Origin of the sequence: Azonexus sp. (genome assembly GCF_041909095.1) — a bacterium.
Lineage (GTDB): Bacteria > Pseudomonadota > Gammaproteobacteria > Burkholderiales > Rhodocyclaceae > Azonexus.
Genome location: NZ_JAYREB010000014.1, coordinates 1 through 53411 on the forward strand (window position 1 = coordinate 1; position 53411 = coordinate 53411).

A 53411-nucleotide genomic window follows, 5' to 3' on the forward strand; every position below is an offset into this window, starting at 1 on the left:
CCGGACCTTCAGCCCGGTTTCCGGGCTGACCACAAAAAGCTGTTTCCAGAGAAACCGAGCCGGGCTTGTTCAACAACCGGTTCAGATCGCGGCTCGCTTCGCGATCACGATCTAACCTTAATCGTTATGCGGCGCCGCTCTTTCCGCCTGCCGGGATCGCGCTGGCGGCCCTGCTGGTACGCGGAACGCGCTGTCTGCCCGGCATTTTCGCCGGGGCCTTCGTCGTTCAGCTGCTGGCGGCGATGCAGAGCGGCCTTTCCACTGCGGTCTGGCCGCTGCTCTTCCTGCCGGCGCTTGGCGCTACCGCGCAGGCCGCCATCGGCTACTGGCTGGCTGGCCGTCTGCTCGGGCGCGACAACCCGCTCGACAGTCCGGACAGCATCGTCCGCTTCGTCTTCGTCGTCGCGCCGTTGTCTACCCTGATCAGCCCGACGCTGGGCACCGCGACGCTTTACCTGATGCGGGCGACGGCGGCCGGCGATGTGCCGTTTACCTGGGCCAACTGGTGGGCCGGCGACCTGCTCGGCATCCTCATCATGGTGCCGCTGCTGCTCGTCTTTTTCGGCCGTCCGGCCGAGGCGTGGCGGTCGCGGCGGGCCACCGTCAGCGTACCGATGCTGATCGCGCTGGCCGTACTCGCTGCCAGCTTCATCCAGATCCGGCACTGGGAGGAGCAGCGCCAGCAGGCGCAGCTGAATCGGGATGCCGAACATCTGGCCAGTCTGGTCGGCAAGCGGCTGGAAGCCCAACTCGACCAGGTGCTGGCACTTGAACGGCTGGCCAGCGTACATCCGGCGCTCGATGCCGGGGTCTGGCGCGAATTCGTCACGCCGCTGCTCGAACGTTATCCGGGAACGCAGAATTTCGGCTGGAGTCCGCTGGTCACCGATGCCGGGCGCGATGCCTTCGAGGCGGCGGTGCGTGCTGGCGGCGAGCCGGATTTCGCGATTCTCGGCCGTGATCCGTCGGGCCGGACATTCATTGCCGAACGCCGCGCCGAATACCTGCCCATCCTCCACGTCGAGCCGCTGGCCAGCAATCGCAGCGTCCTTGGTCTCGATCCGCTGGTTCTTGAAAAAACCCGTGCCGCTGCCCGGCAGACGCGCGAGACCGGCCGGCCGGTGGCCTCGGGATCGATCCGCCTGGTCCAGGAAAGCGGTGAGCAGCGCGGTGTCGTGGTTTATCAGGCGGTCTTCCGCGGTCAGCCGGCGCGGCAGATCGGCATGATTTCCGCAGTCTTTCGCATGGACGATGCGCTGAACGCCGCCTTGCGCGGCATGGGGGGGCAGTTGCAGGTCTGTCTCAGCGATCTCGATCAGGGCGGCGGCCAGCGCCTGTACGGGCCGGCGAATTGCGCCGATGCCGCCTGGCCGGGGCGGCGACTGCACTGGCGCGATCATTTCGAATTCGCCGGTCGCCACTGGCAACTGACGATCGCCGCCAGCGACGAGTACATGGTTGCCCTGCGCAACTGGAGCGTCTGGGCGACACTGGCGATCGGTTTGCTGTGCACGGCGGTGCTTGGCGCTTTCCTGCTGCTGACCAGCGGCCGCACCCGGCGCGTCGAGCGGCTGGTCGAGGAGCGCACCCGGCAACTGGCCGAGGCCGGGCGGCAGGTGGCGCTGCAACAGGAGGAACTGGCGCAGGCGCAGCGTATCGCCCGCCTCGGCAGTTGGGAAATCCAGCCCGGCAGCGGCGAATGCCATTGTTCGGACGAGTTGCGCAAGGTGTTGCGTCTGGCGCCGGGTGAAACCATCAGCCGCGAAGGACTGCTCGCGCGGATGCATCAGGAAGATCGGGCACTGCTGGCGCGCGCCCTCGATCAGGTGGCGGCGGCACCGGGGCAGGCGGATTTCGACTGCCGCCTCGAGGCCAATGGCGCACTCGCCAGCACGCTGCATTTCCGCATCGAAAGCGAACGGACGGACGGCGGCGGCCTGCGCATCCGCGGTACCGCGCAGGACGTCACGGCGGCGCGCGCCGCCGAGGAGCACATCGCCTTTCTCGCCCATTACGATGTGCTGACCGGCCTGCCCAACCGCACCCAGTGGAACGAGCGTGCCCACCTCGAACTGCGCAGCGCGACGCTGCAGGGCGATTGCCTGGCGGTGCTGTTCCTGGATCTTGACCATTTCAAGTCGGTCAACGATTCGCTCGGCCACCCGGTCGGCGATCAACTGCTCTCCGGCGCCGCCCGCCGTTTTGCCGCCTGCCTGCGCGACGGCGATTTCCTCGCGCGTCTCGGCGGCGACGAATTCGTCGTCCTGCTCCCCCGTCTCGAACGCCCGGAGGATGCCGCCGTCGTCGCCCGCAAGCTGATCGCCGCGCTGCAGGCGCCGATGCTGATCGAAGGGCACGAACTGACGGTGTCGACCAGCGTCGGCATCGCCGTTTTCCCGGAGGACGGCGAAGACGCCAGCACCCTGCTCAAGCACGCTGATGTCGCGATGTACTGCGCCAAAGACCAGGGGCGCAACACCTATCACTATTTCAAGCCGGAGATGGACGTTCACGCCCTAGAGCGGCTGATGCTGGAAAACGCGCTGCGCCGCGCCATCGAGCGCAACGAACTGGTCCTCCACTACCAGCCGCAGGTCGCCGCCGACGATGCTCGCGTGCTCGGCTGCGAGGCGCTGGTGCGCTGGCAGCACCCGGAACTGGGCATGCTGCAGCCCGGCCAGTTCATCAGCGTTGCCGAGGAAAGCGGCCTGATCGTCGCGCTCGGCGAATGGGTGCTCGAAACCGCCTGCCGCCAGCTCGCCGCCTGGCAGGCCGCCGGCCGTGAGCTGGTGGTGGCGGTCAACATCTCGGCGCTGCAGTTCCGACACGGCGGCTTTTTCGACAGCGTGCGGCGCATCCTGCGCGACACCGGCGTCGATCCCGGCCATCTCGAACTCGAACTGACCGAGAGCGCGCTGATGCAGCCAACCCCGGAAGTGCTGGCGCGCATGCAGCAGTTGCGCGACCTCGGCATCATGCTGGCGCTCGACGACTTCGGCACCGGCTACTCCAGCCTCTCCTACCTGAAGCGCCTGCCGATCCGCCGGCTCAAGCTCGACCGCAGCTTCGTCAAGGACCTGCCCGACGACGCCGAAGACGTGGCGATCGCCATGGCGACGCTGTCGCTGGCCCGCGACCTGGGCATGGACGTCGTCGCCGAAGGCGTCGAAAACGAAGTGCAGTGGCGCTTCCTGGCCCAGCACGGCTGCCAGGTGATGCAGGGCTACCTGTTCAGCCGCCCGCTGCCGGCGGATGCCTGGGAACGCTGGCTGGCCGAGCGGCGGCTGGGCTGAGGAGGGATGGGCGCTCCGGTCGATAAAAATGTTTGGCCGAAGAGAGTTTGCTGTATGCCATCAGGATGCTTGGCGAGGGTTCCTTGGTGGAATCCAATGTCATTTATTTTTGTCGTTGCGCGTCAGGACCGATCAGCAAGGGCCTGTTTGCCAGACAACGCTCCGGAGGAAAACCGTATGAGCATCGAGCGCGCCGTTGCTGTGGCAAATACCTGTCTGAATGACAGGATTAGTACGGTCAGGGAGGGGGCGAAGGGCTTTTTTCGACCTGGAAGGTCGACAGCATTTATGACTTCGAGTCGTTCAGCGTTGGTTATTTCACCAATATTCCGCTGGCCGAAGGATACGTCCTGAAACTGCCCGACGGACTGTCGCACCATCTCACCACCATTGGTGTGGCGAGTGATTTTGCCTATACCGCGAGCTGGACTGAAAGGTGGACAGGATGAGGCCAGCCAAGGGATGCTTGTTTGTCGCTCTGCTCAGCGGCCTGCTAGTGGGCTGCGGCGGCGTTAGTGACTGCGGTGTCGCCGATGTCGTCCAGGAGATACGCCAGGTCGAGGTCGGGGCGGTTCGCTATCACCTCTATCTCAGGACCAGCGGCGTCAGCGACAAGACGCGTTTTCTGGTGCTTTACGACCGCTAACCCGCATTTGATCGCTGTGGCGTGGCCGACCGCGAAGCGGTCGGCGAAGCCGTGCTCGACGACGGGCAGGGAAGGCCGGTCCGCGTCGTGCTGGCCGACGGGCAGCTTGATGTGCAATACGCTGCTGGCAGCGGCGGCGATCGCGGCGTGCCGCCGGATATCGCGCTCGAGATCCGCGCCGCGCCGTAACGCGGCGGCTGCCGGCCTAGCCGGCGAGCGCCGCGGCAAGCGCGGCGATCATCCAGGCGTGGTCGAGGACGCCGGCGCTTTCGCGGACGCTGTGCATCGCCCACATCGGCGAACCGACGTCGATGCTGGGGATGCCGAGGCGGGCGGCGACGATCGGGCCGATCGTGCTGCCGCAGCCGAGGTCGCTGCGGTGGGCGTACTGCTGGCAGGGGACGCCGGCGCGCTCGCAGATGGCGAGGAAACGGGCGGCGCTGGCGGCGTCGGTGGCGTAGCGCTGGTTGGCGTTGCGCTTGATCACCGGGCCGCCGTTGACCAGCACGCGGTGGCAGGGTTCGTAGGCGGCGGGGAAGTTCGGATGCCAGCCGTGCGCCATGTCGGCGCTGATGAAGTAGCTGGCGGCGAGCATCCGCCGCTGGTCCTCGCCGTCCAGCCCGCAGCCGGCGGCGAGCCGCTGCAGGACGTCGCCGACGAAGCTGCCGCCGGCGCCGACGGCGCTTTCCGAGCCGACTTCCTCGTGGTCGAAGAGGGCGACCAAGCTGCTCGCCGCGTCGTCCTCCTGCGCCAGCAGCGCGCTCAGCGCGGCGTGGCAGGAGGCCAGGTTGTCGAGCTGGCCGTTGGCGACGAATTCCTGGTCGGCGCCCCAGAAACTGCCTTTCTGCGTGTCGCAGGCGACCAGGTCCCAGGTCAGCAACTGCGCCGGTTCGACCCCCAGGGCATCGGCCAGCGGCCGGCGGAACTGGGCGTCGGCGCCGTCTCCGGTGCTGCCGAGGAGGAGCGGCAGTTCGGTCTGCTTGTTGAACTTGAGACCGCTCTCGTTGGCCTCGCGGTTCATGTGGATGGCCAGGTTGGGCAGGCGCAGCAGCGGCCGGTCGATGTGCAGCAGGCGGCTGACGATGGCGTCGCCGGCGCGCACCATGACCCGGCCGGCGAGGCCGAGGTCGCGGTCGGCGAAGGTGGCGAGCAGCGGGCCACCATAGACTTCGACGCCGATCCGCACCAGGCCGGCGGCGTCTTCCGCCGGGCGCGGCTTGACGCGCAGGCCCGGCGAATCGGTGTGGGCGCCGATCAAGGTCAGGCCGTTCGTCGCCAGCGGCCGCTCGCCGAGGCGGAAGGCGATCAGCGACGAGTCGCCGCGCGTCACGTAGTGACGGCCGCCGCTGGCCAGCGTCCACCGTTCGCTTTCGTCGAGCCGCCGGTAGCCGGCGGCTTGCAGGCGCTGCACGCTGCTGGCGACGGCGTGCCAGGGGCTGGGGCTGGCGTCGATGAAATCGAGCAGGTCCTGCGCTTGGCGGCGGACATTGTCGGAAATCGCGGTCATCAACGGGGTCCCCCCTGGGTGCAGGCGTCGACGATGATGTCGCCGACACTTGGGTGGTAGAGCATGGCGAGATGGCCGACCGGTGGCAGGTCGGCGTTGTGGGCGCCGGGCAGTTGCTGGTTGTCTTGCGGCATCACGTAGTTGTCGGCCGGGTTGCGCAGGGCGATCGTCGGCACGCCGGTCTTTTCGTCGCGCATATCGCGCAGCCACAGCGAATCGGGTTCCATCTCGCGGGCGTTCTGGCCGATGCCGTAGCGCGCCAGTTCGCTGCCGGCGTTCGGCGTCGCCAGCGTGATCAGCGCCTGCACCTTGTCGTTGCCGTGGCGCGCCAGGTAGGAACGGCAGACCAGGCCGCCCATGCTGTGGCCGACCAGGGTCAGCCGGCGGGCGCCGCTCTCCCGGCAGACGGCGTCGATGCGCTCGCCCAGTTGCGGCACCATGCGGCCGAGACTGATGAAGGGCGGAAACAGGCTGACGCTGGCGACGGTGCAGCCCGCCGCTTCGAGGCGGCGGCGCAGCAGCCAGAAGACGCCGCGGCTGCAGCCGTAGCCATGCACCAGCAGGACCACCCGGCCACCGCGGTCGAGGCGGTCGGCCGGCATCCACAGGGCTTCCAGCGGCACGACCAGGAGGAAGGTGAACAGGTAGGCGGCGTAGTCCTGCAGCATCAGCCACAGACGCCGGCCGACGTTGCGCGGGTAGCCGGGGCTGGCATGACGGGCGGCGAGCCGCCAGGTGCCGGCGTTGAGCAGGGCGCGGCTGACGAGCAGCACGGCAAACGCGGCGAGCAGCGTGTGGCTGGTCGGGAGGTCGAACAGGGCGCTGGCCAGGAAGTGGTAGGTGGCGAGTTCGGCGGCCAGCCAGAGCAGGACGGAGATCGGTTGCATGCCCGGGCTCAGGCGGCTTCGCCGGCCGGCTTGGGCAGCCACAGGCAGGCGCCCTTCGATTCCTTGTCGATCGCGGCGAGCACGCGCTGGTGTTCGGCCAGCTCGGCCTCGCTCGCCCGGCGGACGAGCAGCGGCTTGCGCTGGCGCGCCTTGCCGTCGGCGCCAAGAAGGGCTGGCGGCGCCTCGTCGGGCTCGATCATCAGCGAGTTCTGGCCGCGCGTCATCGCCAGATAAACCTCGGCCAGCAGCTCGGTGTCGAGCAGCGCGCCGTGCAGGGTACGGCTGGAGTTGTCGATCTCGTAGCGTTCGCACAGCGCGTCGAGGCTGTTGCGTTTGCCCGGGTGCAGTTCCTTGGCTTCGCGCAGGGTGTCGATGACGCCGCGGCAGACGGTCTCGACCGGCACCCGGCCGAGGCGGTCGAGTTCGGCATTGAGGAAGCCGAGGTCGAAGGGCGCGTTGTGGATGATTAGCTGGGCGCCGTTGATGAATTCCAGGAACTCGTCGGCGATGTCGGCGAACTTCGGCTTGTCGGCGAGGAATTCGAGCGTGATGCCGTGCACTGCCTGGGCGCCGGCGTCGATCTCGCGCCCCGGATTCATGTACTTGTGCAGGTGGCGGCCGGTGAGCCGGCGATTGACCAGTTCGATGCAGGCGACTTCAATGATGCGGTGGCCGTCGCGCGGGTTGAGGCCGGTGGTTTCGGTATCGAGGACGATCTGTCTCATGCCGTTTCCTTCAATTCGTCGATCCCGCGGTTGGCCAGCGCGTCGGCGCGTTCGTTCTCCGGGTGGCCGGCGTGGCCCTTGACCCAGATCCATTCGAGCTGGTGGCGGCGCGCCTGTTCGTCAAGCTGCTGCCAGAGGTCGGCGTTCTTCACCGGCTTCTTGTCGGCGGTCTTCCAGCCGTTGCGCTTCCAGCCGTGGATCCACTCGCTGATGCCCTTCAGCACGTATTGCGAGTCGCTGTGCACGCGGGCCTTGACCGGCCGCTTCATGGCGTCGAGGGCGCGGATGACGGCCAGCAGTTCCATGCGGTTGTTGGTGGTGGCCGCTTCGCCACCCCACATTTCCTTCTCGTGCGCGCCAGCGCGCAGAATGGCGCCCCAGCCGCCGGGGCCGGGATTGCCGCGGCAGGCGCCGTCGGTATAAATGTCGACGATCTCAGTCGCCATGGCTTTCCTTTTGTGCGATCGGGCGCAGCGCCTTGCTGCGCAGGCTCTTCTTGCGCCAGTTGGGGGTGATCAGGCGCATGCCATGCACGCGCTTGACGGCGCGCAGCATATAGACAGCGCCGGAATATTTCCACCAGCGGCGCCCCGCCAGTTCGGCGAAGCGCCAGCGCTGCAGCCATTTCTGCTGCTCGCAGGGCGGCGCGTAGCAGCCGTAGCTGCCGCGATCGACGTCGAAGCCGAGCAGTTTCAGCCAGTCCTTGAGGCGGATCGGCGACAGGTAGTTGCCGTCCCAGGGGAAGCCGCACTGGTGGCGCAGACGCCGCTTGACGCCCCACAACGAGAGCGGGTTGAAACCGGTGACGATCAACTGGCCCTCGGGGATCAGGATGCGCTCGACCTCGCGCAGGATCTCGTGCGGGTCGGCGGCGAATTCCAGGATGTGCGGCAGGACGACGAGGTCGATGCTCTGGTTGGCGATCGGCAGCGCCGCCGGCGAACAGCGCACTGCCACCGGGTTACCGGCGCCGATCCGGTGGCGCAGCGCCATGCGGTTGGCGCGCAACAGGTCGCACTGCGGCAGGCCGATCTGCAGCGCATTGAAGCCGAAGATGTCGGAAACCGCCTCGTCGATTTGCGCCACTTCCCAGTCGAGCACATAGCTTCCCTGCGGCGAGGCGAGCCAGGCGGCGAGTTCGGGATTTGACATCCGCTCGGACTGCTTCGATAGTTCCGGCATGTTCGAAGAAATATCGCTCATTCCTGCCTTCAAGGACAATTACATCTGGCTGCTGCGACGGGGCCGGGCGGCCTTCGTCGTCGATCCCGGCGATGCCGCGCCGGTCGAAGCCCGCCTGGCGGCGGACGGCCTGCAGCTGGCCGGTATCCTGATCACCCACCATCACGCCGACCACCAGGGCGGCGTCGCGGCGCTGGTCGAAGCCCACGCTTGCCCGGTCCATGCGCCGGCCGAAGAGTCTATCACAGGCCGTAGCCATCCCCTGCGCGGCGGCGAGCGCCTCGACGTGCTCGGCGTGCCGGTCGAGGTGCTGGCCGTTCCCGGCCATACCCTCGGGCATCTGGCCTACCTCGCGCCGGGCGCGCTGTTCTGCGGCGACACCCTGTTTGGCGCCGGTTGCGGCCGCCTGTTCGAGGGGACGCCGGCGCAGATGCAGGATTCGCTGGCGCGGATTGCAGCCTTGCCGGAAACGACGCAGATCTACTGCGCCCACGAGTACACGCAGATGAATCTGCCTTTCGCCGCTGCCGTCGAGCCCGGCAACCCGGCGATTGCCGCGCGTGCGCGCCGGGTGGCAGCGCTGCGTCAGGCCGGCCAGGCGACGGTGCCGCTGACGCTGGCCGAGGAAAAGGCGACCAATCCCTTCCTGCGCTGGACGCAAGCGGCAGTGATCGGCGCGGCGCTCGCGCATGGCGCGGCGGATGACTCGCCGGCCGCCGTCTTCGGCGCGTTGCGCGCCTGGCGCAACACTTTCTGACGGGTATCAGGCGGCGGGTGGCCGCTGGCGGATGCGGGTGGCCGCCTTCTTCATCGCGTCGAGCACGCGCGCCGCGTTGAACGGCTTGACGATGAAGCCGGTGGCGCCATGGTGGATGGCTTCCTGCACGGTATGCGGGTCGGCGCTGCCGGTGATGACGATGAATTCAATTTCCGGATGGGCGGCCTTGATCTCCACCATCGCGACCAGGCCGTTCTTTTCCGGCATCAGCACGTCCATGCAGACGATTGCCGGGCGCAGGCGTTCCGCCGCCTCGACAGCCTGCACGCCGTTCCTGGCTTCACCGACGATTTCGTACTCGTCGCCGCGCAACATGCCGCGCAAGATGGTGCGCATCATGTCGTTGTCGTCGACGATGAGGACGGAAAGCGCGTTCTTGTTCATGGCGGGCGGGTCAGAAACAGTACTTCATGAAATAGCCGAGGGCAGACAGGCTGATGAAGAGGGCGAGGAATCCCCAGAAAAACGCCCATTTCGTTGCCGCGACGGCATCGTGGTGGCGGCCGTGCTGGCGCATCTCGAACACCCGCTGCACTTCGCCCAGGGTCAGCAGCGCGCTGAAGATGAAGAAGATCATGCCAGTGAACATGGCGATGATCGTCGTGTTGTTCAGCGTCGGGCAATAGCCGGTGGTCAGATGGGCGAAGGTCAGCACCGCGTCGGTCTTCATCGCGTACATGCCGACCAGGAAGGCGAGCAGCGCGAAGCCGGCGATCAGCAGCGTGGTCGCCCACACTTGCCAGCGGCGTAGTTCCGCCAGGACTTCACGTATTTCCTCAAGCAGGCGCTTCATGGCCGTGTTCCGTCGTTGCGCATCGTTGCGCTGTGCTAGATTTGGCGAAATTGAATTGGCCGAAGATTAACATGACCGCAGCCCGCTCGCCCGTCCTCAACAAGATCGCCCACTGGCGTGGCCGTTTCGATACGCCGCCCAACCGGCGGCGTGGCAAATGGCTGGCGGGCAGCCTGCTGGCATTCGTGCTGTTCGGTTTTTTCGCCGCACCGCCGCTGCTCAAGAGCCTGCTGCTCGACAAGCTGGGCGAGGTGCTGCACCGCGAAGTCAGCATCGCGCGCATCGACGTCAATCCGCTGGCGCTGTCGGCGACCGTCGCCGGGCTTGCCGTGCGCACGGCGGAGGGGCACGAGGTGGCCGGTTTCGACGAGTTGTACGTCAATCTCTCGGCCAGTTCGCTGCTCAAGTTCGCTGTCGTCGTCGATGAAATCCGCCTTGTCGGCCCGCGCCTGGCCGTGGTTCGTCTCGACGAGGGGCGCTACGACGTGTCCGATCTCCTCGACGAATGGCTGAAACCGGACGACGAGCCGGACAGCGGGGTGCCGCGCTTCTCGCTGAACAACATCCAGCTCGGCGGCGGCAAGCTGGTATTCGACGATCGGCCGCGCGGCCGCGTCCAAACCGTGGAAGACATCAATCTCGGCCTGCCTTTCGTTTCCAGTTTGCCGTATCAGGCGGAAATCCTGGTCCAGCCGATGTTCTCCGCCCGCATCGACGGTTCCGAATTGCGCCTCGACGGCCAGGCGACACCTTTCGCCGACGGTCGCGAGAGCGAGCTGAACCTGCTGCTCGACGGCTTCGACCTGGCGCAATTGCAGCCCTATCTGCCGGCCGGCGTGCCGCTGCGGATCGGCGCAGCCAGGCTGCATTCGCAGTTGCGCCTGTTGTTCCGGGAACTGACCGACGGCACCAATTCGCTGACCCTGACCGGCCAGGCGCGCCTCGACGGGCTGGCGCTGAGCGACGACGGCGGCCGACCGCTGCTCGGCTGGAAATCGCTGGTCGTCGATCTCGAGCAGTTCGATCCCCTCAAGCGCAGCCTGGCGCTGCGCAAGCTGACGCTGGACGGCGCCGAATTCGACCTGGCGGTCGACGGGCGCGGCGAACTGAACCTGCTGGCCGTCGCCAACCGCCTTGCCAAGCCGGCGGCCGCCGCGCCGACAGCCCCAACGGCCCCAACGGCCCCAACGGCGGCGCCGGCAACACCGTTCGCCTGGTCGCTGGCGGCGTTCGAAGTGAACGATGCGCGCGTCCGCTGGCGCGACGCTTCCGGGCCGCAGCCGGTGAGTGGTGAGATCAGCGCGCTGCATGCCCGGGTTGGCACTGTCGATCATCGCCTGGCGGTGCCGCTGGAGATTGCCGAGGCGGGCTGGCAGATGGATTTCGGCGCGCCGCTGAAAGTCGGCAGCATCGGCCTCAAGGGGTTGCGCGTCGACCTGGCGGCGCAGCGCGTCGATGTCGGCGAACTGGCGGTCAGCAGCGCGCGCATCGGCGCCGGCCTGGCCGCCGACGGCAGCTTCGCCTGGCTGACGCCACCGGCGCTGCGCGGCGTCGCTCAGGGCGGCAAGGCGCCGGCGCCGCGGCCGTGGCTGGCGCAGGTGGCGAAGCTCAAGGTCGACGACCTCGGCTTGCGCTTCGAGGACCAGTCGGTGCAGCCGGCGGCGGTCCAGGAAATCAGCGGCTTGAGCCTGCAGGGCGAGCGCCTGGGCAACCTGCCGAACGAGAAGGGGCACCTGACGCTGCAGGCGACGGTCAACGGCGAAGGCACGCTGGCCGTGGCCGGCGAGGTCCAGACGGTGCCGCTGGCGGCGAAGCTGAAGATCGACAGCAGCGGCATCCCGGTACAGGGCCTGCAGGGCTATTCCGGCCGTTACCTCAACATCCGCCTGCAGCGCGGCCAGTTTTCGAACCAGGGCGAGGCCGTCGTCCGCGTCGACGGCGGCCGGCTGAAGGCGGCCTATAAAGGATCGGCGACGATCGGTAACCTGCTGGCCGTGGACCCGGACAACAAGGCCGATTTCCTGAAGTGGAAATCGCTGCATTTCGACGGCGTCGATTTTCGCCTCGATCCGCTGGCGATCGACGTGCGCGAAATTGCGCTGGCTGATTTCTACTCCCGCCTGATCCTCAACAAGGACGGCCGCCTCAACCTCGCCGACATCGTCCGCCGCAACGAAGCGGCGCCGGTTGTCGCCGATGCCACGACGGCGGCGCCGCCAGCGAACCCGCCGCCGACCGCGCCGCCGCTGCCGATCCGCATCGCCAAGGTGACGCTGAACAACGGCACGGTCAATTTCTCCGATTACTTCGTCAAGCCCAACTACACGGTCAACGTCGGCAAGCTGAACGGCCGCATCAGCGGCCTGTCGTCGGCCGCGGGCACGCTGGCCGACATGGAGCTGCGCGGCACCTACGCCGGGTCGGCGCCGGTGCTGATCAGCGCCCGCCTCAACCCGCTGGCGGCGCAGTCCTACCTCGACCTCAAGGGCGAGGTGAAAGGCGTCGACATGACCGGTTTCTCGCCGTACTCCGGCAAGTATGCCGGCTACCTGATCGACAAGGGCAAGCTGTCGCTGAACGTCGCCTACAAGCTGGAGAACCGCCAACTGAGCGCCGACAACCGGCTGTTCATCGACCAGTTCACCTTCGGCGAGCGGGTCGACAGCCCGGATGCCACCAAGCTCCCGGTCAACCTGGCGCTGGCGCTGTTGCGCAACAATCGCGGCGAGATCGACATCAACCTGCCGATATCCGGTTCGCTCGACGATCCGCAGTTCTCGGTCGGCGGCCTGGTGATCAAGGTCATCATCAACCTCTTCGTCAAGGCGGTGACTTCGCCCTTCGCGCTGATCGGCTCGATGTTTGGCGGCGGCGAGGAGTTGTCCACGCTGGCCTTCGCGCCGGGGCGCACGCAGTTCGACGCGGCGGCGCAGAAGAAGCTGGAAACGCTGGCCCGCGCCCTTACCGAGCGCGCCGCGCTGAAACTGGAAATCGCCGGCTACGCCGATCCGGAGATCGACAGCGAGGGCGTGCGGCGGGTCGCCATCGAACGGGCGATGCAGCGCGAGAAGTTCGCCGACCTGCAGAAGAAGGGCGGCGACGCCGAATCGGCCGACGCCGTGCGCATCGCGCCGGAGGAATACAAGACCTACCTGACGCGCGTCTATAAGGCCGGCAAGTTCCCGAAGCCGCGCAACTTCATCGGTCTGCAGAAGGATCTGCCGGTCGAGGAAATGGAAAAGCTGCTCCTCGCCAACCTGCCCGCCGGCGACGAAGAACTGCGTCTGCTTGCCCGGCAGCGCGCCGAGAACGTCCAGACCTGGCTGATCGAACAGGGCAAGGTGGCGGCCGAGCGCATTTTCCTGGTGCCCGGCAAGGCGAAGGCCGAAGCACCGGCGGCCGCCGGCGGGCGCGTCGAATTCGCGTTGAGGTAGGACGATGAGCGAAGCGATGACGCTGGCCCTGCTGCTCGGCCTGATGACGGTGATCCTGCTGCAGGTCGCGCTGCTCTGGCGCGGCAGCCGGCCGGGCGAGGAGGCTGCGGCCCTGCGCACGCTGCAGGACGGCCTCGACAAGGGGCTCGCCCGGCTCGAGCGCGAACTGCGCGAGGAACTGGCACGCAGCCGCCGCGAGGACGCCGAGGAGGCTTTCCGCGACCGCGAGGAACGCGCCCAGTCGGCCAACCTGCTCGGCCAGGCGGTGAGCACCCAGATGGGTCAGCTCGGCACGCTGCAGGCGGAGCGCCTGGAAGCCTTCGCCCGCGAACTGAGCCGCTTCTCGCTCGGCCTCGACGAACGTTTCGAGCGCCTGAAGAGCGGCGTTGAAAGCCGGCTGACCGCGCTGCAGGCGGACAACGCCGGCAAGCTCGAGGAAATGCGCCGCACCGTCGACGAGAAGCTGCACGCGACGCTCGAACAGCGTCTCGGCGAATCGTTCAAGCTGGTCAGCGAGCGCCTCGAGCAGGTGCATCGCGGCCTCGGCGAGATGCAGAACCTGGCCGCCGGCGTTGGCGACCTCAAGCGCGTGCTGACCAACGTCAAGACCCGCGGCACCTGGGGCGAAGTGCAACTGGCGGCGCTGCTCGAACAACTGCTCACCGCCGGCCAGTACGCGGCCAACGTCGCCGTCCGTCCGGGCAGCGCCGAACGCGTCGATTTCGCCATCCGCCTGCCCGGGCGCGACGACGGCGCGACGGTCTGGCTGCCGATCGACGCCAAGTTCCCGGTCGAGGACTACCAGCGCCTGCTCGACGCCCAGGAGCCGGCGGCGATCGAGGAGGCGGCGAAAGCGATCGAAACGCGGTTGAAGAACGAGGCGAAGAGCATCCGCGACAAATACGTGGCGCCGCCGCACACCACCGACTTCGCGCTGCTCTACCTGCCGGTCGAGGGCTTGTACGCCGAGGCGCTGCGCCGGCCGGGGCTGGCCGAGACCTTGCAGCGCGAGTACCGGGTCAGCCTGGCCGGGCCGACGACGCTGGCGGCGCTACTCAACAGCCTGCAGATGGGCTTCCGGACGCTCGCCATCGAGCAGCGTTCGGCCGAGGTGTGGGCAGTGCTCGGCGCGGTCAAGAGCGAGTTCGGCAAGTTCGGTGAGGCGCTGGCGCATACCCGCAAGAAACTGGAAGAAGCGAGCAACAGCATCGTCCGCGCCGAAACGCGAACGCGCCAGCTGACGCGCAAACTCAAGGACGTCGAGGCCCTGCCGGCCGGCGACGCGCAACAACTGATCGGGGGAGATGAGGATGGCGAAGACGCCTGAACTGGAAGTAGCTTACCGGGCCACGACGTACCGGGTGTTCCTGCCGGAAGGGCAGTTCGACTTGCGCGTCGATCAGCCGTCGCCGCAACTGGCCGAGTGGCTGGCGGCGGCGCGGGCGCCCGGCTTCGCGGTGATCACCGCGTTCAACCCGGGCGGCCGGCGGCTTCCCGACGATGACAACCTCGGCCGCCAGTCGGCGCTCGAGTGCGACCTGCTGGAAGGCAACTACGAGCCCTATTCGGCGGAAAACCGCCCCGATGACGCGGCGGCGCCGGTCGAGGAGAGCTGCTTCGTCCCCGACATCACGCGCGAGGACGCGCTGGCGCTGGCCGACGATTACGAACAGAATGCGATCCTCTGGGGAGGCGCGGACGGGATTCCCCGTCTGGCATGGACGGAAGAACTCGAATAATGACAGGCAGGATCGGCCGCTTCGAAATTCGCGGCGAACTGGGGCGGGGCGCGCAGAGCGTGGTGTATCGGGGTTTCGACCCACAGTTGCAGCGCGAGGTGGCGATCAAGACCCTGCATTTCAGCAATCCCGACCCCGAGCAGAACCGGGTCCTGCTCGACGAGGCGCGCCTGGTCAGCAAGCTGCGTCACGCCAACATCGTGCCGATCTTCGACGCTGGCGAGGAAGGCGGCGACATCTATCTGGTGTTCGAGCTGGTGCCCGGCCAGAGCCTGGCCGATTTCCTGCGCACCGCCGGCGCCCTCTCGCCGGTCAAGGCGGTCAGCCTGCTGCGCCCGGTGCTCGACGCGATCGCCCAGGCGCACGGCAACGGCATCATTCACCGCGACCTCAAGCCGTCGAACATCCTGCTCGACGAGAACGGCATGCCGCGGGTCATGGATTTCGGCATTTCGGTCCGCATCAGCGGCCAGAGCGAGCGTCTCGACAAGCTGTCGGGCACCCCCGCCTACATGGCGCCGGAGTACATCCTGAAGCGCGAGGTCGGCGAGCGTTCCGACATCTTCGCCGCCGGGCTGATCCTTTACGAAATGCTCACCGGCCGCCGCGCCGTCCAGGGCAGCAGCCTGCAGGAGATGTTCCGCCGTATCGTCAGCGAGGACATCCGCCTGCCGGAACAGCTCCAGGTCGACGAGCGCCTGGCCGGCATCCTTTACAAGGCGCTGGCCCGCGACCCGGCGCTGCGTTACCGCAACGTCGGCCAGTTCGCCGAAGCGCTCGATGCCTTCATCGAGCCCGAGGCGACGCTGCCGGCCGACGCCAGCGGTCAGGCGACGATCGATTTCCTGCTGCGCCGCATGCGCCACAAGAGTGATTTCCCGGCGCTCTCGGAATCGGTCGGTGCGATCAACCGCATCGCCAGCAGCGAAACGGAAAGCGTCAACCGGCTGTCGAATACCATCCTCAAGGACTTCGCGCTGACCAACAAGCTGCTGCGCCTGGTCAATTCGGCCTACTTCCGGCCGGCTGGCGGCGGCAACATCAGCACCGTGTCGCGGGCGGTGGTCGTGCTCGGTTTCGAGACGGTGCGCAACATCGCCATCTCGGTGCTGCTTTTCGAGCACCTGCAGAACAAGGGTAATCTCGGGGCACTCAAGGAGGAATTCCTGCGCGCCAACCTGGCCGGCATCCTCGCCCGCGATATCGGTGCCGCAGCACACATGCGCGATCTCGAGCAGGTCTTCATCTGCGCGCTGTTCCACGGCCTGGGTCGGCTGCTGGCGCAATACCATTTTCCCGACGAAGCCGCCGAAATCCGTCGTGTCATGGCGCAGAAAGGCTTGCGTGAGGAGCAGGCGGCGCAGCAGGTGCTCGGCATCTCGCTCGAGGAGCTGGGGGTGGCAATCGCCCGCCAGTGGGGCTTCCCGCCGCTGATCGTCGGCGCCATGCGGCGCCTGCCGGCGGGGCGGGCGCGCAAGCCGGGCTCACCGGAAGAGCGCCTGCGCACGCTGGCCGGCATGGCCAACGAGTTGTGCGAGGCGATTGCCCAGGCGACGCCGGAGAACCGCGACCAGGAGTTCCGCAAGGTGGTCACCCGTTTCAATGAGGCAATCCCGCTCGACGACGGACAGGTGATGCAGACCTTGCGGCGTTCGGTCGAGGAGGTCGGCGAACTGGCCCGCATCATCCACCTCGGTGCGCAGAACACCACTTTTGGCCGGCAGATGCGGCATTTCGCCAAGCTCACGCAGACCCCGGGCGAGGCGGCGGAGGCCGGCGAGGTGGCGCAGTCGCTCGGTAGCATCGCCCTCGGCGACGATGCCGTGCCGGGAACGGCCGGCGATGCTGCCGTCGGCGTCGATGCGCAGGCGGTGCTCACCGCCGGCATTCAGGACATCAGCAACACCCTGGTCGATGGCTTCAAGCTCAACGACATCCTGCGCATCATCCTGGAAACCATGTACCGGGCGATGGGCTTCAAGCGCGTCATCCTGTGCGTGCGCGATCCGCGCAGCAACACCATGCAGGGGCGTTTCGGCTTCGGTCCGGAGGCCGCCGAACTGGCACGCGGCTTCCGCTTTCCGCTCAGCTTCACGCCGGACATCTTCCACGCCGCGACTTCGAAGGGCGTCGATATCCTGATCCGCGACATCGACGATCCGAAGATCGCCCAGCGCGTTCCAGCCTGGTACCGCAGCCTACTGCCGGCGCGCTCCTTCGTCGTCTTTCCGCTCAACCTGAAAGGCAATCCGGTGGCGCTGATCTATGCCGATTGCGACGAGGCCGACGGCATCCAGATTCCGGAAAAGGAGTTGTCGCTACTGCGCACCCTGCGCAATCAGGCGGTGCTGGCGATCAAGCAGGGCGGATAGCAAAAGCCCGCCGGGCGGCGGGCTGGATCGGGGAAATGCCGCTGGTTTTCACCAGAGTCGCCACCACGCGGTCTTGCGTTCGATGCCCTCGGCGTAGAAACGGGTGTTCGGGAAATTTTTCTTGAGCACCCGTTCGGCGTCGTCGCGCAATTCCTTCATTTCGAGCTTTTCGTAGGCGAGGACGAGGATGTACAGCGCTTCCTCGATCGCTGGCGCGTGTGGATAGGTTTCGACGGCGACCTGCGCCCGGTTGGCGGCGGCAATGTAGGCGCCACGCTTGATGTAATAGCGGGCGACGTGTACTTCCAGCGAGGCCAGCGCATTGACCAGGTAATTCATGCGCTTGATCGAGTCCGGCGCGTACTTGCTGTCCGGGAAACGGGTGATCAGTTCCTTGAACGACTCGAAGGCTTCGCGCGCCGCCTTGGGATCGCGTTCGGTCAGGTCCTGGTTGCTGATGTGGCCGATCAGGCCGAGATCCTCGTTGAAATTGACGAGGCCCTTCAGGTACATCGCGTAATCGACGGCCGGGTGGTTCGGGTGCAGCTTGATGAAGCGGTCGGCGGCGGCGAGCGCCGAGCCCGGCTCGTTCGACTTCCAATAGACGTAAGCCAGTTCCAGTTGCGCCTGTTGCGCGTAGCGGCCGTAGGGATAGCGGGCTTCCAGCTTTTCCAGCATCTTGACCGCGGTTTCCCACGAGCCTTCGGTCTGCGCCTCGCGGGCGGCGGTGTAGAGACGATTGGCGGACCAGCCGGCGGTTTCGTCATGTTCGGCCGGCAGCGAACTGCAACCGGCAAGTACGGCAGCGGCAAGGAGTGCGAGCAGCCAGCGAAGGCTGGCGGCGAAAGTCGGGAATGCAGGTAAACTGCGCATCATGAATGATCCTCTTGAAAACTCGGGCGATTATAGCCCAAGCGAGCCGCTCAAAATGACGGTTCCCGATGTCATGGGCGGTCGCCGGCTCGACCAGGCGCTCGCCGAAATGCTTCCCCAGTATTCCCGCAACCGCCTGCAAACGTGGATACGGGACGGCTGCGTCACGCTCGACGGCGAGCCGGTCGGCGAACCGAAGCGCAAGCTGCTGGGCGGCGAACAACTCTTGCTCGAATTGCCCGACGACGAATTCCTCGGCGCCGAGCAGGCGGAAGACATTCCCCTCGCCATCGTCTACGAGGACGAGGCACTGCTGGTGATCAACAAGCCGGCCGGGTTGGTCGTCCATCCTGGCAGCGGCAACCGCAACGGCACCCTGATGAACGCCCTGCTGCACCACGTGCCGGGCATCGGCGAAGTGCCGCGGGCCGGCATCGTGCATCGCCTGGACAAGGAAACCAGCGGCCTGCTGGTCGTCGCCAAGACGCTGGAAGCGCAGACCGACCTGGTCCGGCAACTGCAGGCACGCACCGTCAAGCGCCAGTATCTGGCGGTCGCCGCCGGCGTGATCCGGCGCGACGGCGGTGTCGATACGCCGATCGGCCGGCATCCGGTGCATCGCATCAAGATGGCGGTGGTGCCGGAGAGTCGCGGCGGCAAGCCGGCACTGACCTGGTACCGGGGGCTGGAAATCTACGCCCACAGCACCTTGATCGAATGCTCGCTGGAAACCGGCCGCACCCACCAGATCCGCGTGCATATGGCGTCGATCGGTCACCCGCTGCTCGGCGACCCGGTGTACGGCAAGCGCGATCCGCGGCTGCCGACTTTCCATCGCCAGGCCTTGCACGCGACCCGCCTCGGTCTGGTGCATCCGGTGAGCGGCCGGCAGATGCAGTGGGAGGTGCCGTTGCCGGAAGACATGCGCGAACTGGTCGATCTCCTGCGTCATGCTTGATTTCCTCATTCCCGACTGGCCGGCCCCCGCGAACGTCCAGGCGCGCCAGACGCAGCGCGGCGGCGGCGTCAGCCCGGCGCCGTGGGACAGCCTCAACCTCGGCGACCACGTCGGCGACGATCCGGCGCGGGTTGCCGCCAATCGCGCCCGCTTGCTCGCCGAGCTGCCGGCGGCGCCGCTCTGGCTGCGCCAGGTGCATGGCACGGTCGTTGTCGATGCGGCGAGCGCTCCGGTCAACAGCGAAGCCGATGCCAGCTTTTCCCGCGTTGCCGGGGTCGTTTGCGTGGCGATGACCGCCGACTGCCTGCCGGTCCTCTTCTGCGACCGGGCCGGTAGCGTCGTCGCGGCCGCCCATGCTGGCTGGCGCGGGCTGCTCGCCGGCGTGCTGGAACAGACGCTGGCGGCAATGGCGGTGGCGCCGGGCGAGGTGCTCGCCTGGCTGGGGCCGGCGATCGGTCCGGAAAACTTCGAAGTCGGCGCCGAGGTCCGCGCCGCCTTCGTCGCCGGCGATCCGGCCAGCGCCGCCGCTTTCCGCGCGTACGGCGATGGCAAGTGGCTGGCCGACCTCTACACGCTGGCCCGGCAGCGTTTAACGGCGGCCGGTGTCGGCAGCGTGTTCGGCGGTGGCGCCTGTACCTTCGCCGACGGCGAGCGCTACTTCTCCTTCCGGCGCGACGGCGTCAGCGGGCGCATGGCCACTCTGATCTGGCTGGCCTGACGCGGCCAGCCGCTGCTGTTCGCGGAAGGCGCGCCGCTCGCGGCGCACCCGGCTGCCGGCGAAATAGAGGATCAGTCCGCAGGGCAGGGCACCGTAGAACAGGAAGGAGATGATGCCGACGACGAGGTTGGGCTCGCTGGCGGCGACCAGGACGGTGACATAGAGCCAGCCGATAACGATGATCATGGCGAGGGACATGCGCGAATTCTAAATCGAAAGCGCCTGTCTGGCAGCCACCAATCACGCTGCTGCGGAAGCGCCGATTTATGCATTGACAGTGCCGGGACGGGTATGGAGAATCCAGAGGCTGAAGCCCACGACAACCAACGAGAAACGGCATTCCATGGCGCAAGGATCGGACAATACCCAGGCATTCCTGGCTTCTGCCATGCAGTTCCTGCAGGCCGGACAAGGCTACGCGCAGCAATTCATGGAGCAGTTCGGCAAGCAGGCCGGCATCGCCGACCAGGCCCCGGCGGTCGATCCGCAGGCGCTGACGGCGCTGCAGAAGGAGTTCATGGATCGCCAGATGTCCCTGTGGCAATCCGTACTTGCCAAGCAGCAGGGCCAGGCGCCCACCTTCGAGGTCCGTCCGGAACCCGGTGACCGCCGTTTCGCGGCGCCGGAGTGGCGGGAAAGTCCGATCTACGATTACCTGCACCAGGCCTACCTGCTCAACGTCCAGTACTTGAAGGAAATGGTCGAGAAGCTGCCGGCCGACGACGCCAAGGCGCGCGACAAGATGCGCTTCATCGCCCGCCAGATGGCGGATGCGCTGGCGCCGACCAACTTCGCCGCGACCAACCCGGAATTCATCAAGCTGGCCCTGGAAACCAAGGGCCAGAGCATCACCGACGGCATCAACAACCTGATCCGCGACTTCGAGAAGGGGCGCATCTCGATGACCGACGAATCGGTCTTCGAGGTCGGCCGCAACATTGCCACCACCGAAGGCGCCGTCGTCTTCGAGAACGAGGTGATGCAACTGATCCAGTACGCGCCGCTCACCGAGAAGGTCGGCAGCCGGCCGCTGCTGGTGGTGCCACCGTGCATCAACAAGTTCTACATCATGGACCTGCAGCCGGAGAATTCGCTGATCCGCTACATGGTCGATCAGGGCAACACCGTTTTCCTCGTCTCCTGGCGCAATCCGAGCGAGGCGCAAGGCCATCTCGGCTGGGACGACTATCTGGAGCACGGCCCGATCAAGGCACTGGCGGTGGTCCGCGAACTGACCCGGGTCAAGCAGGTCAATGCGCTAGGCTTCTGCGTCGGCGGAACCATCCTGACCTCGGCGCTGGCCGTACTCAAGGCGCGTGGCGACGACTGCGTCGCTTCGTTGACCCTGCTTACCACGCTGCTCGATTTTTCCGATACCGGCGAAATCGGCCTCTTCATCGACGAACAGGCGCTGACCACGCGCGAAGCGACGATCGGCCAGGGCGGCCTGCTGCCGGCGCGCGACCTGCAGAACACCTTCTCCTTCCTGCGCGCCAACGACCTGGTCTGGAACTACGTCCAGAACAACTACCTCAAGGGCCAGAAGCCGCAAGCCTTCGACCTGCTCTACTGGAACTCGGATTCGACCAACCTGCCGGGACCCTTCGCCTGCTGGTACATGCGCCACATGTACCTCGACAACAGCCTGCGCGAGCCCGGCAAGCTCGCCATGTGCGGGGTCAAGGTCGATCTCGGTCAGCTGGCGATGCCGGTCTATCTGCTGGCGACGCGCGAAGACCACATCGTGCCCTGGCAGTCCGCCTACCAGAGCACCCGCATTCTCGGCGGCCAGTGCCGTTTCGTTCTCGGCGCCTCCGGGCACATCGCCGGGGTGATCAACCCGGCGAGCAAGAACAAGCGCAGTTACTGGGTTAATGACGATGTCACTTCCGATGCCGAGGCGTGGTTGGCCGCGGCGGCGGAAATGAAGGGTAGCTGGTGGACCGACTGGTCGACCTGGCTGCAGCAGCACTCCGGAGCACAGCGCGCCGCGCGCAAGATCGGCAATACCAAATACAAAGCCATTGAGCCGGCACCGGGCCGTTACGTCAAGGAACGTGCGGTCTGATTCCAATAAACCCACGGAGGAGCGGAAAATGTTGCGAGTTGCACTGATTACCGGTGGTATGGGTGGCCTTGGCGAGGCCATCTGCATCAAGATGGCGGGGCTGGGCTACAAGGTGGTGACCACCCATTCGCCCGGCAATGCCAAGGTCGACGACTGGCTGAAGAACATGAACAACATGGGCTACGGTTTCAAGGCCTATCCCTGCGACGTCACCGACTTCGAATCGGCGAAGGCCTGCGTCGAGACGGTGACCCGCGAAGTCGGACCGATCGATGTCCTGGTCAACAACGCCGGCATCACCCGCGACATGACCTTCAAGAAGATGACCAAGGCCGACTGGGACGCCGTCATCCGCACCAACCTTGACTCCGTCTTCAACATGACCAAGCAGGTCATGGACGGCATGATCGAGCGCAAATGGGGCCGCGTCATCAACGTCGCCTCGGTCAATGGCCAGAAGGGGGCTTTCGGCCAGACCAACTACTCGGCCGCCAAGGCCGGCATGCACGGTTTCACCAAGGCGCTGGCACTCGAAGTCGCGCGCTATGGTGTCACAGTAAATACCATTTCGCCCGGTTATATTGGCACCAAGATGGTCACCGCGATCCCGCAGGACATCCTCGATTCGAAGATCCTGCCGCAGATTCCGGTTAGCCGCCTGGGCAAGCCCGAAGAAATCGCCGGCCTCGTCGCCTACCTCGCTTCCGATGAAGCGGCGTTCGTGACCGGGGCCAATATTTCAATCAATGGTGGTCAGCACATGTACTGACCGGCATTTTCAACCCCGCTTCATCACAAAAAAAGGAAGGAAACATCATGACGCAACGTGTCGCTCTCGTTACCGGTGCCATGGGTGGTCTCGGTACCGCCATCTGTCAACAACTGGCCAAGGCCGGTCACAAGGTGGTTGCCGCCTACCATCCCCAATTCGACAACAAGGACGCCTGGCTGGCCGAGATGTCCGCTGCCGGTTTCAACGACTTCGTCTGCGTTGCGGGTGACGTTTCCGTCCTCGAAGACTGCCAGAAGATGGTTGCCGAAGCCGAAGCCGCCTGCGGCCAGGTCGACATCCTGGTCAACAACGCCGGCATCACCCGTGACCGCATGTTCGCCAAGCTGGAAAAGGATGGCTGGGATGCCGTCATCTCGACCAACCTGACCTCGCTGTTCAACATGACCAAGCAGGTTTCCGCCAAGATGGCCGAACGTGGCTTTGGTCGCATCATCAACATCTCGTCGGTCAATGGCGTCAAGGGCCAGGCTGGCCAGACCAACTACTCGGCCGCCAAGGCCGGCGTCATCGGCTTCACCAAGGCGCTGGCCGCCGAACTGGCTGCCAAGGGCGTCACCGTCAACGCGATCGCCCCGGGCTACGTGGCGACCAAGATGGTCATGGCGATCAAGCCGGAAGTGCTGGAAACCATCGTTGGTTCGGTGCCGATGAAGCGCCTGGCCAAGCCGGAAGAAATCGGTTTCGCTTGCGCCTACCTGTCGGACGAACTGTCCGGTTTCACCACCGGCGCCACGATCAACATCAACGGCGGCCTGTACTACCAGTGATCCTGTTTTGATGCTTGCCAGTGCTTGGCACTGGTTGCCAAAAACCCCCGAAGAAGCCCGGATTTCCGGGCTTTTTTATTGTGCGCCCAGCATGGGCGCACTCCTGCGGCTGCCAGTCCTGCCGTAAGTTGATCCCGGCGAACGAAGTGAAGCGCAACTGCGTGAGGGCGAGCGAGCGTCGGGAGGAAGCGCGGATCGTAATCGGCGAGCCGATGGACAAGAACCGGATAGAAGGCGCTGCCGAGCAGGGCGAGTGGGCAATGGACTACAAAGCTCTGGTGAGCCGATTCCGCTGCCGTGCACAACGCTTGAGCCGTGTTCGCACTGCTCGCTGGCGCATGCAAGCGTTTGTGAGCCTGTCTTAACACTACATTACAAATCCAGACGGCCTCGCGTAATGCATTTGTTATATTCCGGAAGGGTATTTTTCTGGTTGTCATTTGCGGATTCCGAAGCGCATGTTGTCTTTGCGGCGTTCCTCTCTCGTATTTGTGCTGCTATTTGGGGGCATTCCGGTGGCACAGGCGTTCGATCTCTTTGACGCCACCCACCTTCTGGAGTTGCGCCAGGGTTCTCGTCTGTCTCAGAAAGTTGGTGGGGTGCGTACCCTGAGTTATGAGTCTGCCTATGGCGGAAGCATCTCGATGCTTGACTGGTACGAGACGGACTGGGTCGACATGCACGCCGCTTTCCTCACGCAGTTGAACAGGCAGTTCGGTGTGATCTGGGGATTCAGTACTGGCGAGAAGGGGGAGAAATACCGGATTGCCCCCAGTTTCAAGCTCGGTTTTGTGTACAGCGCTTCGCTCGGGCGCGGCGCAAGGTTTTCCATCCGGGCTCACCGGGTGTTTTCGGGACGGCTGACAGAGAAGAGTTGTACGGCGGATTACGGCGACATTGGTGGCATTCGTGAGGTCAATTGCCGTCTGGCGGCCTCGCTGATGCAACCGGAAGAAACGCTGCGCTTCAATTTCAATGAGAAACCTACAGATCGCAATTTCCTTGCAATCGAATTCAGAAAGGAATTTTGATGAAGTCAGTCAGTATCAAGCTGTCCCTCCTGGGCGCCTTGCTTTCGGCCGCTTTTGCGCTGCCGGTGCAGGCCGAACAGCCGCAGGCGCGTTCCCTCTGGTCCGGCAGTGACCATGCCGCGCGGAGCGGTGGGTTCAATCTGGAGGAGCGCCGCCGCCGTCCGATCATACCGCCGCCCGCGCCGGTTGAACCCGAGGATCCGGTCGAGCCACCGTCGACGGGGTCTGAACTGCCCGTGATCCAGGCCTGGATGGCTCCCGACATTGGGGATGCCTGGCGGCAGGGTTACAAGGGTCAGGGGACGACGATTACCGTCGTGGACGATTTTTCGAATTCCAATCCCTTCTCTGGTGATCTGGGAACCGGAAAAATCCAGCAAGGACACGGATTCTGGACTTCGCAACAGGCATCGATGGTGGCGCCGGAAGCGACCGTGGTGCAGAAGCACTGGAATTCGTCGAGTTCGCTTCCCCTGGCGGCAAGCGGACTGAATGTGCTGAATCTCAGCTATGGTTTCATGGCTGCGCCCGGTTATGACGTCAGTCAGATGAACTGGGACAGGCAGCAGGCTTCGATCATCGATTACGCCCGCAATGGCTCGGCGGTGGTGGTCAAGTCTGCGGGTAACGGCGGCGTCGCGGTCGGTACTGCCGAGGGAAGCTATTGGACCGGGCGCAGCCTGGATTATCTGAACGTTGCGTTGAAGGGAGCGCAAGCCGCGATTCTGGTCGGCGCGCTGACCAGTAACGGTTCGCCGACCAAACAGGCCAGTCTGGCCTCATACTCGAACTATCCCGGTAACGACGCCACCTATCAGAAGAACTTCGTGGTCGTCGGCGTGGCCAGCAACGTCACCGGTTTGGCCGGGACTTCGTTTGCCGCACCGATTGTCACCGGTTATGCGGCGGTGATCGGCAGCAAATTCACCAGCGCGACGCCGACGCAGGTCGTCAACCAGTTACTCAATACGGCGCGCACCGATACCCTGCGCAACTACCGGGCCAGCGTATATGGTCGGGGAGAGGCCAGCCTGACGCGGGCGCTGGCGCCGGTCAGCATCCGGTGAAGTCGTTCATGGACATGGGGCTGACTCATGTTCATGCCGGGGACGCACAGGATTCGATCCGGTTGCGCCCTCCGTCCTTAGGGCGTGTTCTCAGTAAGCAGCCGTCCCGCAGGTTTCTGTGAACACGCCCTAGCCAGATAAAGGCAGTGCTCGGCTGTTGGCAGCAGGTCTTTCGGCGATGCGTCCACGGTTTCCTGAGTGGCATGCGGGCTTGCTGTGCTGCGTCATGTTTCAGCCGTTGGCCATTGTCGTTCTTCCTGGCGGGGAAAAGCATCAGCGCACCGGAAAAGTGCATCATGAGCCGCCAGTCTTTTCCGCTATAATGCTGCGCTGCACATAAATTTTCTCTTGAGGCTCCAGCATGTCCGAACCGGTTCGCCTGATCAAGAAATACCCCAATCGCCGCCTCTACGATACCAAGACGAGTGCATACATCACGCTGGGGGACGTCAAGGAACTGGTGCTCAAGTTCGAACCGTTCAAGGTGCTCGACGCCAAGTCCGGTGAAGACCTGACGCGCAGCATCCTGCTGCAGATCATCCTGGAAGAGGAAACCGGCGGCGTGCCGCTGTTCTCCTGCGAACTGCTCTCCGGCTTCATCCGTTTCTACGGCAGCACCTCGCAGAGCATGCTCGGCAAGTTCCTCGAGAACAACATGAAGACCTTCGTCGATTTCCAGCAGAAGGTGCAGGAGCAGTCCCGCTCGCTGTACGGCGGCTCGGATACGGCGAGCGTGCAGGCCGATTTCTGGAACCAGTTCCTGACCTTCCAGCAGCCGGCGATGCAGAACATGATGACGGCCTACATGGACCAGTCGAAGAAGATGTTCCAGTCGATGCAGGACCAGTTGCAGTCGCAGACGCGGACGATGTTCGGCGGCCTGGGAGCGCCGGACCAGCCGGAAAAGAAATAGTCGGGAAGGTTTCCCCGGCGCCAGAAAAAGAAACGGCCGCAATCGCGGCCGTTCTGCTGTCCGGGTTGGCTGACGCTCAGGAGCGCGGCCCGCGCTCGCCGCGCTTGCCCGGCCCGCGCTGCTGCATGTCGGCGAGCTGCTTCTGCTGTTCCGGCGTCAGCAGGCCCATGATCTGCCGCTCGGTCTGCAGGCGCGCCATCTCCATGTCGGCGCGCTGGCCGGCGATGCGGTCCACCACCTGCTTGGCCTTGGCCTCGCTGAAGTCGGGAGCGGCCTTGAGGGCGCGCAGTTCGTCTTCAGACTTGCGCAGCGACTTCATCTGCTCGCGCATCTTCGGCGCCTGGGCGTGCATGATCTCGAAGATCTTGTCGTCCTGCGCCTCGCTCAGGTTCAGCCGGTGCAGGCCGCGCATCGGCATCATGCCGCCGCCGTGCATCATCGCTCCCTGTTTCATCGACGCGCCGCGCATGCCGTCGCGGGCATCGCAGCCGCCCTTGCCGCCCTGGAAGGCCATGGCGCTCAACGGAACGGCGAGGGCAAGGGCGCTGGCGGCCAGGAAGCGTTTGCTGGTGATGTCGAAAAGATTCTTCATGATGTTCTCCTGTCGGTTGGCCGGAAACGTTCCGGCGACAGGAGCAGGTTACGGAGATTGGCGTTAGCTGTCGTTTTCCAGATGTAAGGATTCATTTCAGTCGGCGAGCGGCGGGAAGGCGTCGAGCGCGCTGGCCAGGCTGGCCACCGTGCGTTCCGGCGCCTGCAGCTTGTCGAGGCCGAAGAGGCCGAGGCGAAACGTTCTGAAACCTTCCGGCTCGTCGCACATCAGCGGTACGCCGGTGGCGCTCTGGATGCCCTGGGCGAGGAACTTGCGGCCGTTCTGGATCTCCGGGTCGGTGGTGTGGCTGACGACGACGCCCGGTGCCTGAAAGCCTTCGGCGGCGACGCTGGGAAAGCCGCGCTCGACGAGCAGGGCGCGCGCCTGGCGGCCGAGTTCCCACTGTTCGGCGCAGACCTGTGCGAAGCCGCGCGCCTCGGTCGCCTGCATGGCCTGGCAGACGGCGGCCAGGGCATCGGTCGGCATCGTCGCGTGGTAGGCGTGGCCGCCGTTCTCGTAGGTTTCCATGATCTGCAGCCATTTCTTCAGGTCGCAGGCGAAGCTGCTGCTGGTCGTCGCATCGATACGCGCCCGGGCGCGTTCGCCGAGGGCGATCAGGGCGCAGCACGAGGGGCCGCTCCAGCCCTTCTGCGGGGCGCTGATCAGGACGTCGACGTGGTTGGCGACGATGTCCACCCAGACCGTGCCGGAGGCGATGCAGTCGAGCACGAACAGGCCGTCCACGGCGCGCACCGCGGCGCCGACGGCGCGCAGGTAATCATCGGGCAGGATCATACCCGACGAAGTTTCGACGTGAGGTGCGAACACCACTTCGGGGCGTTCGCGTTCGATGGTGGCGAGAACCTCGGCGAGCGGTGGCGGCGCGAACGGCGCCTGCACGCCGCTGCCCTGCGGGCGGGCCTTGAGGACGATGGATTCGGACGGAATGCGGCCCGTGTCGAAGATCTGCGACCAGCGGAAGCTGAAGTAGCCGTTGCGGATCACCAGCACCTTGCGCTGCGTCGCGAACTGGCGGGCCACCGCTTCCATGCCGTAGGTGCCGCCGCCCGGGACGAGGACGCTGGCCTGGGCGTTGTAGGCTTTCTTGAGGAGGCGCGAGATTTCCCGCATCACCCCCTGGAAGCGCTGCGACATGTGGTTCAGCGCGCGGTCGGTATAGACCACGGAGTATTCGAGCAGGCCGTCGGGATCGGGTTGGGGGAGCAGGGCGGGCACGGTGTTCTCCAGTAAGCGTTGAGCAGTTGGCGAGGATAACGCCGGCCGGCCGCGCCGGCTAGCCCGGCGTTTTGGGGTTTGGCCGGTCGCTGACGATCGTGCCGTCGACCAGTTCGACGATGCGGTCGCAGCGCGCGGCCAGGCGCGGGTCGTGGGTGACGATCAGGAAGCTGGTACCTTCGCGCTGGTTGACCTCGCGCAGCAGCGCGAAGATGTCGTCGGCGGTATGGGTATCGAGGTTGCCGGTCGGTTCGTCGGCGAGCACCAGCGCCGGCCGCATGGCCAGCGCGCGGGCGATCGCCACGCGCTGCTGCTGGCCGCCGGAGAGCTTGCTCGCCGGGTGGTTGGCGCGGTCGGCCAGGCCGACGCCGGCGAGCAGGGCGGCCGCCCGTTCGCGCATCGTCGCGTCGGGGCGGCCGCGGTCGACGAGCAGCGGCATCATCACGTTCTCCAGCGCGGTGAAGGCCGGGATCAGCAGATGGTGCTGGAAGACGAAGCCGATGCGCTGGCCGCGCAGGCGGGTGATCTCGCCTTCGGGCAGGCTGCTGGTTTCGTCGCCGTCGATGAACAGGTGGCCGCCGCTCGGCCGGTCGAGCAGGCCGATCAGGTTGAGCAGGGTGCTCTTGCCGGAGCCGGAGGGGCCGATCAGGGCGGCGAATTCGCCCGGGCGAAGCGCGAGGTCGATGCCGTGCAGCACTTCCAGTTCGCTGTCGCCGCTCTGGTAGCTTTTGCGGATGGCGGAGAGCTGGAGGACGTAGTCAGCCACGGATCGCCACCACAGGATCGAGCGACGCCGCACGCCGTGCCGGCATCAGCGCCGCCAGCACGCCGACCAGCGTGGCGCCGGCAGCAGCGATCAGCACCAGTCCCGGCGAAACCTCGATGACGAACATCGGCGTGCCGTCGGCATTGACCGCCAATGTCCGCCACAGGGCAAGGAAGAGGCTGGCCAGGAGCGAGCCGAGCAGCGAGCCGAGCAGGCCGACGATGCCGCCCTGCAGCAGGAAGGTGCGCAGCAACTGGCCGCGGGTGGCGCCCATCGCGCGCAGGATGCCGATCTCGCGGGCGCGCTGGACGACCGAGACGACCAGCACGCTGGCGATGCCGAAGGCGGCCGAGAGGGCGACGAAGAAACGGATCACGTTGCTCGACACGCGTTGTGAGGTGAGCGCGGTGAAGAACTGGGCGTTGGTCTTGATCCAGCTATCGGCGACCAGCCCGGTCTCGGCGGCGATGCGCTGGGCGAGCGCCTCGGCGCCGTACATGTCATGCACCGCGAGGTCGATGCTGGAAACGCCGCCGACCAGGTCGAGCAGGCTCTGGGCGGTGCGCAGGCCGACATAGACGTTGCGCCCGTTGGCCGTCTTGTTGCCGAGATCGAAGAGGCCGGTGATGGTCAGCGTGTCGCCGGCGCCGCTGGCGGTGCTGATGCGCAGCTTGTCGCCGAGGGTGGCGCCGAGGTCGCGCGCCAGCTCGGTGCCGATCACCGCCTCGCCGGCGCGCACGCGCAAGGCGCCGGCGACGATCTTCTGGTCGAGTTCGATGACACGGGTGTAATGCTCGGGTTCGATGCCGATCAGCGTGATCGACTTGTTGGCGTCGCCGCGCACGGCGAAGGCCGGGCCGGAAGCGACCGGCGAGACGGCGGCGACTTCCGGCATGTTCTCCAGCCGGCCGCGCAGCGCCTGCCACTGGTCGATCGAGCGCAGCCGCTGCGCCTGGATCTGCACCAGCGCTTGCGCCGGGTCGCGCTGCGGGCGGGCGACTTCCTCGGGCGGCAGGATCACCAGATGTGCCTGCGAACTCAAGGTGCGCTTGACCAGGTTGGCCTGCAGGCCGGAAAGCAAGGCCGACATGAAGACGATGACGGCAACGCCGACGCCGACACCGACGATGATCAGCAGGCTCTGCGTCCGCCCCTCGCGCAGGAAGCGCGTGGCGGCGATCCACTCGAAGGGCAGCCAAGGATGCATCGCTCAGCCCGGCAGTCTGGCCCGCAGCCGGTCGCCGGCGGCGACGCGCGGATTGGTCGCCGGCACCACCTGCTCGCCGGCGGCCAGACCGGACAACACCTCGACCTCGCCGGCACTGCGCAGGCCCAGTTGCAGCGGCTGGCGCACGGCGCGGCCGTCGCGCACGACCAGCGCCCAGGCCTCGCCGGCATTGCCGCGCAGGCCTTCGAGCGGCAGCAGGACGGCGTTCGGGCGGTTGCCGGTGGCGATGTCGATCGACACCGTCATGTCCTGCTTCAGGTAGTCCGGTGGGTTGTCCACGCGCAGCCGCACTTCGACCGAACCGCGCTGGGCATCGACGACCGGGCCGATGAACGAGACGCGGGCCGGGAAGTTGCGGTCCGGCCAGGCATCGGCGGAAACCGTCGCCGCCTGGTCGAGCGCCAGCAGGCGCAGGTTCTTTTCGTCGATCTGCACGATCAGTTCGGTGACGCCGGCCGGCGACAGGCTGAGCAGGGTCTTGCCCGGCTGCACGCTGTCGCCCGGTTCGACCTGGCGGGCCAGGATGGTGCCGGCGCGCGGGGCGACGATGCGGCTGTAGGCGAGCTTCGCCTCGGCGACGGCGAGGGCGGCGCGCGCCTGGTCGACGGCCGCTTCAGCGAGCTTGAAGTCGGCGCCGCCGCTGGCGTTGCTCTGCGCCTGCAGGCGGCTCGATTGCGCCTGGCTTTCGGCGACAGCCAGCGCGCGGCGCGCGTCGTCGAGCTGGTTGGAGCTGTAGAAACCCTTGGCGACCAGCGCCTCGACGCGCTCGAACTGGCGTTTCGCCTGGGTCAGGTTGGCTTCCGCCTGGCGGATTGCCTCGCGGGCCAGCGGTTCGCCGAGCAACTGCAACTGGCGCACGCGCAGCTCGGCCTGCGCCAGTTGGGCGCGCGCCTGGGCGGCGCTGGCCTGCAGTTCGCGCTGGTCGAGTTCGATCAGCAGGTCGCCGGCGGCGACCGGCTGGCCTTCAACGACATGCACCGCGCGCACCTGGGCGCTCACCTGGGCGGCCAGTTCGCTGCGCTGCGGCGAGCGGACACGGCCGCTGGCGACCACCGACTGGCGCATCTCGCCCTGGCGGACGAGCAGCACGTCGACCACGCTGCCGAACAAGGGGCGCAGCAGGATCGTGGCGAACAGGACAAGCAGCAGCAACAGGGGGATGAAGACCAGCGGGCGGCGCAACAGGGAGAGGGAAAGGCGGGGCATGGCCGGAATGATCAGGGAAGGCTTATATGGCAGTCGCGCATGGTAACCGCAAACGGCTCACCATGGGCCGGGGTTTTGGCTATCGACAGCATAGCCGGCGAAACGTTGCTCGAGAAAGTCGATGAAGACGCGCACCTTGGCCGACAGCAGGTGGCGCTGCGGATAGACGGCGTGGATGTCGGCGGCGCTGCCCGCCCATTCCGGCAGGACGCGGACCAGGCGGCCGCTGCGCAGGTCGGCGGCGATGTCCCATTCCGAACGCAGGACGATGCCGTGTCCGGCCAGCGCCCAGTCGACGGCGATCTCGCCGTGGTTGACGGCGAGCGGGCTGCGCACCTTGACCGTCACCTGCGTGCTGCCGTCGGTCAGTTGCCAGTTGTTGAAGGCGCGCTCGTGCTCGCGGATGACGATGCAGTCGTGCTCGGCCAGTTGGCGCGGGGTCTGCGGCGTGCCGCGGGCGGCGAGGTAGGCGGGGGCGGCGCAGAGCAGGCGGCGGTTGGCGGCGATGCGGCGGGCCAGGATGCGGGCGTCCGGCGGCGGTCCGAAACGGATGCCGATGTCGAGCGCGTGCTCGGTCAGGTCGAGGGCGCGGTCGGCGAGATGGAGGATGACTTCGACCTCCGGCCAGTCGCGGACGAAATCGGAGATCGCCGGGCCGAGATGGCGGCGGCCGAAGCCGAAACCGGCGCCGATCCGCAGCAGGCCCTGCGGCTGTTCGCGGCTGGCCGAGAGCGAGCGTTCGAGACGTTCGATGTCGCGCAGGATGGCTTCGCCGTCTTCCAGATAGCGTTCGCCTTCCGGCGTCAGGCTCAGGCGTCGCGTCGTCCGGTTGAGCAGGCGCACGCCGAGTCGGCGTTCGAGCGCCGCCAGCCGCCGGCTGACCGCCGGTGGCGTCACGCCGAGCCCCTGCGCCGCCGCCGCCAGGCTGGGCTGACGGGCGAGCAGGCTGAAGAAGGCGAGGTCGGGAATGTCGGTCATTCGTTACCTGTACGCAATAATCAATTGATCGATGCGCCATTGTATCCACGGTGTCGATGAATATCATGGGTTGTCCCGTCACCCGCTCCTGCCCCAAATGCACCTGCTACCGTTCGCCGACCTCTTTTTCGCCCTCTGTCTCGGCGCCGCGCTCGGCTTCGTCGGTGGCCTGTTCGGCATCGGTGGCGGCATCGTCGCCATTCCGCTGTTCGTGCTGGCCTTCGCGATGGATCAGGCGACCGCGCAGGGAACGGCGCTGGTGCTGATGGTACCCAACCTGCTCATCGGCTGGTGGCGCTACAGCCAGAAGCACCCGGTCGGCTGGCGCGCGGGGCTCGCCATCGCCGCACCGGCGACGCTGACCACCTGGGCGCTGGCGCGCTTCGCGACGGCGCTCGACGGGCAATTGCTCGGCCACCTGTTCAGCGCTTTTCTCGGCATTCTCGCGCTGCGCCTGCTGTGGCAGGGGCGGGGTGGTCGCCAGCCGGTCAGCGGGGCGCCGCTGCGGGCGGCCGCGCTGCCTCTGGTCGGCGTCGCCGGCGGCAGCAGCATGGGCCTGCTCGGCATCGGCGGCGGTTTGGTCGCCACGCCGCTGCTTGCCGGCTGGCTCGGCCAGCGCCAGACAGTGGCGCAGAGCCTGGCCCTGGCGCTCGTTGCGCCGAGTTCGCTGGTGGCGCTCGGCGCTTACGCCGGTGCCCAGCGCGTGGACTGGAGCCTCGGCCTGCCGATGGCGCTCGGTGGCACGCTCACCGTTGCCGCCGGTGTCGCGCTCGCCCACCGTTTGCCGGAACGGCGGATGCGCGCCGCCTTTGCCTGGATGCTGCTGGCCACCGCGCTATGGCTGGCGCTGGCGCCACGCTGAGGCTCAACGCAGCAGCAGCGTCGGCACTTTCGCCGAGCGCAGCAGCTCATTGGTACGGCTGCCGAAGAACAGTCTGCGCAGCGGCGAGTGGTTGAAGGCGCCCATCAGCAGCAGGTCGATGTTGCGTTCCTGGATGATGCGGGCGATGACGGTTTCGGTGTCGCCCGGGATGATTTCGCTGCTCACGGAAAAACCGGCTTTTTCCAGCGTCGCCCTCGCCCATTCCATCTTTTTCGGCGCGTCCGGGTCCGGCTTGCCGGCCATCAGCAGCAGGCAGGGGATGCCCTTGAGCAGCGGGCTGTTGGCGACCATCTCGACGCCACGCCTGGTGACTTCGCCACCGTCGAAAGCGATCATGAAATGCTCGGGCGCCTTGAAGTTTTCGGTGACCGTCAGAATTGGCTTGTGCAGTGCGCGGACCACATTTTCGACGTTGCGGCCGAGATCACGTTGTGTGGTTTCCGCCGATTCGCCGCGCCGGCCGAGAACAAACAGACGGACGCCGGCTGCCTGTTCGGCCAGACTCTCTTCGAGGTGACCGTAGCGCTGGCGGGTATCCGGTGCTGGCACGCCGGCGGCGATGGCGCGTTCGCGCAGGCCGTTGAGGAAGAGGCGGCCACTTTCGCGCATGGCCTTGGTCTTTTCGGCGTCCTTGTCGCTCAGTTCCTTGAGCAGGTGTTCCTGAGCATCGAAACCGATGGCGCCGGAGTGATCTTCGCCGGAACCGATTTCCGGGTGGCGGTCGAGGATGTGCAGGAATTCCAGCGGCGCGTTCATCCGGCTGGCGGCCCAGGCGGCGGCGTCGGCGACGGTGTTGGCGAAATGCGAGCGGTCGACGCAGGCGAGAACCTTGTTTTCGTTTTTCATGATGCGCCCCTCAGTGTCCGCCGAGCATGTTTTCGGCGCCATCCTTGTCGTGGATGGCGAAGCGGTCGAGCATGGTGGCGCTGGCTTCGTTGAGTCCGATGATGTCGACCTCGACGCCTTCGCGGCGGAATTTCAGCACGACTTTGTCGAGGGCGCTGACGGCGGTGATGTCCCAGAAATGGGCTTTCGAGACATCAATGACCACCTTCTCGATGACTTCCTTGAAGTCGAAGGAGGCGACGAAGCGGTCGGCCGAAGCAAAGAAGATCTGGCCGGAGAATTTATATACGCGGGCGCGACCTTCGTCCTCGGAGTTGGAGCGGACACTGAACAGCAGTGCCACCTTGTGGGCGAAGAAGAAGCCGGAAAGCAGCACGCCGACGCCGACGCCCTTGGCCAGGTCGTGGGTGAACACGGTGACGATCACGGTCGCCACCATGACCACGCTGGAGCTCGCCGGGTGCTCGCGGAGGTTGCGGATCGAGGCCCAGTTGAAGGTGCCGATCGAGACCATGATCATCACCGCGACCAGCGCCGCCATCGGAATCTTCGCCACCCAGTCGCCGACCAGCATCAACAGCGCCAGCAGGAAAACGCCGGCAGCGAAGGTCGACAGCCGGCCACGCCCGCCCGATTTCACGTTGATCACCGACTGACCGATCATTGCGCAGCCGGCCATGCCGCCGATGCAGCCGGCGGCGATGTTGGCGACGCCCTGGCCGACGCATTCGCGGTTCTTGTTGCTGCTGGTGTCGGTCAGGTCATCGACGATGGTTGCCGTCATCAGCGATTCGAGCAGGCCGACCACCATCAGTGTCAGCGAGTACGGGAAGATGATGGTGAAAGTCTCCCAGTTGAGCGGTACGTCGGGCAGCAGGAAAATCGGCAGGCTGTCCGGCAGTTGGCCCATGTCGCCGACGGTGCGGATGTCGAGATTGAGGAAGAGGGCGACGGCGGTCATCACGACGATGGTCACCAGCGGCGACGGCACGGCTTTGGTGATGTACGGGAACAGGTAAATGATGCCCAGCCCGGCGGCGGTCATTGCATAGACATGCCAGGTGACATTGATCAGTTCTGGCAGTTGCGCCATGAAGATCAGGATGGCTAGCGCATTGACGAAACCGGTAACCACCGAGCGCGAGACGAAGCGCATCAGCGCGCCGAGATTGATCCAGCCGGCGATGATCTGCAGCACACCGGTGAGCAGTGTCGCGGCGAGCAGGTATTCCAGGCCGTGCTGCTTGACCAGCGTCACCATGACCAGTGCCATGGCACCGGTGGCCGCCGAGATCATGCCCGGCCGGCCGCCGACGAAGGAAATCACCACGGCGATGCAGAACGAGGCGTACAGCCCGACCTTGGGGTCGACGCCGGCGATGATGGAAAAGGCGATGGCTTCGGGAATCAGCGCCAGCGCGACGACAAGGCCGGCCAGCAGATCGTTGCGGACGTTGGAAAACCAGTCCTGCTTGAGGGAACTCAGCATGATGAATTGTCTTTGTGTTGCCGCAGCGGGTGCGGTGTTGGGGGATTGCAGCAGGTGCATCCGGGCGGGCGGATGGCGGAACAGCGGGTAGCGCGGTGCGAGCCGGGATTCGGCGCTGGGGCGGAATGCAGGGGGCTCGCAGGCGGGAAACTACACGGGTGGAACTCCGGCTGTTCGGGAAAGGACCGGCGATTTTAGCGTGCTTGTTGCGGTGCAGCAATCAGGCTTTGCTTTATCGCCAGCCGTCGCTCGCCGTTGTTTGGTGTGTCGCGCGGATCAAGGCGGAGGTGCGAGATGCCACAATAGCCTATGCTGCTGGCGCGGGAGTGCTATGAGATAAAATGCTTTGTCATACTTTGGTGTCGGTGAGAAATCGAGCTATCTATCACGACAAGGAGGGTGGAAATGAGTGTTGAGGAGTTGCTGGCCCCCTGGCAGACGGTCAATGCTGCCCTCGGTTTGTCCGGTCCGGTGCGCGACGAAGCGCATCATGCGCAGTTGCTGGCATTTGTGGACGAGGCGTTTGCCCGTTTTGGCAACGACGATCAGCATCCGATTTTTACACTGGTTTCCCTGGTTGCCGACCGTATCCGCGAATACGAAGAGCGCACCCATCCCTGGCCGGACAATTCCACACCCGCCAGCCGTCTGGCTTTCCTGATGGAAAGCCATGGCCTGAATCAGAAGGACTTGCCCGAAGTGGCGACGCAGTCGGTGATTTCCGAGATCCTGTCGGGCAAGCGGCAGATCAATCTGCGTCAGGCTACGGCCTTGGCCAAACGCTTCGGTGTGCCGTTGGAACTGTTCGTCGATTGAAAATCGGCATGGCTGGCCTTCAGCGCCAGCCCTCAACCGCCATCTTGCGGCGCAGGAAGGCGATCTGCGTCTGCAGCGGCAACTGTTTGGGGCAGAAGTCGTGGCAGCCGAGCAGGCTCATGCAGCCGAAGACGCCGTTGTCGTCGCCGATCAGCTCGAAAAAATCGGCGTCGCTGCGCGTGTCGCGCGGGTCGAGGCGGAAGCGGGCGATCTTGTTGAGGCCGACGGCGCCGACAAAGTCCTCGCGCATCTGCGCCGTGCCGCAGGCGGCGATGCAGCAGCCGCATTCGACGCAGCGGTCGAGTTCGTAGATCGCCTCGGCGAGCGCCGGTTCCATGCGCGTTTCGAGGGCGTCGAGGTCGACTGGCTGTGCCTGGGCGATCCAGGTCTGCAGGCGTTCGGCGGTGCCGCGCATCCACTTGCCGGTGTTCACCGAAAGGTCGCCGATCAGCTCGAAGAAGGGGAGCGGCGCCAGCACGATGCGCGGGCCGCAGTCGCGGGTCAGGGTGCGGCAGGCGAGTGCCGGCCGGCCGTCGACCAGCATCGCGCAACTGCCGCAGATGCCGGCGCGGCAGACGAAGTCGAACTGCAGCGAGGAGTCCTGGCTGGCGCGGATTTCGTTGAGCGCGATGAACAGCGTCATGCCGTCGCTTTCGTCGATCGCGAAATCCTGCAGGTAGGGTGCGATTGCCGGCGTCGCCGGGTTGTAGCGCAGGATCTGCAGGGTCAGGCGGCGTTGCCGCGACGGGCGGTCGGACTTGCGCAGCAGCGGGATCATGCGGGGTCTCCGAGGCGGGCGTTGGCGCCACGCAGGTGTGGCGGCAGCAGGTCGCGGAAGGGCAGCAGGGCATCCTGCACGGTGTGGCGGTCGGCGCCGGCGAGGCGGGCACGGATCGCGTCGACTTCGGCCTGGCGGGCGGTGGTCAGCGGGTGCTCGATGGCGTCGCGCGCCCCGTAGCCGCGCCAGCCGGGTGGCAGTTCCATGCGCGTGACGTCGAGCGCCTCGTAGGCAAGTGCCGGCAGCGTCAGCTCGGGGTCGGGCCAGGTGGCCAGCGTGCGTTTCAGCCAGTCGGCGTCGTTACGGCGCGGGAAGTCCTCGCGGAAATGGGCGCCGCGGCTTTCGGTGCGCTGCAATGCGCCCCAGGCGACGCACAGCGCCAGCTTGAGCATCTTCCGCAGGCGCCAGGCCTGGGTCAGTTCCGGGTTGGCGCCCGGCCGGCTGCTGCGCAGGCCGAGGTCCTGGCTGCGCCGCAGCAGGCCCTGCAAGGTGTCGACCGCGGTGTGCAGGGCGTCGCCGTGGCGGACGATGCCGACGCGGGCGGTCATTGTCGCCTGCATCTCGCGCAGCAGCAGGGCGGCGTTTTCCTTGCCGCGGCTTTCGGCGAGGCCGGTGAATTCGGCCTGCGCCCGTTCGAAGCAGCGACGGATCAGAGCGGTCGAGACGGTCAGTTCGCCGGCCGGCGTGGCGCAGAAATCAGCGATCGCCTCGCCGACGATCATCCCGGAAACCACCGTTTCGGCGACCGAGTTGCCGCCCAGCCGGTTGAAACCGTGCAGGTCCCAGCAGGCGGCCTCGCCGCAGGCGAACAGGCCCTTGAGGCCGCGCGCCGCGCCGTGCGCGTCGGTGCGGATGCCGCCCATCGAATAATGCTGGGCCGGGCGCACCGGGATCCACTGTCTGGCCGGGTCGATGCCGAGGAAATACTGGCTGATTTCCTTCACCTCGCGCAGCTTGCGCTCGATGTGGGCGGCGCCGAGCAGCGTGATGTCCAGCCACAGATGCTCGCCGTACGGGTGGGCGACGCCCTTGCCGGCGCGGATGTGCGCTTCCATGCGGCGCGAGACGACGTCGCGCGACGCCAGTTCCTTCTTCTCCGGCTCGTAGTCGGGCATGAAGCGGTGGCCGTCAACGTCGCGCAACAGCCCGCCGTCGCCGCGGCAGCCTTCGGTGACCAGGATGCCGGCGGGAAAGATCGCGGTCGGGTGGAACTGCACCGCCTCCATGTTGGCGAGCGGCACGACGCCGGTGTCGAGGGCGATGGCGGCGCCGATCCCTTCGTTGATCACGGCGTTGGTGGTGACCTGGTAGAGGCGGCCGAAACCGCCGCTGGCGATACAGGTGGCGCGGGCGACGTAGGCGGAAAGCCGGCCGTTCGTCAGGTCGCGGACGATGGCGCCGTGGCAGCGTTCGCCGTCGTGGATCAGCGCCACCGCCTCGCGCCGCTCATGGACCGGGATGCCGGCGGCGATGCTCTGGTCGCTGACTGTGTACAGCATGGCGTGGCCGGTGCCGTCGGCGACGTAGCAGGTGCGCCACTGGCGGGTGCCGCCGAAATCGCGGGCGGTGATCAGGCCGTGGGCGGCGGCGTTTTCCTCGATCACGACCGGCTTGCCGTCGACGATCGCGGTCCGTGCGCCGGCCTCGACCCGGTTCCACGGCACGCCCCAGGCCGCCAGCTCGCGCACCGCCTTCGGCGCGACGTGGGCAAACATGCGCGCCACTTCCTGGTCGCAGCCCCAGTCGCTGCCGCGCACCGTGTCCTCGAAATGCACATCCTCGTTGTCACCGGCACCGCGCGCCGCGTTGGCCAGGCTGGCCTGCATGCCGCCCTGGGCGGCGGCCGAGTGCGAACGCTTGGGCGGCACCAGGCTGAGGACGATCACTTCGCGGCCGCGCTTCCTCGCCGCCAGCGCGGCGCGCAGCCCGGCCAGTCCGCCGCCGATGACGAGGACGTCGCTATGGATGATTTCCATCGTCAGCTCCCGGCGCTGGCGCTGGGAGGGGGCAGGTAGCGCTCGCCAGCGTGTGCGGCGTGGTTGCGGCCGAGGTCGACGTAGGCGAGCAGGGTGACCAGGCCGAGGCTGACGAAAAAGGCAGTGAACACATGGCGCACCCGGCGCAGGCGCAGGCGGCCATGGTTCGGTTCGTCGCCTATAAACCAGCCCCACTTGAGGGCCAGGCGGTAGAGACCGATGCCGCCGTGGACTTCGGCGACAAACAGCAGGGCCAGGTAGATCGGCCACATACGGCCGCTCCAGACGCGGTCCGCCGATTCGTAGGGGCCGATCAGCGCCGGCTGGCTGAGCATGTCGTAAAGGTGGATGGTGGTCAGGAAAAAGAGGATGAAACCGCTCACCACCTGCAGCCACCACAGGCTGGTATCGACGTGGCGCAGCCGCTGGCGGTGAGCGGCAAAGGCGCTGTGCTGGCGGTAGCTCGCCGGAAACTTGCGCAGCGCCAGCCAGGCATGGACGATCAGCAGTCCGGTGACGCCGGCCGCGACCAGCGAAACCAGCCACGGATGCGGGGTGCCGAACAGCCATTCGCCCTCGAAGAAGCGGGCGACGCGGTAGAACATTTCCTGGCTGACCAGGATGCTGGCGACGAAAGCCATGTGGGCAACCAGGAAGAGCGCCAGGGCGAGGCCGGAAATCCCCTGCAGCAGATCGAGCCGGGCCGGCCAGCGGCTGGCGGTCAGGGTTTGCCGCTGACCCGGCTGGGCCTGCCCGGCGTTGGGCGAGGCGAGACTGTCGGGAGCGACCGGCAGCGGCGGCGGTAAAGCGGGCTTGGCGTACTGGCGCATGGCTGACTTCCTCTTGTTGGATAACCGCAGCTTGTCGTTATGGCGAAAATCTAGCACGAAAGCGTCCGGGTTTTGTCAAAAATTTGTGCGGCGCAACAAACGTAATTCTCGGATTCGTTGAATGTTTCTCAATTGTTGCGTCGAAAGATGTTGCGATGCACCACGGCTGGGCGGGGTGCCGCCGGCCGCCTTCTGTTAAGATGCCGCGGGCTGCTGCCGCTCCTCTTCTTCGTTCGCCCGACCATCGCCTTGTCCACCCTCCAGGAAATCTTCGCTCCCGACGGCCCGTTCGCCCGCGCCATCGACGGTTATCGCGTGCGTCCGCAGCAGGTCGAGATGGCCGAGCGCATCGCGGCGGCGATCAAGGACAACGCGGTGTTCATCGCCGAGGCCGGCACCGGCACCGGCAAGACCTTCGCCTACCTGGTGCCGGCGCTCAAATCGCACGGCAAGGTGATCGTCTCCACCGGCACCAAGACCTTGCAGGACCAGCTCTACAACAAGGATCTGCCGATGGTGCGCGAGATCCTCAAGGCGCCGGTGCGCACCGCGCTGTTGAAGGGGCGGGCCAACTACGTCTGTCCCTACCACCTCAACCGCTCGCTCGCCGACGGCCGCTTCCTGAGCCGTGAGGACGCCGCCGACGCGCGCCGCATCGCCGCCTTCGCCAAGATCACGCAGAGCGGCGACAAGGCCGAATGCAACGAGGTCAACGAGAATTCGCCGGTGTGGAACCACGCCACCTCGACGCGCGACAACTGCCTCGGCCAGGAATGCCCGGACTACAAGACCTGCTTCGTCATGCAGGCGCGCAAGGAGGCGATGGCCGCCGACCTGGTCGTCGTCAATCACCATCTCTTCTTCGCCGACGTCATGCTGCGCGACGAAGGCATGGCCGAACTGCTGCCGGCCTGCAACACGGTGATCTTCGACGAAGCGCACCAGTTGCCGGAGGTGGCGACGCTGTTCTTCGGCGACAGCCTGTCCACGGCGCAGGTGCTCGACCTCTGCCGCGACGCCCGGGCAGAAGGCCTGACCCACGCCCGCGACTGCCTCGACCTGACGCCGCTCTCGAAAGCGGTGGAAAAGGCGGCGCGCGACCTGCGCCTGGCGGTCGGTGTCGATGCCGGCCGCTTCGCCGCCGCCCAGTTGCAGGAGAAGGCGGAATTCGCGCCGGCGCTGGCGGCGCTCGAAAGCGAGCTGGAGAAGTTCGTCGCACTGCTCGAAACCCAGGCCAGCCGCGCCGAAGGCCTGGAAAAGTGCTGGCAGCGGGCGAGCGAACTGCGCGAGCGGGTCAGCCGCTGGCGCAAGCCGGTCGACGCCGGTTTTGTCTATTGGGCCGAAGCCTTCAACCAGTCGCTGCAACTCAATGCGACGCCGCTCGACGTCGCCGGCATCTTCCGCAAGCAGATGGGCGGCCACCCGCGCGCCTGGATCTTCACCTCGGCAACGCTCGCCGTGCAGGGCAAGTTTCACCACTACTGCGCCGAACTCGGCCTCGGCGAGCCGGAATCCGCCTGCTGGCACAGTCCCTTCGACTACGGCGAACAGGCCGTGCTCTACGCGCCGCTCGGCATGCCCGACCCGAACGCCTTCCACTACACCGAAACGGTGGTCGACGCCGCCTGGCCGGCGGTGAAGGCCGCCAACGGCGGCGCCTTCTTCCTGTGCACCAGCCTGCGCGCGATGCGCCGCACGCACGAACTGCTCAAGGCGAAGATCGACGACGAAGGCCTCGAGCTGCCGCTGCTGGTTCAGGGCGAGGCGAGCAAGAACGAGTTGCTGCAGCGCTTCCGCTTCCACGGCAACGCCATCCTGGTCGGCAGCCAGAGCTTCTGGGAAGGCGTCGACGTGCGCGGCGAGGCCTTGTCGCTGGTCGTCATCGACAAGATTCCCTTCGCGCCGCCCGACGACCCGGTGCTCGCGGCGCGCATCGACGAGATGAAGAAGCAGGGGCGCAACGCCTTCATCGAATACCAGTTGCCGCGCGCCGTGATCAACGTCAAGCAGGGCGCCGGCCGGCTGATCCGCGACGAATCCGACAAGGGCGTGCTGATGATCTGCGATCCACGACTCATCTCGAAGCCGTACGGGCGCAAGGTCTGGCAAAGTCTGCCGGCGATGAAACGAACCCGCGAACTGCAGGTCGTCCTCGATTTTTTTGCCAACAGATGAAAACCACTTTCGACCAGCTCGCGGCGCGTCAGCCGCAACTCTTCTCCGCCGCCGATATCCGTGTCGACAAGGCACAGCTCGAAGCCATGGCCGAGCTGGTCGGCGCCATCGAAACGGTGCTGGCCTTGCCCGCCTTGCGTGCCGAAGCGCTCGCCAGGGCGCCGGAAAGTGCCCGCGTGCCAAGCGCCGCGCGCGGCGTCTTCATGGGCTACGACTTCCACCTGACCGCGGCCGGCCCGAAGCTGATCGAGATCAACACCAACGCCGGCGGCGGCCTGCTCAACGCCTACCTGCTCGCCGCCCATGGCCGGGCCGACGACGGTGCCGCGCTGCTCGCCGCGATCCTCGACATGTTCCTCGCCGAATGGCGGCTGGCCCGCGGCGACGCGCCGCTGCGCCGCATCGCCATCGTCGACGAGGCGCCGGCCGGGCAGTTCCTGGCGCCGGAATTCGAACTCTGCCGCGACCTCTTCGCAGTGAATGGCATCGCCGCCGTCATCGCCGATCCGGCCGATTTCGTCTACGCCGACGGCGAACTCCGGCTGGCCGGCGAAGCGGTCGACCTGATCTACAACCGGCTGACCGATTTCTACCTCGAAGGCGAGTCCTGCCGCGCCATCCGCGCCGCCTGCCTGGCCGGCGCCGTGGTCCTGACGCCGCACCCGGCGGCACACGCGACGCATGCCGACAAGCGCCACCTGATGACCTTGTCCGACCCGGAAAAACTCGCCGCGCTCGGTGTCGACGCTGAAACGCAGCGCATCCTGCTGGCCGGTGTGCCGCGCACCGTGACGGTCGATCCGGCCGACGCCGATGCCTTGTGGGCCGGGCGCAAGCGCTGGTTCTTCAAGCCGCCGGCCGGCTTCGGCAGCCGCGCCGCCTATCGTGGTGACAAGCTCACTAAGCGCGTCTTCGACGAAATCCTCGCCGGCCATTACATCGCTCAGGAAATCGCGCCGCCGTCCGAACACCAGGTGCTCGTCAATGGCGAAACGCAGACGATGAAGGCCGATTTCCGCTGCTATGTGTACGACGGCCGTGTCCAGTGCGTCGCCGCCCGCCTGTACCAGGGGCAGACGACCAACTTCCGCACCCCGGGCGGCGGCTTCGCGCCGGTGTTCGCGGCCTGAACGGGTAGAATTTGGCCATGAAAGTTTTTGGCATCGCCGGCTGGTCCGGCTCCGGCAAGACGACGCTGCTGGAAAAGCTGATTCCGGCGCTGATCGCGCGCGGCCTCAAGGTCTCGGTGATCAAGCATGCGCACCACGGATTCGACATCGACAAGCCGGGCAAGGATTCGTACAGCCACCGCGCGGCTGGCGCTGCCGAGGTCATGCTCGCCTGCGGCACGCGCTGGGCGTTGATGCACGAATGCCGGGACGAGCCCGAACCGCAACTGGCCGAACTGCTGGCCCGGCTGGCGCCGTGCGACCTGGTGCTGGTCGAGGGCTTCAAGCAGGAACCGGTGCCCAAGCTGGAAGTCCATCGGCCGGCCCACGGTAAGTCGCCGCTCTTTGCCGAACGCGACGACATCGTCGCCGTCGCCAGCGACGCAGCCATTGCCGCGCCCATCCCGGTGCTGCCGCTCAACGATATCGCCGCGGTCGCCGAATTCATCATCGGCCACTGCCAACTCAAGGTCTGACCATGCTCAGTTACGAACAAGCGCTCGAACAACTGCTCGCCGCCGCCCGGCCGGTCGAGGAAATCCGCCATGTGCCGCTGACCGCCGCGGCCGGCCGCGTGTTGGCGCAGGCGCTGGTGTCGGCGGTCAATGTGCCGCCGCTCGACAATTCGGCGATGGACGGCTACGCCGTGCGCCTGGCCGATGTGGCGCAGGCCGGCGTCACGCTGCCGGTCAGCCAGCGCATTCCCGCCGGCACGGTCGGCAGCGAGCTGCAGCCCGGCACCGCCGCCCGCATCTTCACCGGTGCGCCGGTGCCGACGGGTTGCGACGCGGTGATCATGCAGGAGCGCTGTGCTGCCGGCGATGGCGTCGTCACCCTCAACCATGTTCCGCGCGCTGGCGAGAACATCCGCCGCTGCGGCGAGGACATCGCCACCGGCAACGAAATCCTGCCCGCCGGCATCCGCCTGCGCGCCCAGGAAATTGCACTCGCCGCTTCGGCCGGCCTGCCCGAGCTGCCGGTGCATCGCCGCGTGCGTGTCGGCATCTTCTTCACCGGCGACGAACTGGTCCAGCCCGGCGAGCCGCTGCCGCCCGGCGCCATCTACAACTCCAACCGCTACGCGCTGCGCGCGCTGCTCGAAGGCCTGGGCTGCGAAGTGCGCGACCTCGGCAGCGTGCCCGACCGTCTCGACGCCACCCGTGACGCGCTGCGCCGCGCTGCCGCCGACAACGACCTGATCGTCACCAGCGGTGGCGTCTCGGTCGGCGAGGAAGACCACGTCAAACCGGCGGTTGAAGCCGAAGGCCGTCTCGACATGTGGAAGATCGCGATCAAGCCGGGCAAGCCGCTGGCTTTCGGCGAAGTCAACAAACCGGAAGGCGGTAGCGCCTGGTTCCTCGGCCTGCCGGGCAACCCGGTCGCCGCCTTCGTCACCTGCCTGATGCTGGTGCGCCCCTTCATCCTGCGCCTGCAGGGCGTTGCCGAGGTGCGCCCCAAGGTGCTGCCGCTGACTGCCGATTTCACCTGGAGCCGGCCGGACAGCCGCCTCGAATTCCTGCGCGCGCGGATCAACGCCGCCGGCCGCGTCGAGCTTTACCCGAACCAGGGCTCCGCCGTCGTCACCTCGCTGTGCTGGAGCGACGGGCTGGTCCTCAACCCGCCAGGACAGGCGGTTCAAGCGGGCGACAGCGTCCGTTTCGTCACTTTTGCGGAGTTGCTGGCATGAGCGTGAACATCCTTTACTTCGCCAGCCTGCGCGAAGCCTTCGGCACCGCCGGCGAGGCCATCGAGTTACCGGCCGGCGTCGCCAGCGTCGGCCAGTTGCGCGACTGGCTGGTCGGCCAGGGCCGGACCGAACTCGCCACCGCCAAGAACCTGCGCTGCGCAGTCAATCAGGAAATGGCCAAGGCCGACGCCGCGATCCGCGATGGCGACGAAATCGCCTTTTTCCCGCCCGTGACCGGCGGCTGAACCGGGCTGGCCGTGCGCAATCAAGCAGCGACGATCCTGGATCATCTTCCCGACCGACTTGCTTCGCTGCGGGAATCGGTTGTCGTCGAATGCAAACTGGCTGGCGGACAGGATGGCAAGGGGCGTTTGCCGGAGGATTTCTGGCCGACCTACAGTGCCTTTGCCAACACCGAAGGCGGCATCATCCTGCTGGGCCTTCGGGAGCGGCGGGAGGGTTTTGAACTGGCCGGAATCGACAACCCGGCCAAGGTGCGCAGCGAATTGTTCAACAACCTGAACAATCGGCAAAAGGTCAGCAGCAACCTGCTGACTGACGCCGATGTCGAGGAAATCGACATCGCCGGCAAGACCCTGTTGGCGATCCGCGTGCCACGGGCCAGCCGGCAGCAGCGACCGGTTCATCTGACGACCAATCCCTTCGGTAACACCTGGCGCCGCTTGAACGACGGCGACCGCGCGCTGGCCGATGAAGACATCAAGCGGATGCTCGCCGAGCAGGTTGAAGACAGTCAGGATACGCGCATCCTGCCGAATTTCGGCCTGCGCGATCTGAATGCCGACAGCCTCAAGGCCTACCGCAATATTTTTCGCGCCGATAAACCGGATCATCCCTGGCTGGCGCTCGACGATCAGGCTTTTCTGCAAATGCTCGGCGGCTGGCGCGAGGACCGTGCCAGCGGGGAAATCGGGCTGACTCGGGCCGGGCTGCTGATGTTCGGGCAATGGCCGGCGATTGCCGAAGCCCTGCCGCTGTACTTCGTCGATTACCAGGAACGTCCGCGTGATTACGCCGAAACCGTGCAATGGCTGGATCGCTTGGTGCCGGACGGTAGTTGGTCAGGTAACCTGTTCGACTTTTACCGCCGCGTGGTGATCAAGCTGACCGCAGATCTGAAAGTGCCCTTCGTGCTGCAGGGCGACACGCGCCAGGACGATACGACCACGCACAAGGCGCTGCGCGAGGCACTGGTCAATGCGCTAGTGCATGCCGATTACAGCGGGCGCGTTTCTGTCCAGGTGGTCAAGGAACCTGCCGGCTTCACCTTCCGCAATCCGGGGGCGCTGCGCATTTCGCCTAGTCAGGCTCTGCAAGGTGGTATCAGCGATTGCCGCAATCGCACGCTGCAGCAGATGTTCCTGATGATCGGCCTGGGCGAGCGCGCCGGTTCGGGCATGTCACGCATCGTCCACGGCTGGCAAGCGCTGGGCCACGGTCTGCAACTGCGTGAGTATTTCGATCCGCAGGAATACACCGTGCTGGAAATGCGCTGGTCTGATGAACTTCTGCAGGACGGTTCACCGAACAGTTCGGTAGAAAGTTCGGTAGAAAGTTCGGTAGAAAGTTCGGTAGAAACTGCGGACAAGATTCTGGGTCTTTTGGCGGAACATTCGACGCTGACGCTTGCGGAACTGGCAAAGTGCCTTAACCTCAGCGTGCGCGCAGTCGAAAAACAGGTTGCCCGACTCAAGGCGCAAGGACGTTTGCGCCGCATCGGCCCGAACAAGGGTGGCCGCTGGGAAGTCTCCGGTGCCTGAAAAACAGTCAAGATAGAACAGAGAGCAAACATGTCCATCCAATGGTATCCCGGTCACATGACCCAGGCCCGCAAGAAAGCGGGCGAGACGCTGGCCATGGCCGATGTCGTCGTCGAAGTGCTCGACGCCCGCCTGCCGCAGGCGTCCAGCAACCCGATGATCCACGAGCTGCGCACCTTCCGTCAGCGCCCCTGCCTGAAGCTGCTGAACAAGGCCGACATCGCCGATCCGGCGGTGACCAAGGCCTGGCTCGATCACTTCGGCAAGCAGCCGGGCGTGATGGCGGTCGCCATCTCCTGCAAGAAGCCCGGTGACGTGGCCAGGATTCCCGGCCTGGCGCAGAAGCTGGCGCCGCACCGCTGCGACGCGGTCAAGCCGCTGCGGCTGATGATCATGGGCATCCCCAACGTCGGCAAATCGACGCTGATGAACGCGCTGGTCAAAAAGAAGGTCGCCGCCGTCGGCGACCAGCCGGCGGTGACCAAGAGCCAGCAGCGCATTGACCTCAGCTCGCGGCTGACCATCTACGACACGCCGGGCATGCTCTGGCCGAAGATCGACCACCCGATCGACGGCCTGATGATGGCCGCCAGCCACTCGGTCGGCGTCAACGCCTACATCGACGACGAAGTCGCCACCTGGCTCGCCGGCTACCTGCTCGACCACTACCCGGCGCTGCTCCAGGCCCGCTACGGCTTCGACCTGCAGGGCATGGACGCGGTCGCCGTCCTTGAAGGCATCGCCCGCAAGCGCGGTTGCCTGATCAAGGGCCGCGGCGGCGAACTCGACCTGGAAAAAGCCGCCGGCATCCTGCTCAACGACTACCGTACCGGCACCCTCGGCCGCATCAGCCTGGAAACCCCGACCCTGCGCGCCGCCCGCCAGGCCGAACTGGAAAGTACGGCGCCGGTCGGCGGCGACGACGCTAGCTGCTAGCTGCCAGCGAGGCGGCGAGGCGGCGAGGTTCAGGACCGGCGTTTCCAGACCGTCGTTTCGCTCAGCGTGTGCTGGTGCTTGCGGCGGGTCTCGCGAATGACGAAAGGTACTGGCAGCGGTCCCTCGACCAGCGTGAAGTGCTCGCCGAGGATGTCCTTCAGGCCGTCGAGCGTGGTGTAGGACTCGCCGTCCTTCTTGAAGCCGCCGATCCATTCCTCGCGCTTGGTGAATTCCTCCAGCCAGGTGTAGGGCGAAGCAAGGACCAGCAGGCCGCCCGGCTTGAGGCGCCCGGCGATGGTTTCCAGGAAGCGGCGCGGCGCGTAGAGACGGTCGATCAGATTGGCGGCCAGGATCAGGTCGAAATCCCGGAAGCCCTCCTTCAGGTTGCACGCGTCGCCCTGCCAGAACGTCACGCGGCCGGCGCTTTCGCTCAGGCCCAGGTTGTCCAGGCGGCGTTCGTGGTAACTGACCAGTTCGCCTTCCTCGGGCAAGGTATAGCGGAGGCTGCCGTTTTCCGCCAGGCGGCTGCCGATCTGGATGAAGCGAGCGGAAAAATCGATGCCGACCACGTGGGCAAAATCCCGCGCCAGCTCGAAACTGGCCCGGCCGGTGGCACAGCCCAGGTCAAGGGCGCGCTGCCATTGGCCATTGCCGTGGCGGCGCTGGGCGTCGCTGGCCAGCCGGGCCATCGCCTGTGGAAAGTTGGGCACGCCAAGTGCCGCGTCGCCGTAATGGAATTCGGCGTACTGCGAAACCATCGTGTCGGTTTCGTAGGCCGACACCGGCTGGCTTGGCGCTGCGTCGCTCACCACGTAGCGGAAGCCGGCATGCTGGAAGAAGTGGCGGCGGAAGGCATAGCGCGAAACGTGGCGGGCTTCGTTGCCGGTGGAAATCCAGCTGCCTCCCTTGATGATGTTGTGCCGCTCGTCGAAGGTCGGACTGGTGAAATCGTCGTAGATCGGATGGACGGCGAAACCATCGAAGGGGTAGGTCGGTGTCTCGCACCACTGCCAGACATTGCCGACGACGTCGCTTAGTTCGCCATGGCGGAAGCGGTCGACCGGACAACTCGATGCCCAGTGGTCGAGATGGAGGTTGGCGGCAGCGGGCGCGTCGTCCGCAAGTCCGCCGGGAAGGGCATGATCGTGCAGGCGGTGCCACTCGTCCTCGCTCGGCAGGCGGACCGGTAATCCGCTCTGTGCCGATTTCCAGCGGCAGAAGGCGCGCGCTTCCAGACAATTGGTTTCCACCGGCCAGTTCCAGGGCATCGCCACTTCCTCGGCGAGCAGACGCAGTTTCCAGCCGTCCGGTGCGTTTGCATCGCGCACCCAGAAGGTGGGGTGGGCGGCCCGGGCATAGGTTTTCCAGGCGGCACCTTCCTCGTCCCAGTAGCTGTCGTCAGCATAGCCACCGGCATCGACGAATTCGCGGAACTCGCCGTTGCTGACCAGGTGACGGGCGGCCCGGAAGGCGCCGATTTCGGCCTGGTGCCAGCCGTATTCGTTGTCCCAGCCGTAGTAGGGATCGGCAAGATCGCGTCCGAGGCTGACCCGGCCGGCGGGAATGTCTAGTAACTCGTTCGCTGGCGCCGCCCCGCGCTCGCGGCAGGGCTGCCAGTCGGGGTGCGGTCTGACGTAGGACAGGGCGTGCTGGCGGATCAGCACCGACGAGGTTTCGAGATGGATGCGCTCGTGCTCGATGCCCATCAGCACCGTCCAGAACGGATCGTTCCAGCCGATGGGGAGGGCAAGGGGCGTCTGCCGGATGACGCCGTCGACCACCGCCCGCGCCCGGGCACGATAGGCGCGGACTTCGGCCACTGTCGGCCAGTCGTAGCGGGAATCGTCGAGATCGTCCCAGCTCATTTCATCGACACCGATGGCAAACATCGATTCGAGGCGGGGGTCGATGCGCTGGTCGATCAGTCCGGCGAGCCGGAACTTGTTGATGAAGAAGGTGGCGGTATGGCCGAAATAGAAGATCAGCGGATGGCGCAGGCTGATCGGTTTGCGGTAGTAAGCCTCGTCGCAGGCGAGCAGCTCAAACAGCGATTCGTAACGGTCGAAGGTGGCGTGGAAATAGTGCAGCAGTTCGGCGCGTTTGGCCTCGCTGTCGTTACCGGTGAGAAGCGGGCTGCGGGGGAATCGGCTGGGCATGGACTCGAACTTTCGGCGAAGCAGGAAGTGGCGTCAGGAATGCACCGCTGGCAGCATCTCGGCATCGACAATGCGGACCCGCAGCAGGCGCTGGAAAAACAGGCTGTTGGGCACCTGTAGCAAGGTCGGCTCGCGGTCGGGCAGGGTTTCGCGGATCGTCGTGTAGATCAGCCGGATGTCCAGCACTTCGCCACCGAGGCCGGGCTTGTCGCCGTTCTCGAGGATTTCGATATGGTCGTGCAGGCGGAAGGGGCGGGTCGTGTAGATCAGCACGGCGCAGAAGATGTTGGACAGCACGCTCCACGCCGCAAAGAAGGCCACCGCAGCGACAGTGGCGAAGCCGGTGACGGCAGTCCACAACACGGCACCGGAAACGTTGAAGCGGTCGAGAACGAGCAGGACAACGCCGATGAAGATGAGAATGCTGGCAAAGCGGCGACCGCCGACGATCAATTCCAGCGGCAGGTTGTGGCTGCGCACGATACGGCCGATGAGCCGGACAATGAAGGCACGCAGCAGGAGTGCGCCAACGATGATGAGGGCGATCTGCAGGCCAAGGTTGATCAGGTCGACCCAGGGATGGGCCCAGTCAGGGAGGTAGTCCTTCATCGCTTCGGGGCAGGCGTTGCGCCGGCAATCTGCATGTTTGTTCTCCTCGTCGTCGCAGCGGTCGATTATCCGGCGACCCGCGGTGGCGATCAAGGCAGCCATCAACGCACGCCGTCCCAGGCAGAAAAAATGCAACGAAGCTAGGCCGCTCCGGGAATTTGCGTCTATAATGCGCGCCGCTGTCGCAACGACGGCAAGATTCCCCGATAGCTCAGTCGGTAGAGCGCCGGACTGTTAATCCGTAGGTCCCTGGTTCGAGCCCAGGTCGGGGAGCCAAGATTCAAGCACTTAGCCCGCTGTCTGGCGGGCTTTTTGCTATCTGAAGGCATTATTGCTGCATTTTTGCTGCAGTCTCCCGCGCGAAATTCGCTGCAGCATCGCGATACTCGATTTTAGGAGTCAGCGATGGCAACCATCACGATGCTCAAGCGTGCCGCTGAACTTCAAGGCTGCACCGTGACCGATTACGTTGTGTCCGCCGTGCAGGATGCAGCGCAACGCGCCATCGAGCAGGCCGAAGTTATCCGTCTGTCCCTGGCGGATCAGGAGTGCTTTGCACAAGCGCTGCTGTCGCCGCCTCAACCGGACCCGGCTCTGGAACGTGCCTTTGTCCGTCGCAGCAAGCTCTTGCGCGCTGAATGAGCGGCGCACCGTTCCAGCTTGCGCCACTCGATGCCGGGTATGGCCGCGCTGTGTTCAACAGCGATTCGGAGCCGCTGAATCGCTACCTGCGGGAACAAGTCACCCAAGACGTTCGCCGCCGCGTGGCCGCTTGTTTCGTGGCCTTGGCCGATGGGCCGCGCATCGCTGGCTATTAAACCTTTGGCCTCGGCAAGCCTGGTGCTGGCCGACCTTCCGGCCAGCACCGGCAAAAAGTTGCCGCGCTATCCGACCGTGCCCGCCATTCGTATGGGCCGCTTGGCTGTTGATCAGGCTTTCAAGGGCCAGGGGCGGAAAGCGACGACGAGATACAGAAGCAATGCCCACGGAGACGACCGGGTAAGCCAAGCCGCCCGGCAAGACGGCGCGCCCGCCGGCGCCACGGCCGCGCTCGGCCGAAAAACGGGGAAAAACGCCCGATCAGGCGTGAAAATCGCCTGATTCTTCAGGCCTCGGTGCCAAATTCGGCATCGCCCGGCAAACTTGCCGGACCTACGGCCCGGTTTCCGGGCTGACGACAAAAAGCTGTTTCCAGAGAAACCGAACCGGGCTTGTTCAACAACCGGTTCAGATCGCGGCTCGCTTCGCGATCACGATCTAACCTTAATCGTTAGAGGTGCCACGCCAGGCCCCCCGAAGCAACGACGAGCAAAGCAAGCGACACCATTACAAAAGCTGAGACATAGCGAATGAAAGGTTTTCGGTGAGGGCGTGCCGCCTCGGAAAGAAAGCGATCTGATGCGAATGCGATTGGACCAAGCGCATATGCCCACAGCGGTGCATTGAAACCTCGAATCAGCGGAACTAAGTGCCGTAAGGCCATAGCCAATAGCACGCACGGTAATGCAAAGACAGCAATCGTGATTCCGATGGCAATTGTGTCGGTCACAAGAGACCTCTATCGCGCAGCGTCCCCTGGACCGCAATGTGTGCGCCCAGCATGGGCGCGATGTAATGGGGTGTAAGTCCCCTGTGGGAGTACCGATCTTGTCGCATGCGATAAGAATAACCACTAGCCGAAGGCAAGGGCAAGCTTGTGAGGGCTTGTCTGAACAATGACTGGCTTCAGCGCCAGAGCGTGCCGAGCATCAAGCAGCTATGGTGCAAGGCACAGGGCTACACGTCTTAGTCGAGCGAGCCATCTCGTTGAACCGCCCACTGCGGACCCGCACGGTGGGTGGTGTGGGGGCCGGGGGAGAGAAACCCCTGGCTACCCGATTAGGAATCACGCGTATGTGGATTGAGATTGGAGTCATTGTCGATCTGACGACACGCGTCGTCGTGAAAAAGATCAGTGGCCATGATGATCGAGTAAGGGTCCCATGTGTCGACGAACTTTGCCGAATTCTTGGACACCGAGTCGGCAGGACTAAAGTACTTACTCTCATAGGTATCTCCAGAGCAGAAGGCAAGGTCGCTACGCTTGATAGTTTGGTCGACGAGATAGCCGGCCTTTTCTTCTTCCTCGGTGATCTCGAGCCAGACACGCTCTTGAGTTTGAACAATTCGAACATCCACGATTGTTGGCTTTAGCCACGCCTTATACTTTTCGGAGAGCTCCTGAAAAATACTTTCCGCACAATAGGCGGACGACGACTCCTTTGGCGGAGAGGAAAGCCCTTGAAGATGTTGAATGGCGAGTCTAAGGGGGTATCTGAAGAACTCACGATTGCCAGATACCCTAAACTCCGACAAATGGTCGTGTAGCTTCTGCTCGAGCTCCTCATGATTCTCTGCGAATAGTTCAAACGCAACTTCAAATGGGGTAGGGACCCCCGTGGTGTGAAGCTCTCGCGCCCGAGCCTTAGAGTCGCGAAAAGTCCGGCCCACTTTAAGAAGACCGGGCATCGAAGAATTCATGAGGATGTAGACGTATCCGGCCGACATGCTGATTCCTAACGTTGCCGCTCAGCCGCCGCCGAAGGCGGTCGGATGCAGCGGCAGGTTGAACGAAGCCGCTACGCGGAGAGTAAACCCACCGCCCACCGCTGATTTATCCTGCATAACGCCTCCGTCATGGTGATGGCGGCGATTTTGCAATACTTCGCGAGGATAGACCAGCATGACCAC

At 65.7% G+C, this 53411-nt stretch carries 49 protein-coding genes and 1 tRNA gene; 28 read left to right on the plus strand and 22 right to left on the minus strand.

Annotation, left to right across the window (positions count from 1 at the left end):
* Window positions 1–65: 65 nt before the first annotated feature.
* The 3 genes from ACE3OV_RS17600 to ACE3OV_RS17610 all read left to right on the plus strand — a co-directional run bounded on the left by ACE3OV_RS17600 (window position 66) and on the right by ACE3OV_RS17610 (window position 4128).
* Window positions 66–3293, plus strand: coding sequence for an EAL domain-containing protein (locus tag ACE3OV_RS17600; RefSeq protein WP_374328804.1), 3228 nt, complete (start codon window positions 66–68; stop codon window positions 3291–3293).
* A gap of 466 nt (window positions 3294–3759) precedes the next feature.
* Complete coding sequence (locus ACE3OV_RS17605) at window positions 3760–3939, plus strand: hypothetical protein (RefSeq protein ID WP_374328805.1); 180 nt, start codon at window positions 3760–3762, stop codon at window positions 3937–3939.
* Window positions 3940–3960: 21 nt separating this feature from the next.
* On the plus strand, window positions 3961–4128 hold the full coding sequence (locus ACE3OV_RS17610; RefSeq protein WP_374328806.1) for a hypothetical protein: 168 nt from the start codon (window positions 3961–3963) through the stop codon (window positions 4126–4128).
* 16 nt (window positions 4129–4144) lie between these two features.
* Here ACE3OV_RS17610 and ACE3OV_RS17615 read toward each other — a convergent pair whose 3' ends face one another.
* Genes ACE3OV_RS17615 through ACE3OV_RS17635 form a run of 5 tightly spaced genes read right to left on the minus strand, consistent with a single transcriptional unit; the run spans window position 4145 to window position 8210 of the window.
* Window positions 4145–5446, minus strand: coding sequence for a M18 family aminopeptidase (locus tag ACE3OV_RS17615; RefSeq protein WP_374328807.1), 1302 nt, complete (start codon window positions 5444–5446; stop codon window positions 4145–4147).
* Window positions 5446–6333 carry an esterase/lipase family protein gene (locus tag ACE3OV_RS17620; protein ID WP_374328809.1) on the minus strand — a complete coding sequence of 296 codons (888 nt, stop codon included), beginning with the start codon at window positions 6331–6333 and terminating at the stop codon, window positions 5446–5448. The genes ACE3OV_RS17615 and ACE3OV_RS17620 overlap by 1 nt, the downstream gene beginning before the upstream one ends.
* Before the next feature lie 8 nt (window positions 6334–6341).
* Window positions 6342–7058: a DNA polymerase III subunit epsilon gene (dnaQ, locus tag ACE3OV_RS17625; protein WP_374328810.1), complete on the minus strand. Its 717-nt coding sequence runs from the start codon at window positions 7056–7058 to the stop codon at window positions 6342–6344.
* Window positions 7055–7504, minus strand: coding sequence for a ribonuclease HI (gene rnhA / locus ACE3OV_RS17630; protein WP_374328811.1), 450 nt, complete (start codon window positions 7502–7504; stop codon window positions 7055–7057). Before rnhA ends, dnaQ begins: the two co-directional genes overlap by 4 nt.
* Entirely contained in the window at window positions 7494–8210 is a 717-nt protein-coding gene (locus ACE3OV_RS17635; protein WP_374328812.1) for a class I SAM-dependent methyltransferase, read from the minus strand. Before ACE3OV_RS17635 ends, rnhA begins: the two co-directional genes overlap by 11 nt.
* Before the next feature lie 28 nt (window positions 8211–8238).
* Here ACE3OV_RS17635 and gloB point away from each other — a divergent pair, with 28 nt between their 5' ends.
* Window positions 8239–8997, plus strand: a complete 759-nt coding sequence (gene gloB / locus ACE3OV_RS17640) for a hydroxyacylglutathione hydrolase (protein WP_374328813.1) — start codon at window positions 8239–8241, stop codon at window positions 8995–8997.
* 6 nt (window positions 8998–9003) lie between these two features.
* Here the strand turns inward: gloB and ACE3OV_RS17645 are convergent, their stop codons facing one another.
* Together ACE3OV_RS17645 and ACE3OV_RS17650 are read right to left on the minus strand one after the other, a co-directional pair.
* Window positions 9004–9402, minus strand: a complete 399-nt coding sequence (locus ACE3OV_RS17645; RefSeq protein ID WP_374328815.1) for a response regulator transcription factor — start codon at window positions 9400–9402, stop codon at window positions 9004–9006.
* Between the two features lie 10 nt (window positions 9403–9412).
* On the minus strand, window positions 9413–9811 hold the full coding sequence (locus tag ACE3OV_RS17650) for a hypothetical protein (RefSeq protein ID WP_374328816.1): 399 nt from the start codon (window positions 9809–9811) through the stop codon (window positions 9413–9415).
* Between the two features lie 71 nt (window positions 9812–9882).
* On the opposite strand from ACE3OV_RS17650, the gene ACE3OV_RS17655 reads away from it, so the two are divergent.
* The 4 genes from ACE3OV_RS17655 to ACE3OV_RS17670 are packed head-to-tail and all read left to right on the plus strand — an operon-like array spanning window position 9883 to window position 17356.
* Window positions 9883–13245, plus strand: a complete 3363-nt coding sequence (locus tag ACE3OV_RS17655; RefSeq protein WP_374328817.1) for a DUF748 domain-containing protein — start codon at window positions 9883–9885, stop codon at window positions 13243–13245.
* Between the two features lie 4 nt (window positions 13246–13249).
* Entirely contained in the window at window positions 13250–14572 is a 1323-nt protein-coding gene (locus ACE3OV_RS17660; protein WP_374328818.1) for a DNA recombination protein RmuC, read from the plus strand.
* Window positions 14556–14984 carry a DUF3293 domain-containing protein gene (locus ACE3OV_RS17665; RefSeq protein WP_374328819.1) on the plus strand — a complete coding sequence of 143 codons (429 nt, stop codon included), beginning with the start codon at window positions 14556–14558 and terminating at the stop codon, window positions 14982–14984. The genes ACE3OV_RS17660 and ACE3OV_RS17665 overlap by 17 nt, the downstream gene beginning before the upstream one ends.
* A complete protein-coding gene (locus ACE3OV_RS17670) occupies window positions 14984–17356 on the plus strand; it encodes an HDOD domain-containing protein (RefSeq protein ID WP_374328820.1) in 2373 nt (790 codons plus the stop codon). Before ACE3OV_RS17665 ends, ACE3OV_RS17670 begins: the two co-directional genes overlap by 1 nt.
* 48 nt (window positions 17357–17404) lie before the next feature.
* Here ACE3OV_RS17670 and ACE3OV_RS17675 read toward each other — a convergent pair whose 3' ends face one another.
* Window positions 17405–18232, minus strand: coding sequence for an outer membrane protein assembly factor BamD (locus ACE3OV_RS17675; RefSeq protein WP_374328821.1), 828 nt, complete (start codon window positions 18230–18232; stop codon window positions 17405–17407).
* Between ACE3OV_RS17675 and rluD the strand changes: the two genes are divergently transcribed.
* The 8 genes from rluD to phaR all read left to right on the plus strand — a co-directional run bounded on the left by rluD (window position 18231) and on the right by phaR (window position 26544).
* On the plus strand, window positions 18231–19187 hold the full coding sequence (gene rluD / locus ACE3OV_RS17680) for a 23S rRNA pseudouridine(1911/1915/1917) synthase RluD (RefSeq protein WP_374328822.1): 957 nt from the start codon (window positions 18231–18233) through the stop codon (window positions 19185–19187). The genes ACE3OV_RS17675 and rluD overlap by 2 nt on opposite strands.
* Complete coding sequence (gene pgeF, locus ACE3OV_RS17685) at window positions 19180–19905, plus strand: peptidoglycan editing factor PgeF (RefSeq protein WP_374328823.1); 726 nt, start codon at window positions 19180–19182, stop codon at window positions 19903–19905. The genes rluD and pgeF overlap by 8 nt, the downstream gene beginning before the upstream one ends.
* Before the next feature lie 388 nt (window positions 19906–20293).
* Window positions 20294–21973, plus strand: coding sequence for a class I poly(R)-hydroxyalkanoic acid synthase (gene phaC, locus ACE3OV_RS17690; RefSeq protein ID WP_374328824.1), 1680 nt, complete (start codon window positions 20294–20296; stop codon window positions 21971–21973).
* A gap of 28 nt (window positions 21974–22001) precedes the next feature.
* Window positions 22002–22742, plus strand: coding sequence for an acetoacetyl-CoA reductase (gene phbB / locus ACE3OV_RS17695; RefSeq protein WP_374328825.1), 741 nt, complete (start codon window positions 22002–22004; stop codon window positions 22740–22742).
* Between the two features lie 47 nt (window positions 22743–22789).
* Complete coding sequence (gene phbB / locus ACE3OV_RS17700; RefSeq protein ID WP_374328826.1) at window positions 22790–23533, plus strand: acetoacetyl-CoA reductase; 744 nt, start codon at window positions 22790–22792, stop codon at window positions 23531–23533.
* Window positions 23534–23991: 458 nt separating this feature from the next.
* Entirely contained in the window at window positions 23992–24564 is a 573-nt protein-coding gene (locus ACE3OV_RS17705; RefSeq protein ID WP_374328827.1) for a hypothetical protein, read from the plus strand.
* The gene (locus ACE3OV_RS17710) at window positions 24564–25631 is read left to right on the plus strand and encodes a S8 family serine peptidase (protein ID WP_374328828.1); all 1068 of its coding nucleotides are present in this window, start codon (window positions 24564–24566) and stop codon (window positions 25629–25631) included. The genes ACE3OV_RS17705 and ACE3OV_RS17710 overlap by 1 nt, the downstream gene beginning before the upstream one ends.
* A 361-nt stretch (window positions 25632–25992) precedes the next feature.
* Window positions 25993–26544, plus strand: a complete 552-nt coding sequence (gene phaR / locus ACE3OV_RS17715; protein ID WP_374328829.1) for a polyhydroxyalkanoate synthesis repressor PhaR — start codon at window positions 25993–25995, stop codon at window positions 26542–26544.
* A 76-nt stretch (window positions 26545–26620) separates the two neighbouring features.
* On the opposite strand, the gene ACE3OV_RS17720 is transcribed toward phaR, so the two are convergent.
* The 6 genes from ACE3OV_RS17720 to ACE3OV_RS17745 form a co-directional block, all read right to left on the minus strand.
* Entirely contained in the window at window positions 26621–27136 is a 516-nt protein-coding gene (locus ACE3OV_RS17720) for a Spy/CpxP family protein refolding chaperone (protein ID WP_374328830.1), read from the minus strand.
* A gap of 96 nt (window positions 27137–27232) precedes the next feature.
* Window positions 27233–28372 (minus strand): alanine--glyoxylate aminotransferase family protein, encoded by a 1140-nt coding sequence (locus tag ACE3OV_RS17725; protein WP_374328831.1) that lies wholly within the window; start codon window positions 28370–28372, stop codon window positions 27233–27235.
* Between the two features lie 58 nt (window positions 28373–28430).
* The gene (locus ACE3OV_RS17730) at window positions 28431–29138 is read right to left on the minus strand and encodes an ABC transporter ATP-binding protein (RefSeq protein ID WP_374328832.1); all 708 of its coding nucleotides are present in this window, start codon (window positions 29136–29138) and stop codon (window positions 28431–28433) included.
* Window positions 29131–30345, minus strand: a complete 1215-nt coding sequence (locus tag ACE3OV_RS17735; protein ID WP_374328833.1) for an ABC transporter permease — start codon at window positions 30343–30345, stop codon at window positions 29131–29133. The genes ACE3OV_RS17730 and ACE3OV_RS17735 overlap by 8 nt, the downstream gene beginning before the upstream one ends.
* Before the next feature lie 3 nt (window positions 30346–30348).
* Window positions 30349–31572 carry an efflux RND transporter periplasmic adaptor subunit gene (locus ACE3OV_RS17740; RefSeq protein ID WP_374328834.1) on the minus strand — a complete coding sequence of 408 codons (1224 nt, stop codon included), beginning with the start codon at window positions 31570–31572 and terminating at the stop codon, window positions 30349–30351.
* A gap of 57 nt (window positions 31573–31629) precedes the next feature.
* Window positions 31630–32550: a LysR family transcriptional regulator gene (locus ACE3OV_RS17745; protein ID WP_374328835.1), complete on the minus strand. Its 921-nt coding sequence runs from the start codon at window positions 32548–32550 to the stop codon at window positions 31630–31632.
* 97 nt (window positions 32551–32647) lie between these two features.
* On the opposite strand from ACE3OV_RS17745, the gene ACE3OV_RS17750 reads away from it, so the two are divergent.
* Window positions 32648–33412 carry a sulfite exporter TauE/SafE family protein gene (locus ACE3OV_RS17750; RefSeq protein WP_374328836.1) on the plus strand — a complete coding sequence of 255 codons (765 nt, stop codon included), beginning with the start codon at window positions 32648–32650 and terminating at the stop codon, window positions 33410–33412.
* 3 nt (window positions 33413–33415) lie between these two features.
* Here ACE3OV_RS17750 and ACE3OV_RS17755 read toward each other — a convergent pair whose 3' ends face one another.
* On the minus strand, window positions 33416–34279 hold the full coding sequence (locus tag ACE3OV_RS17755; RefSeq protein WP_374328837.1) for a universal stress protein: 864 nt from the start codon (window positions 34277–34279) through the stop codon (window positions 33416–33418).
* A gap of 10 nt (window positions 34280–34289) precedes the next feature.
* The gene (locus ACE3OV_RS17760) at window positions 34290–35768 is read right to left on the minus strand and encodes a SulP family inorganic anion transporter (protein WP_374328838.1); all 1479 of its coding nucleotides are present in this window, start codon (window positions 35766–35768) and stop codon (window positions 34290–34292) included.
* A 420-nt stretch (window positions 35769–36188) separates the two neighbouring features.
* Between ACE3OV_RS17760 and ACE3OV_RS17765 the strand changes: the two genes are divergently transcribed.
* On the plus strand, window positions 36189–36584 hold the full coding sequence (locus ACE3OV_RS17765) for a type II toxin-antitoxin system HigA family antitoxin (RefSeq protein ID WP_374328839.1): 396 nt from the start codon (window positions 36189–36191) through the stop codon (window positions 36582–36584).
* A 19-nt stretch (window positions 36585–36603) separates the two neighbouring features.
* Here the strand turns inward: ACE3OV_RS17765 and ACE3OV_RS17770 are convergent, their stop codons facing one another.
* From ACE3OV_RS17770 to ACE3OV_RS17780, 3 genes are read right to left on the minus strand one after another with little or no spacing between them, the layout of a single operon-like run.
* Complete coding sequence (locus tag ACE3OV_RS17770) at window positions 36604–37362, minus strand: fumarate reductase iron-sulfur subunit (RefSeq protein WP_374328840.1); 759 nt, start codon at window positions 37360–37362, stop codon at window positions 36604–36606.
* Complete coding sequence (locus tag ACE3OV_RS17775; protein WP_374328841.1) at window positions 37359–39338, minus strand: fumarate reductase flavoprotein subunit; 1980 nt, start codon at window positions 39336–39338, stop codon at window positions 37359–37361. The genes ACE3OV_RS17770 and ACE3OV_RS17775 overlap by 4 nt, the downstream gene beginning before the upstream one ends.
* A gap of 2 nt (window positions 39339–39340) precedes the next feature.
* A complete protein-coding gene (locus ACE3OV_RS17780; protein WP_374328842.1) occupies window positions 39341–40168 on the minus strand; it encodes a fumarate reductase cytochrome b subunit in 828 nt (275 codons plus the stop codon).
* A gap of 249 nt (window positions 40169–40417) precedes the next feature.
* Between ACE3OV_RS17780 and ACE3OV_RS17785 the strand changes: the two genes are divergently transcribed.
* The 7 genes from ACE3OV_RS17785 to ylqF are packed head-to-tail and all read left to right on the plus strand — an operon-like array spanning window position 40418 to window position 47916.
* Complete coding sequence (locus ACE3OV_RS17785) at window positions 40418–42343, plus strand: ATP-dependent DNA helicase (RefSeq protein WP_374328843.1); 1926 nt, start codon at window positions 40418–40420, stop codon at window positions 42341–42343.
* Entirely contained in the window at window positions 42340–43473 is a 1134-nt protein-coding gene (locus ACE3OV_RS17790; protein ID WP_374328844.1) for a hypothetical protein, read from the plus strand. Before ACE3OV_RS17785 ends, ACE3OV_RS17790 begins: the two co-directional genes overlap by 4 nt.
* A gap of 17 nt (window positions 43474–43490) precedes the next feature.
* Window positions 43491–43988 (plus strand): molybdopterin-guanine dinucleotide biosynthesis protein B, encoded by a 498-nt coding sequence (gene mobB, locus ACE3OV_RS17795; protein WP_374328845.1) that lies wholly within the window; start codon window positions 43491–43493, stop codon window positions 43986–43988.
* A 2-nt stretch (window positions 43989–43990) separates the two neighbouring features.
* Window positions 43991–45199, plus strand: a complete 1209-nt coding sequence (glp, locus tag ACE3OV_RS17800; protein ID WP_374328846.1) for a gephyrin-like molybdotransferase Glp — start codon at window positions 43991–43993, stop codon at window positions 45197–45199.
* On the plus strand, window positions 45196–45444 hold the full coding sequence (gene moaD, locus ACE3OV_RS17805; protein WP_374328847.1) for a molybdopterin converting factor subunit 1: 249 nt from the start codon (window positions 45196–45198) through the stop codon (window positions 45442–45444). The genes glp and moaD overlap by 4 nt, the downstream gene beginning before the upstream one ends.
* Window positions 45445–45456: 12 nt before the next feature.
* A complete protein-coding gene (locus tag ACE3OV_RS17810) occupies window positions 45457–46980 on the plus strand; it encodes an RNA-binding domain-containing protein (protein ID WP_374328848.1) in 1524 nt (507 codons plus the stop codon).
* A gap of 30 nt (window positions 46981–47010) precedes the next feature.
* Entirely contained in the window at window positions 47011–47916 is a 906-nt protein-coding gene (gene ylqF, locus ACE3OV_RS17815; RefSeq protein WP_374328849.1) for a ribosome biogenesis GTPase YlqF, read from the plus strand.
* 29 nt (window positions 47917–47945) lie between these two features.
* On the opposite strand, the gene ovoA is transcribed toward ylqF, so the two are convergent.
* The gene (gene ovoA, locus ACE3OV_RS17820) at window positions 47946–50072 is read right to left on the minus strand and encodes a 5-histidylcysteine sulfoxide synthase (RefSeq protein WP_374328850.1); all 2127 of its coding nucleotides are present in this window, start codon (window positions 50070–50072) and stop codon (window positions 47946–47948) included.
* 33 nt (window positions 50073–50105) lie between these two features.
* Entirely contained in the window at window positions 50106–50783 is a 678-nt protein-coding gene (locus tag ACE3OV_RS17825; RefSeq protein WP_374328851.1) for a mechanosensitive ion channel domain-containing protein, read from the minus strand.
* Window positions 50784–50881: 98 nt separating this feature from the next.
* Here ACE3OV_RS17825 and ACE3OV_RS17830 point away from each other — a divergent pair.
* The 3 genes from ACE3OV_RS17830 (at window position 50882) to ACE3OV_RS17840 (ending at window position 51782) form a co-directional block, all read left to right on the plus strand.
* Window positions 50882–50957, plus strand: a tRNA-Asn gene (locus tag ACE3OV_RS17830).
* A gap of 129 nt (window positions 50958–51086) precedes the next feature.
* Window positions 51087–51323 carry a DUF1778 domain-containing protein gene (locus tag ACE3OV_RS17835; protein WP_374328852.1) on the plus strand — a complete coding sequence of 79 codons (237 nt, stop codon included), beginning with the start codon at window positions 51087–51089 and terminating at the stop codon, window positions 51321–51323.
* Window positions 51324–51473: 150 nt separating this feature from the next.
* The gene (locus ACE3OV_RS17840; protein WP_374328853.1) at window positions 51474–51782 is read left to right on the plus strand and encodes a hypothetical protein; all 309 of its coding nucleotides are present in this window, start codon (window positions 51474–51476) and stop codon (window positions 51780–51782) included.
* 777 nt (window positions 51783–52559) lie between these two features.
* On the opposite strand, the gene ACE3OV_RS17845 is transcribed toward ACE3OV_RS17840, so the two are convergent.
* Window positions 52560–53228, minus strand: a complete 669-nt coding sequence (locus ACE3OV_RS17845; protein WP_374328854.1) for a GIY-YIG nuclease family protein — start codon at window positions 53226–53228, stop codon at window positions 52560–52562.
* Window positions 53229–53411 lie beyond the last annotated feature (183 nt).

Coding starts and splice junctions, on each gene's coding strand:
- pgeF (WP_374328823.1), top strand. CDS start 19,180: ATGCTTGATTTCCTCATTCCCGACTGGCCGGCCCCCGCGAACGTCCAG.
- ACE3OV_RS17775 (WP_374328841.1), bottom strand. CDS start 39,338: ATGGAAATCATCCATAGCGACGTCCTCGTCATCGGCGGCGGACTGGCC.
- ovoA (WP_374328850.1), bottom strand. CDS start 50,072: ATGCCCAGCCGATTCCCCCGCAGCCCGCTTCTCACCGGTAACGACAGC.
- ACE3OV_RS17825 (WP_374328851.1), bottom strand. CDS start 50,783: ATGGCTGCCTTGATCGCCACCGCGGGTCGCCGGATAATCGACCGCTGC.
- ACE3OV_RS17655 (WP_374328817.1), top strand. CDS start 9,883: ATGACCGCAGCCCGCTCGCCCGTCCTCAACAAGATCGCCCACTGGCGT.
- phbB (WP_374328825.1), top strand. CDS start 22,002: ATGTTGCGAGTTGCACTGATTACCGGTGGTATGGGTGGCCTTGGCGAG.
- ACE3OV_RS17675 (WP_374328821.1), bottom strand. CDS start 18,232: ATGATGCGCAGTTTACCTGCATTCCCGACTTTCGCCGCCAGCCTTCGC.
- ACE3OV_RS17755 (WP_374328837.1), bottom strand. CDS start 34,279: ATGAAAAACGAAAACAAGGTTCTCGCCTGCGTCGACCGCTCGCATTTC.
- ACE3OV_RS17615 (WP_374328807.1), bottom strand. CDS start 5,446: ATGACCGCGATTTCCGACAATGTCCGCCGCCAAGCGCAGGACCTGCTC.
- ACE3OV_RS17835 (WP_374328852.1), top strand. CDS start 51,087: ATGGCAACCATCACGATGCTCAAGCGTGCCGCTGAACTTCAAGGCTGC.
- ACE3OV_RS17620 (WP_374328809.1), bottom strand. CDS start 6,333: ATGCAACCGATCTCCGTCCTGCTCTGGCTGGCCGCCGAACTCGCCACC.
- ACE3OV_RS17720 (WP_374328830.1), bottom strand. CDS start 27,136: ATGAAGAATCTTTTCGACATCACCAGCAAACGCTTCCTGGCCGCCAGC.
- ACE3OV_RS17735 (WP_374328833.1), bottom strand. CDS start 30,345: ATGCATCCTTGGCTGCCCTTCGAGTGGATCGCCGCCACGCGCTTCCTG.
- gloB (WP_374328813.1), top strand. CDS start 8,239: ATGTTCGAAGAAATATCGCTCATTCCTGCCTTCAAGGACAATTACATC.
- ACE3OV_RS17650 (WP_374328816.1), bottom strand. CDS start 9,811: ATGAAGCGCCTGCTTGAGGAAATACGTGAAGTCCTGGCGGAACTACGC.
- ACE3OV_RS17760 (WP_374328838.1), bottom strand. CDS start 35,768: ATGCTGAGTTCCCTCAAGCAGGACTGGTTTTCCAACGTCCGCAACGAT.
- ACE3OV_RS17845 (WP_374328854.1), bottom strand. CDS start 53,228: ATGTCGGCCGGATACGTCTACATCCTCATGAATTCTTCGATGCCCGGT.
- ACE3OV_RS17740 (WP_374328834.1), bottom strand. CDS start 31,572: ATGCCCCGCCTTTCCCTCTCCCTGTTGCGCCGCCCGCTGGTCTTCATC.
- ACE3OV_RS17665 (WP_374328819.1), top strand. CDS start 14,556: ATGGCGAAGACGCCTGAACTGGAAGTAGCTTACCGGGCCACGACGTAC.
- ACE3OV_RS17770 (WP_374328840.1), bottom strand. CDS start 37,362: ATGATCCCGCTGCTGCGCAAGTCCGACCGCCCGTCGCGGCAACGCCGC.
- dnaQ (WP_374328810.1), bottom strand. CDS start 7,058: ATGAGACAGATCGTCCTCGATACCGAAACCACCGGCCTCAACCCGCGC.
- phaC (WP_374328824.1), top strand. CDS start 20,294: ATGCAGTTCCTGCAGGCCGGACAAGGCTACGCGCAGCAATTCATGGAG.
- rluD (WP_374328822.1), top strand. CDS start 18,231: ATGAATGATCCTCTTGAAAACTCGGGCGATTATAGCCCAAGCGAGCCG.
- ACE3OV_RS17705 (WP_374328827.1), top strand. CDS start 23,992: ATGTTGTCTTTGCGGCGTTCCTCTCTCGTATTTGTGCTGCTATTTGGG.
- rnhA (WP_374328811.1), bottom strand. CDS start 7,504: ATGGCGACTGAGATCGTCGACATTTATACCGACGGCGCCTGCCGCGGC.
- ACE3OV_RS17750 (WP_374328836.1), top strand. CDS start 32,648: ATGCACCTGCTACCGTTCGCCGACCTCTTTTTCGCCCTCTGTCTCGGC.
- mobB (WP_374328845.1), top strand. CDS start 43,491: ATGAAAGTTTTTGGCATCGCCGGCTGGTCCGGCTCCGGCAAGACGACG.
- ACE3OV_RS17710 (WP_374328828.1), top strand. CDS start 24,564: ATGAAGTCAGTCAGTATCAAGCTGTCCCTCCTGGGCGCCTTGCTTTCG.
- phaR (WP_374328829.1), top strand. CDS start 25,993: ATGTCCGAACCGGTTCGCCTGATCAAGAAATACCCCAATCGCCGCCTC.
- ACE3OV_RS17840 (WP_374328853.1), top strand. CDS start 51,474: ATGGGCCGCGCATCGCTGGCTATTAAACCTTTGGCCTCGGCAAGCCTG.
- ylqF (WP_374328849.1), top strand. CDS start 47,011: ATGTCCATCCAATGGTATCCCGGTCACATGACCCAGGCCCGCAAGAAA.
- ACE3OV_RS17660 (WP_374328818.1), top strand. CDS start 13,250: ATGAGCGAAGCGATGACGCTGGCCCTGCTGCTCGGCCTGATGACGGTG.
- ACE3OV_RS17745 (WP_374328835.1), bottom strand. CDS start 32,550: ATGACCGACATTCCCGACCTCGCCTTCTTCAGCCTGCTCGCCCGTCAG.
- moaD (WP_374328847.1), top strand. CDS start 45,196: ATGAGCGTGAACATCCTTTACTTCGCCAGCCTGCGCGAAGCCTTCGGC.
- ACE3OV_RS17790 (WP_374328844.1), top strand. CDS start 42,340: ATGAAAACCACTTTCGACCAGCTCGCGGCGCGTCAGCCGCAACTCTTC.
- ACE3OV_RS17645 (WP_374328815.1), bottom strand. CDS start 9,402: ATGAACAAGAACGCGCTTTCCGTCCTCATCGTCGACGACAACGACATG.
- ACE3OV_RS17780 (WP_374328842.1), bottom strand. CDS start 40,168: ATGCGCCAGTACGCCAAGCCCGCTTTACCGCCGCCGCTGCCGGTCGCT.
- ACE3OV_RS17670 (WP_374328820.1), top strand. CDS start 14,984: ATGACAGGCAGGATCGGCCGCTTCGAAATTCGCGGCGAACTGGGGCGG.
- ACE3OV_RS17635 (WP_374328812.1), bottom strand. CDS start 8,210: ATGTCAAATCCCGAACTCGCCGCCTGGCTCGCCTCGCCGCAGGGAAGC.
- phbB (WP_374328826.1), top strand. CDS start 22,790: ATGACGCAACGTGTCGCTCTCGTTACCGGTGCCATGGGTGGTCTCGGT.
- glp (WP_374328846.1), top strand. CDS start 43,991: ATGCTCAGTTACGAACAAGCGCTCGAACAACTGCTCGCCGCCGCCCGG.